Origin of the sequence: Enterococcus sp. BWT-B8, from assembly GCF_020567625.1 — a bacterium.
GTDB lineage: Bacteria > Bacillota > Bacilli > Lactobacillales > Enterococcaceae > Enterococcus_L.
This window is the reverse complement of the sequence record NZ_JAJDJV010000002.1, coordinates 115,344-173,014: the sequence shown is the minus strand read 5'-3', so window position 1 is coordinate 173,014 and position 57,671 is coordinate 115,344. Positions and strand designations below refer to the sequence as shown.

Genomic DNA, 57,671 nt, shown 5'->3' with positions numbered 1-57,671 from the left:
CCTGGGAGAAGCGTATTCGCTTCAACTACTTTATCTCCGTATTGCCTACGTTGATAAGAATGATTTCGTAGTAAATATACTTTGTTTGCACTCTTTTGTCAATGAATTTTGAAAGATTCCTATTAAATAATCATTTTACATTCATATTTCTGAAAAGTTTTTTGAAAAATACATAGGACTATTTTTATTTTGACAGTTCTACCAAGGCCTTTCTGAAAACAATGGACGAAAGTCTTTCAAAGAGGTACGATAAATAAAAACGAGGAGAATAATTATGCTAAATACAATAGATATGCATTGTGATACAATAATGAAAATTTATCAAAGCAAGCAAAATGGATCAGCAGAATACCTAAGAAGCAACACGTTTCAAATTGACCGGAAAAAACTGAAGAAGGGAGAATATCTGCTTCAAAATTTTGCCCTATTCATGGATAAAAAAGAAACTGCTGATCCCTACAAAACCTGCAAAGAAATGATTGCTTGCTTCTATGAGGAAATGGAAAAAAATCAGGATTGGATTAAACCTGTTAAAAGTTATGCAGACATACAAGCCAATCAAAATGACAACCTCATGAGTGCGCTGCTGACGATGGAAGAGGGAGCACCTGTTTGCGGAGATTTGAAAAAGCTGGAGGAGTTTTATCAGGAGGGAGTTCGGATGATGACTCTTACCTGGAATTATCTGAATGAAATCGGGTTTCCAAACGCAGCATTTTTTAATGAAGAAACACAGACTTTGACGACTGCTCAGCAAGGCTTAACAGAACAGGGAACAGCCATCGTCCAGCGTATGGAGCAGCTGGGAATGATCATTGATGTCTCTCACGGCTCAGATCAGCTGGTTGAAGATGTTCTGACTCACACTAAAAAACCATTTGTTGCCAGTCATTCAAATGCCCGTGCTGTTTGCTCTCATTTTCGAAATCTGCCCGATCCTCTGATTAAAAAAATTGCCGAAAGAGGCGGTGTAATCGGTATAAACTACTTTGACCTGTTTCTAAAAGAGGAAAATAGGTTTGTGTCGCTAACTGATGCATTTATTGCTCACGTGAATCATTTTCACACTATCGGAGGGATTGATTGTATTGGTCTAGGATCAGATTTTGACGGCATTCCTGTCTCATCTGAACTGCCTGATGCTTCTTCTGTCACTAAACTGTATCAGGCACTGGACCAAGCCGGCTACTCTTCCGGGGAAGTAGAAAAGATTTTCACCGGAAATGTTCTTCGTCTTTATAAAGAGTGTTTATAGCAGCCGATCTTATTTATAATAAAAATAATGCTTTTAGACGATCCAATTCTATAACTATGGAGCGAAAAAAACTTTCCCGACTAGGTCCTCATAATCTATGCTACAAATGAATCGGGCAAGAGGTTAATTATTAGTTGACTAGCCGACCTCTCACACCACCGTATGTCAGACTGTCTAACAAATACTTCAACATAAAAAATCTACTTTTGATTTTGCTCACTCGCAGTTCCAAACGACATCAAAATAACAAAAAATAAAAGCTTCAGAATCATTTGATTGCCAATAACCTTTTCAAAAATAGTTCAACCAGCCTCGTAATAGCTGGTTGATTTTCTCGATTCAATAGTTTATCCTTAGCCGCAACTGCAGCCGATTTTACAGTATTCGTTCTTCTTCATTTCAGTTAAAAGTAGGAAGTTCAGCACTATATCTGCTGCTGAAGAACTATCTACGGTTACAATTTCCTGTGAGTGGTTTCCTAACACCTTCCCAAGTTGCTTAATTTCTTATTCATCTGATAATCCCAAGATAAACTCTTAATTTTCTTTGATCTCAGCTTTATCAACTTTTGTAATTAAAAATGATGACTAGTGCTCTTGACCAAACTATAGATTACATTAAAAGATAGTCTATAAATGGTGTTCAATGATAGAAAATGTCTGCTTGTATGTTTCATATGTTACTATATAGCCGTACAAATACTGCCCCACAGAGAACAGCAGCCATCAGTAGGTTGATCCAAAGCGGTTTCATTTTTTTGATTCTATTGATTTCATTTACCTTGCCTACTTGCTAAAAGTCAATTATGTATTTCCCGTCCTATCTCCCTATCATATTCTTTTAAACACAGCATGTAGCCTTTGGAGCGAACAGTACGTATAATCATCGGATCTACCGCATCAGATTCAATTTTTTCCCGCAAATGAAAAATTAAATTTGCCACTCGATAGTTTTGATTATTAAATTCTTTATCCCATATTAATTCAAATAATTCTTTGTATATGACAGTATTGTTTTTATTCTTATAGAGAATTTCCATAGTTTTGTATTCTAGACGAGTCAAAGGAATTTCTTTTTTCCCATTAATCTTCACACTATGATTTCTAGGAATAAGTTCCAGTGATTTTGTACCTGACATTACTTCTTCTTCCGGTTCTAACTTTTTTAAGTGCTTTCCTTCATAAAAAAATGCTTTTTTACATTTGTTTAAATTATTTGAAATAAATAATTGAAGTTCATTGGGTTCCAAATCCTCCGGTATAATACCTAATGCACCTAATTGCAGATAAACACTTCTCATAATTTTTTGTAGGTTGGAGGACATAACCCATACATATACATTTGGCTTCTCTTTAAGTTTCAACAGGATACTACATGTACAAGCTGTATCCTGTACAGCATCTTCACAAATAATCATTCCATCACATTCAGACTCTCTTTCTTCAAAATTATCTGCAGTCAACTGAACTACATTAATATCATTTTTTTCCAGAATTTCTGAATAGGATTCTTCAAATTTAATTGATAGATTAATAACACCTATGTTCATGACAGGAGTCTCCTTTTCTTTTTTTCTAAATTTCAATTTCTATCCAATTTAATTAAAAAATAATTTCTTTTCCAAACATAATAATGAAATAATTTTTAATAAAATTAGTATTTTTACACACTTCATTTTAGAACAATCTATTTTATAAGTCCATACTATTTCTTATATTTTTTTAAAATAAAAATATGATTAAATTAATTATATATAACACATTTAACTATTTGTTTCGAAAACCAACAGATAGATTTTTATTTTATCTAAAATAAAAATGATCTATATCGTTCATCAAAAACAAATAAATTCAATATATTTGTGGATAACGAACTAAAATTATTTTTAAAAAAAGAGATGCTTACTCGCTCTTTTTAAATATGTCTTGTATCTTATTTTAGACTGCATAACTCTAAGAGCTTAAAATCCAAACTACAAGCCGGCAAAACTATCCTTTTATGTGACTCTAATACCTGTTGAAATAGAAGCATATAAAAAATAGGGATCAATCTCTTCTAAAAAAGATTGATCCCTATTTTGCTTCTAGTTCATTTTTACCTGATCTTAATCCTAAATAATGACTCGCTTTAATTTTAACAAACTATTATTAGACAATATCCCTCATTTATTCCAACTATTTAGTAGTATTTTTTCGACGGTTCTACAACCAAATAGCGGTAAGGTTCATCACCTTCAGAATGTGTTTTAATATGCTCATCTTTACTTAAAGCAAAGTGAATCTGTTTTCGTTCAAAGGCTGGCATAGGCTCCAGAAAGACCGGTTGACCGGTACGTTTCACTTTTTCAGCTGTCCGATCTGCCAAACGTTTCAACACCGCCTGACGCTTCTCACGATAGTCACCTGCATTAACAACTACTGACAATTTATTCGCCGCTGCTCTATGGATAAAGACCTGTGCCAAATACTGCATAGCATTGAGAACTTTTCCATGTTTCCCAATCAGAATCCCCTGCTTATTGGAATCTAAATGGAAAATCACATGATCTGTTTCGCGTTCCACACGAACCATCGCCGGAGCATTTAACTCCTTGGAAATATTGGTCAGATATAAAGCCAACTCAGTAATAGCCGCTTCATCTTCCAAATTTTCCAATGATTCTGCCGGTACAGAAGAAACTTCTGTACTTTCCATTTCTTTTACTGCCTGTTCCATCCCTGATGCTTCATCAATTGCAACGATATCCTCCACGACATCTTCTACTGCTTCAGAGATGTCTTCACTAACTGTAGGTTCAACGGAAACTTGTGCTGCCTTTTTTCCAATTCCCAGAAAACCTTTCTTTCCTTCAGATAAAACAGTAATTTCTACAGCCTCTTTCGTTAGCTGCAGGGCACTCAGCCCTTTTAAAATTGCTTCTTCAACCGTATTGCCTTCATAAATCGGCATGTCAAAACCCCCTTAATTAGCGTTTTTTATTTCTTTTTTTCTTAGGATTTTTAGCTTTTTGAAGGGCTCTTTCAAGCTCTTTCTGCTGACGAACTTTTTCTTCGCGTTCTGCTCTGATTTTAAACGGATTGTTAATCATCAGTGTCTGCACTACTGAAAAGGCATTGGAGATTACCCAGTAAAGCGATAGTCCGCTGGCCAGATTCAGACCCATCATAAAGATCATTACTGGCATTACATAATTCATGATTTTCATTGATGTATTTGATTCCAGCTGACTCATGCTTGTCAAATAACTGCTGGCAAAAGTAAAGGCTGCCGCCAGGATCGGTAAAATCAGGTAAGGATCAGGGGAAGCCAGATTCAACCACAGAAAGCTTCCTTCTTTTAATTCAGGGACACGAGAAATTGACTGATATAAGGCCATCATGATCGGCATTTGAACCACTAAAGGCAAACAGCCGGCATATGGATTTACACCATTTTCCGAATATAGCCTCTGCTGTTCTTCACGGAATAGTCGTTGTGTTTCCGGATCTTTGGACGCATATTTTTCCTGCAGTGCTTTCATCTGAGGCTGTATTTCCTGTGTCTTCCGCATACTCTTTGTCTGGAAATGCATTAATGGAAGTAAAATAACACGAATAACTAATGTAAACAGGATAATCCCGACTCCTGAGTTTCCTGCAAGTGACAGGAACTTAATAGCTTCAGCAAAATAATAAACGATATAACGATCCCAGATCCCTGTACTGTCCTGACTGATTGGTTCCGTTCCGCAGGCTGATAATACAAATACTAACATGACTAAACCAGCCATTAACAATAGGCGCTTATACTTTTTCACAAATCTTTTCCTCTCTCATTTTAAAATTTTTGCAAGGTTTAACACGTGCTTCAAATTTGTCATAACTTCTTCTGAAGTCAGATCCTGAACCCCTTGTCTGGCTATAATAATAAAATCATACGATTCATCAATCTGATCTTTCAATGTGTAGATCGATGCACGTATTTTTCGTTTCACAGCGTTTCTGGTCACTGCGTTCCCAATTTTTTTCCCAACAGAAATCCCCACACGAAAATGTTTTTGTTCCCTTTTCAAGATGTACACAACAAATCTCCGATTCGCATAGGAGTCCTTACTTAAAAATACTCGCTGAAATTCTTTTTCTTTCTTCACTCTGTAGGATTTTTTCATTGTCATCCCTTGTTTCCATTCTTTTTACTTACCATACAATGATAGCATATTACTGGTATTATTTTCATCTTATTCCTGTTAAAAATTAGTCAAAGAATTCTAATATTTTAATTTTATTCAGCCTCATTTAATCATGTTTTTACAGCGTAACTATTATTTGGGTATTTCTGAGTACCTAATCAAACAAATTCTCAAAAGCAGCAAGATTATTTTGATACGCTTTTTATCCGTAATTCGTTAACAATAAAACAGAAGCGTTCAGATTGCTCCGACTCTGTCAGACACTTAATTCTGAAAAAAGAACCCTTTATTATCTTTACATCAACTGTGTTGTATAGATAATAAAGGGTTCTTTATTTATAAGTGATATAAAAGTTGATTTGCATTGTTTACGCTGAAATTACTTTTCTACCTTTACGACGTCTGCTTGCTAATACACGGCGGCCGTTTTTAGTACTCATACGTTTACGAAATCCGTGAACTTTCTGACGCTTACGTTTATTTGGTTGATATGTTCTTTTCATTAATTCCACCTCCTGAACTGCTATCTATTCATCAAATATATAGACATACTTTGACAGTATAACGAATGATTACCTGATTTGTCAATAAGAAATCCAATAAATAACTTTCTTTTCAAGCTAAAAGTTATCCACATCATTTTATTTTAAGTGGATAATTTGTGGATATCTTATTTTTGTCTTTCTTTTACCCACCGGTTTTCCAGCTACTTTTACACAAAAAAACAGCCTGTGCAAAAGATATGCACATCCATTGACAAGGTTGTGGATAAGTCTTAAAAACACTTTATTATCAATGGAAATTTTCCACTTTTATATGTGGATAACTAGAAAAAAGGAGAGTTACCCACATCTTATTTTGCATGTGTGGATAACTTTTTCCCGTTTTGTTGATTTATTTTCCACAATATTCATTTGCCTGTGGAAAAAGTTCAGGAAAAATGCTAAAATCTTATTTGCGAATCAATAATCGACAAGAGAGAATTATACTTAATTATAAGGAGGTTCCATAATGCCCGACGTGGAAAGTGTCTGGAGAAATTTAGAAGCAGCTTACCAATCTGTTTTATCCGCCCCCAGCTTTGATGCATGGATAAAAACCACTCATCCGCTGAAACTGGAGAACAGCCAGTTATGGCTGGAAGTCCCCTCTGCTGTTCACAGAGATTACTGGGAAAAAAATCTGGCAGCCAAAATTGTAGAGGTTGGTTTTCAATTAACCGGCAGCGAAATCATTCCGCATTTTGTCGTCAGCGGAGATCAGGCAATGATGGCTCCAGAATTAAAGGAGACATCGACGGAAACAAAAGAAATTGATGAGTATGGGAAAAAAGCTATGCTTAATCCCAAATACTCTTTCGATACATTTGTAATAGGAAAAGGAAACCAAATGGCCCATGCTGCGGCTTTAGTTGTTGCAGAAGATCCCGGCTCTATCTACAACCCTTTATTTTTCTATGGGGGAGTTGGACTTGGAAAAACCCATTTAATGCATGCCATTGGTCATCAAATGCTGCAAAATCAACCAAATGCTAAAGTAAAATATGTCAGCAGTGAAACATTCACTAATGAATTCATTAACTCCATTCAAACAAAAAAGTCAGAAGAATTCAGGAATGAATATCGAAATGTGGATCTTCTGCTAGTTGATGATATTCAGTTTTTAGCAGAAAAAGAAGCAACCCTGGAAGAATTCTTCCATACCTTTAATGATCTTTACAATGAAAATAAACAGATCGTTCTTACCAGTGACCGACCGCCAAATGATATTCCAAAGCTGCCGGAACGACTGGTTTCTCGCTTTGCATGGGGACTTTCTGTTGACATCACACCTCCTGATCTGGAAACCAGAATTGCGATTTTAAGGAAAAAGGCCGATGCAGAACGTCTTGAAATTCCTGATGATACACTCAGTTACATTGCTGGTCAAATTGATTCTAATATCCGGGAACTCGAAGGAGCATTGGTTCGTGTACAGGCATACGCAACCATCAACGGGCAAGACATCAATACCAGTCTGGCAGCGGATGCTTTAAAATCCCTAAAATCAATTGGCAGCCGAAATGATCTTTCCATCCTGCAGATTCAGGAAGAAGTAGCCAAATACTATCATATTCATTTAAAAGATTTAAAAGGGAAAAAGCGAGTAAAATCAATCGTCGTTCCCCGACAAATTTCTATGTATCTTTCAAGAGAAATGACGGACAGCTCTCTACCAAAGATCGGGGCTGAATTTGGCGGAAAAGATCATACTACTGTTATTCATGCACATGAAAAAATTCAGCAGCTGATCGAAAATGATCCGATTATTCAGAAAGAAATAAGTGAAATTAAAAATCTGCTGAATCCGTAATTGTGGATAAGTTTTCAAAAAGCACAAAAGTTATCCACAGGTTATCCACAGGCAAAACCATAGTCTTTTCTTACAAAATTTAACTTTTCCACAGAATTAACAGGACCTACTACTTTTATTATTCTTTTATATATAAATAAAACTAAGCAATCCACAGATTTTCAATCTGTTTTTGAGTCAGATAAATATCAAGACTGACGATCTCAAACATAGAAAAAAGAGAACAGGTAACACAGAAAGTATCTGAAGAATTACAATGAATATGGTATGATAAAAAAAGAGTTTGATATTTTAGAAAATAAATAGACGGTATCAAAAGTCTGAAAATGATTCTGGAACACCATATAAACAGCAGACAATAATTCTTTTGTAGAAAAAATTGTCATGCAAAACTAAAAGGAGCGTCGAATGATGAAACTAACAATTAAGCGCAGTATTTTTCTGCAGGAGCTGCAAACTGTTCAAAGAGCAATTTCGTCAAAAACAACCATCCCAATTTTAACAGGGGTCAAAATTGTTCTAACTGATGAAGGACTGTCTTTAACTGGGAGCAACGCAGATATTTCTATAGAAAGCTTTTTAAGTGTTGAAGATGAAAAAGCACAAATGACGATTGAAAAAACAGGCAGCATCGTTTTACAAGCTCGTTTCTTCGGTGAAATCATCAGAAAGCTCCCGGAAGAAACAGTTACTTTGGAAGTATTGGAAAATAATCAGGTAGCCATAACTTCAGGAAAAGCTGATTTTACAGTAAATGGTTTAGACGCAGACAATTATCCTCATTTACCGGTAATCGATGCAAAAAATCAAATCAAGCTTCCAGTACACTTGCTGACAAAAATTATTAATGAAACAAGCTTTGCGGTTTCTCTTCATGAAAGCCGTCCTATTTTAACAGGGGTTCACTTTGTCTTGGAAAATCAAAAGCTTTTAGCAGTAGCAACAGATTCACACCGTCTGAGTCAGCGGATTATTCCAATTGAACAGACAGCGGAAAATTTCAATATTGTTATTCCCGGGAAAAGTTTACTGGAACTTTCTCGCTCCTTCACAAATGAAGAAGAAATGGTTGAGATCAGTATTATGGAAAACCAAGTCCTTTTCAAAACTAAAACAATGTATTTCTACTCCAGGTTACTGGAAGGAAATTATCCTGACACCAACCGCCTGATTCCGACAAGTTTCAATACAGAAGTGGAGATTGAGGTTCCTGAGTTTTTATCAGCGATCGAACGTGCATCCCTGCTTTCACATGAAGGTCGTAACAACATTGTTCGGTTGGCTATAACCTCTGAATCTGTTTTCCTTTATGGCAATTCCCCTGAAGTAGGGAAAGTTGAAGAATCATTAAATTACGAGAAGGTATCTGGAGATCCATTGGAAATTTCCTTCAATCCAGACTACATGAAGGCTGCTTTAAGAGCTTTTGGTGATACAACAATCACTATGAAATTCATTTCGCCAATCCGTCCGTTTACTTTGGAGCCGACAGAAGCAGATATGAATTTTATCCAGCTGATTACACCAGTTCGTACAAATTAATTTGAATAATTGAAAGAAGCTGCTCAATAAACATTATTGAATGGCTTCTTTTTTTGAATAAATCCATAGAAAAATCTGCTCGGTTAAGGTGATAATACTGAGAAACAAAAAAACAGCAGAAAAGGAGTTTTTTGAAAATTTTTCTATCAGTACCCCTCCTATAACAGGCCCTATAGTAGTTCCTGCTTTGACAATTTCCAACAAGCCAAAAAAGAATCCTTTGTTTTTTTCGTCAGCAAAAGAATCAATCAGATAATCAAAATTACTTCCCAGCAGGACTTCTGCGAGACTGTAGCTTATAACCATTAAGCTACAGAAGAACCAATCTGCACTTTGAGCAACAAATAGAGGACTGACCGCAAACAGACAATTGCTCAGTGCAATAAGTTTCAAGGCAGATTGTTTTTTCAGAAAGTAAAGAGCAGGAAACTGAAACAGCAGAATTAAAAGAGAATTTACTGAGAGCATTAAACTATAGCAATCTTTTCCTAAACTCATCAAATTGCTTGAAGTAAAAAATAAGGAAACTGTCGAAGGAATGAACTCTATTGAGAAAAACATATGATCGTGAATTTAAACTAAAGATTTCACAGGATATCCTTGAGAAGAAGGTAACTACCAAGAGAATATCTGACGAATACAACATCTCTTGTTCAACAAATTCCCGATGGATTTCAGAATACCGTCGATACGGAAAAAATGCTTTTGCTGGACAAGGAAAAAGATTACCTGATAAAGTAGATTTCTACATTCTTGAACAGGAAAATGAAATTCTAAAAAAGTTCGGCACGTTTGTGAACAAACATCATCAACAATATTCAATTCAAACTTTGTGTAGGATTCTAAATGTAAGTAGGCAAGGATATTATTTATGGCGGAATCGGCGCCCAAGTAGGACTCAACTCCGCCATAATTTTTTAAAAGAGAATATTAAGCGAGTGTTCTACGAACACAAGGGTCGATACGGATCTCCAAGAATCGCTCAATAACTTTACGATGAAGGAATCGAAACCAATAAACGTGTTATGGCTGTCCTTATGCGCAAAAGGATTTCATCGACGCAACTCTTCTTATGGTAGAGGAAAAGCAATCAAAGAAATAGTAAAAGAAAATTTATTGAATCGACAATTTGAACAGAGCCAAATCGAAGCTGTTTGGGTGACGGATATTACTTATATTCCTTGTAATGACGGTCGCCTCTATTTGTACACCTACATTGACTTGGCAACTCGTATTCCACGTTGCTATGGAGAATTGCCTACGGTAATTCATTCCGATAGAGATAGCCAATATCGGTCTCTTATCTATCAAGAGCTGTTGACCGACCACCACATCACACATTCAATGAGCCAACCTGAGACTCCTGTTGACAATGCAGTAATCGAATCGTTTCATCGATCAAACGAGAATTAATCGAACCCAACAAGCATAAAAATAAAATAGAGATGAAGGTGTTAATCCAAGATTATTTAGAAGACTACTATCCAATCAAAAGAATCCATACAAAATTTATGATGACTCCTCGACAATTTGAGGTGAAGAAAATAAGTAATCTAACCGACTGTTAACTAGACTGTTGCAGGTCCGGTTTATTTTACACTCTCTTTTGATTAGCTACTTGTTGTACTGACCGTTTAAGTGTGCACAAAATATCTATTTTTTTAGAGAGTTGAATAAAAAAAGATTTTTATTGGATACTCTTTCTGTATTTACTTTTTTATATCCAATTTATGGAATGGCAACCACATTTTTTGAATAGTAAAAATCACTGATCACTGTTTTATCATCTGCAGTAATATATCGAGACAGTACAGAAATACGTTTCCCTTTAGCACCAGCTGGGATCGGGATCGTAATGTCAAATCCACTTTTTTCAGCTGAAGCAATAGCAGGGAAAACGTTCGCTACGTCGGGTCGAGACGTTCGAGTTATCACGTTTCTTGAGATTTCTTTCCCCGTATCTGCATTCATAATAAAGATATAGCTTTTTAGTCCATCCGTTACTTTTGTATCTACATGCCAACCTTCTAAACGAACATTTTCATTTTTAACTGTGATACTGTTACGTCCTTCTGTTTGATTACCAGGAATTGATACAACATTGTTTGTATAGTTTTTATCACTGATTACAGTCTTATCATCCGCAGTAATATATCGAGATAGGACATAGATTCTTTTCCCTCTTGCTCCCTCTGGAATTGCAACAGTGATATCAAACCCGCTTTTTCCTGACTCCGGAATGTTAGGGAATAATTTGCCTACGTCCGGTCTTGCTGTCCGAGTAATCTGATACCTAGCTATCTCAGCTTTAGTGTCTGCATTCATGATAAAAACATAGCTTTTCAAACCTGCTTTTAACCGACTATCAATATGCCAACCTTCTAAACGAATTCTTCCTTTACTAATTGAAATACTATTAAGCCCATCTGTTACTGCCGTTGTTGGATTTTTAAAGCCATTATCCGGTGCATGTAGAATGCATTTAACGGAACGACTAGCTGAAAGTCCAACATAATTGCTGCCGTTGTAACTATACGTAATTCTACCATTTGCAGAGGCATTTTGTTCAACTGCATAGATTATGCCTTTTTCTGTGTCCGTGTAATCAACAACGGACACATGTCCATACTGGTTCCAATCTGTGCCATTTTCAATAACTAAATCTCCAGGTACTGGAACATATTTAGACCCAGGATTATATCTAATTAGGCCTGGAGAACCTTCTGGAATATACTGTGCGCCTCCATTTCCAGCTGCAAACACTCTCGGCCAGCCCATTTTTGGGTATAACCTTTGCTGAGGCAGCTCAACACATTGGTAATATGTGCCGTAATTCCCTCCATTTGAATATACCGGAACCCCCTGTCCTTTTAACCATTGATTACCTGCAATCAAAACTGCTCCTTCTACTGCCATTTTCATTACCTCTTTTTTCTATAATTTATTTCAATCGCATATTTCACGGCCGTTTAAAATATATCAATTGATACTAAAAGTATAGGCGAAAATTAGAAACTTAAACTTTCACTATTCTCCCAAAAAACTCTCACATTTTTATTAAGAACAGGCAGTTATTCTCGCAAAATAGACAGCTTTCAAGAGCTTTTGGATGTGCTGAGTCAAATAGGTTATATGGACACTGTTAATGCACTGAAAAACTATTTTAATTAAGATATGCTGGGGCGAAGAAACTAGGGCGTGTCTGAAAAGTTAGTGGGATTCGAATTTTTCAGTGATTTTTGTTGAAATCAAGGAAGAAAACACAGCTTATGTGGTTCATAAGCGAGTATTTATGACGAGGAATTCGATAAAAATCATCAAACTATTCGCCGCTTGAGTTTTCAGACACACCCTAATAGACCAAAAGATTTATTGATTATGTTTCAGCGTTTGACTGGTTTCAGAATCTATAGGTCATTTTCGAAAAAAATTGAATATAATGAATCATTCCATCAAAATAAATGACAAAAGTTTGCGTATCAGAACACAGGTTTTCAATAATATTGAAAACCTGTGAAAATAGTTCAAAACTATTTTTTTTGAAAAAACAGTATAAAATGCTTTTTAAGAGATTTTTTTCTGAAAGAATAGATTCTATCATTTTTAATTAAAATTGCTTAGAGCGAAAATTAGACGGATAAATTTGTTTTATTACTAAAAAAAGAGTATAATATTAGAAGTAAAAGTGAATTTTAAACGAGGGATGAAATTTGAAAAAGACACTCACTTTAGAAACTGATTACATGACACTTGGTCAGTTTTTAAAAGAAATTAATGTGATCAGCAGCGGTGGTCAGGCAAAATGGTATCTGGCTGAAACCAGTGTTTTTGTAGACGGGGAGCTGGAAAATCGCCGGGGAAGAAAATTATATCCCGGTATGATGATCGAAATCCCTGATGAAGGCACTTTTTTTATGGAAAAAAAAGAAACAGGCACATCTGATGAGGCTGAATAATATCACACTGAAGCACTATCGAAATTATGATGATATCGCTTTGGAATTTCCTAAACCATTGACGATTTTTTTAGGAGAAAATGCGCAAGGCAAAACAAATATGCTTGAAAGTATTTATGTTTTGGCAATGACGCGAAGTCATCGAACCAGTAATGAAAAAGAGTTGATTACATTTGGTCAAAATTCTGCAAAGATCGAAGGATCAGTGGAAAAAAAAACTGGAACAGTTCCTCTTGAGATTTTCATTTCAAATAAAGGTCGCAAAACGAAAGTAAATCACATTGAGCAAAAACGTCTGAGCTCCTATATCGGACAGCTTAATGTCATTTTATTTGCACCCGAAGATCTTTCCCTGGTCAAGGGTTCCCCTCAAATCAGACGGAAGTTCATTGATATGGAATTAGGCCAGGTCAATCCTATTTATTTGTATGATCTGGTTCAGTATCAGTCTGTGCTGAAACAAAGGAATCAGTATTTAAAGCAACTAGCAGAAAAGAGTCAGACAGACACTGTTTACTTGGATATATTGACTGAACAGCTGGCGGAATTTGGTGGAAAGGTTTTATTTGCTCGTTTAGAATTCATTAGGAAACTTGAAAAATGGGCGAATAAACTCCATCAGCGAATCAGTCATGGACGAGAAGAATTAGCAATTGAGTATGCTTCGAGTGTTGTCTTAGGTGAAGGTCAGCATTCATTGCGGGAACTTCAGCAACAGATGCTTCAGCAGCTGATGGCTGGCAGGAAAAGAGAGCTGTATAAAGCAGCTGCATTTATCGGACCTCACAGGGATGACCTGATCTTTAAGGTCAATCAGCAGAATGTTCAAACATACGGCTCTCAAGGTCAGCAAAGGACAACTGCATTAAGTGTCAAATTGGCAGAAGTTGACTTAATGTATGCGGAAACCGGAGAATATCCAGTGTTGCTTCTGGATGATGTAATGAGTGAACTGGATGATGAACGTCAGCTTCATTTGCTGGAAACGATTGAGGGGAAAGTTCAAACCTTTATAACGACTACAACCTTAAACCATTTAACCAATAAAATTACTGTTGAGCCGGATATATTCTATGTTCAACAGGGAGAGATAGCGAGGGAATCAAATGACTGAAGAAGAAAAAAGCATGAATGAGCGTGCCAAGGAATATGATGCTAGCCAGATTCAGGTGCTTGAAGGGCTTGAGGCTGTAAGAAAACGTCCTGGGATGTACATTGGTTCTACCAGTTCGGAAGGACTGCACCATTTAGTATGGGAGATTGTAGATAATTCTATTGATGAGGCTTTGGCTGGTTTTGCCACAACGATCCAGGTAATTATTGAAGAGGATAATAGTATCACTGTTATCGATGACGGACGGGGGATACCTGTTGATATTCAGAAAAAGACAGGACGTCCGGCAGTGGAAACAGTTTTCACGATTCTTCATGCCGGCGGTAAGTTTGGCGGCGGCGGATATAAAGTTTCCGGTGGACTCCACGGTGTAGGTTCATCAGTTGTTAATGCTCTTTCGGAATCATTGGATGTAAAAGTCTATAAAGATGGAAAAGTCTATTTCCAGGAGTTTCAGCGAGGCGCAGTTGTCGCTGATCTTAAAGTTATTGATGAGACAGATCGCCATGGTACTACTGTCCATTTTATTCCGGATGCAGAGATATTTACTGAAACAGTCGTATTCAATTTTGATAAGCTGGCGACTCGTGTTCGTGAGCTTGCCTTTTTAAATCGCGGTCTGAAGATTTCTATAGAGGATAAAAGAGAAGAAAAGCCAACATTAAAGGAATACTATTATGAAGGCGGTATTAAGAGCTACGTAGAGCATTTAAACGGCAACAAGGAAGTGCTGTTCCCGGAACCTATCTTTATTGAAGGAGAACAACAGGGAATTACTGTTGAAGTATCTATGCAGTATACAGACGGTTACCACTCAAATATTCTAAGTTTTGCCAATAACATTCACACATATGAGGGCGGAACTCATGAATCTGGTTTTAAAACAGCATTGACCAGAGTAATTAATGATTATGCCCGTAAACAAAAAGTAATGAAGGATAATGATGAAAATCTGACTGGAGAAGATGTCCGTGAAGGATTGACAGCCGTTATTTCCATTAAACATCCGGAACCGCAGTTTGAAGGACAGACAAAAACAAAGCTGGGGAATTCAGAAGTTCGGACAGTTACAGACCGGCTTTTTTCTGAATATTTTAATAAATTTTTGATGGAAAATCCGACAGTAGGAAAACAAATTGTCGAAAAAGGAATTTTAGCATCAAGAGCACGTTTGGCAGCTAAAAGAGCCCGAGAAGTAACACGACGAAAAGGAGCCCTGGAAATCAGCAATCTGCCTGGAAAATTGGCGGACTGTTCCAGTAAGGATCCTAAAAAATGCGAATTGTTCATTGTCGAAGGAGACTCTGCCGGCGGTTCAGCGAAACAGGGACGAAGCCGTGAGTTTCAGGCTATTTTGCCAATTCGAGGAAAGATTCTGAATGTTGAAAAAGCCAGTATGGATAAAATTTTGGCCAATGAAGAAATCCGTTCATTATTTACTGCAATGGGTACTGGTTTTGGAGAGGATTTTGATGTAGGAAAAGCACGTTATCATAAACTGGTTATCATGACTGATGCCGATGTTGATGGAGCGCACATTCGAACATTGCTTCTTACATTGTTCTATCGCTTTATGCGTCCGGTTGTTGAAGCAGGATATGTTTATATCGCACAACCACCTTTATATGGAGTAAAACAAGGGAAGAAAATTACGTATGTTCAGCCTGGCAAACATGCAGAGGAAGAGCTGGCAAATGTGATTGCTTCGTTGCCTGCTTCTCCAAAACCAACAGTGCAGCGTTACAAAGGGTTGGGCGAGATGGATGATCATCAGCTGTGGGAAACAACAATGGATCCGGAAAACCGTTTAATGGCCCGGGTAAGTGTGGATGATGCAATCGAAGCAGACCAAATTTTCGAAATGCTGATGGGGGATAAAGTAGAACCTAGAAGAGCATTCATAGAAGAAAACGCACATTATGTAAAAAATCTCGATATCTAAATGAATAAATATTCATTTTTAATTATTCACTAAATAAAGAGAGAGGGAACATAATAAAAGTAAGGAGAAAATTTCATGGATGAAGAGTTGAAAGAAAATATTCACGACGTCAATCTGGCCAGTGAAATGAAAGAATCCTTCATTGACTATGCGATGAGTGTTATTGTTGCTCGGGCATTACCTGATGTACGGGATGGATTGAAACCTGTGCACCGCCGTATTTTATACGGAATGAATGAGTTAGGGGTCACACCGGATAAGCCGCATAAGAAATCCGCACGTATTGTCGGAGATGTTATGGGTAAGTATCACCCCCATGGAGATAGTGCGATTTATGAATCAATGGTCCGTATGGCACAGCCTTTCAGTTATCGTTATATGCTTGTTGACGGTCATGGAAACTTTGGTTCTGTCGATGGAGATGGGGCAGCGGCAATGCGTTATACCGAAGCAAGAATGAGTAAACTGGCTTTGGAAATGCTGCGTGACATCAACAAAAATACTGTTAACTATCATGGAAACTACGATGATTCAGAGCAGGAACCGGATGTTTTGCCGGCACGCTTTCCTAACTTGCTAGTAAACGGAACAACTGGTATCGCAGTTGGGATGGCAACGAATATTCCACCGCATAATTTAAGAGAAGTTGTTTCAGCTATTGACTTACTGATGGAAAACCCTGAGGTGACCACTAATGAATTAATGGAAGTACTTCCCGGACCGGACTTTCCTACCGGCGGACTGGTAATGGGGAAATCAGGTATTCGTCGGGCTTATGAAACTGGGAAAGGGTCAATTACTGTTCGGGCAAGGGTTGAATTGGTTGATATGCCGAACGGAAAAGAACGTATTCTGGTAACCGAGCTGCCTTATATGGTTAACAAAGCACGTTTGATTGAGCGTATTTCTGAACTTCACAGAGATAAACGTATTGAGGGAATTACAGATTTGCGTGATGAATCTTCTCGTGAAGGAATGCGTATTGTTATTGATATACGCCGGGATGTTAGTGCATCTGTTGTATTAAACAACTTATATAAGATGACAGCCTTGCAAAGTTCATTTGGCTTTAATATGCTGGCAATTGAAAAAGGCGTTCCCAAGATTCTCAGCCTCAAACGAATTCTTGAAAATTATATAGAGCATCAACAGGAAGTTATTCGTCGCCGGACAGAATTTGAAAAGAGCAAAGCAGAAGCACGCGCACACATTTTGGAAGGTCTGCGTATTGCTTTGGACCACATTGATGAAATTATCTCCATTATTCGCGGGTCCAGTTCAGATGATGAAGCAAAAACAGCGTTGATTGGACGCTTTGAATTTTCTGATCGTCAGGCTCAGGCAATTCTTGACATGCGACTTCGTAAACTGACTGGTTTGGAACGTGAAAAGATTGAGAATGAATACCAGGAATTGTTGAAATTAATTGCTGATTTAACAGATATTTTATCTAAACCTGAAAGAATTGATACTATTATCAAGGAAGAGCTGAATGAGCTCTGTGATAAATTTAGTGATAACCGCCGAACTGAGCTTTTGGTCGGAGAAGTATTGAGTCTTGAAGATGAAGATTTAATCGAAGAGGAAGAAATTGTAATTACATTGACAAATAACGGCTATATCAAGCGTGTGGCAAACAGTGAGTTTCGTGCGCAGCGTCGAGGCGGTCGAGGTGTTCAGGGAATGGGGGTTCATGATGATGATTTCGTGAAAACATTAGTTTCCTGTTCAACACATGATACATTGCTGATATTTACCAATACAGGAAAAGTATATCGTGCAAAAGGCTATGAAATTCCTGAATATGGAAGAACGGCTAAGGGAATCCCAGTCATCAATCTGCTTGGGATTGATTCAAGTGAAAATATACAGGCAATTATTTCAGTTACAGGACAGGCAGAAGAGGGTCATTACCTGTTCTTTACAACCCGAAAGGGAACAGTGAAGAGAACCAGTGTTACTGCTTTCTCAAATATTAGAAGTAATGGTTTGATTGCCATTGGTTTGAAAGAAGAGGATGAACTGGTAAATGTTTCTCTGACTGACGGCAAGCAAAATATGATTATTGGTACTCATAATGGGTATTCTGTTACGTTTAATGAAACGACGGTTCGTGATATGGGTCGAAGTGCTTCTGGTGTTCGTGGTATTCGATTGAGAGAGGAAGATTATGTTGTCGGCTCAGCTGTTTTGGGAGAAGATGATGAAGTCCTTGTTATCACAGAACAGGGTTATGGCAAGCGAACAAAAGCTTCTGAGTATCCTGTCAAAGGACGAGGCGGTAAAGGAATAAAAACAGCGAATATTACTCCAAAAAATGGTCCTTTGGCTGGTTTAACAACTGTAACCGGTGAAGAAGATATTCTGCTGATTACTGATAAAGGGGTCATTATTCGATTTAATGTTTCAACTGTTTCTCAAACAGGGAGAGCAACATTAGGTGTTCGACTGATGAGAATGGAAGATGAAGCAAAGGTAGTGACGATGGCAGTCATTGAACCCGAACCTGAAACAGTAGATACAGAAGCAGAAGTAGAAATAGTTGAAACTGAAGTAACTGAAAATGCTGAAAACCAAACAGAAGAATAAGTTGAAACTATAAAGAAATAGAGGTTGTGCCAAAGCTTCTCTATGCGATGAGTAATCGCAGGAGCAAAGTACTTCATGCGACGAGTAATCGCAGGAGCAGAGGTGTTCCTCCTCAAGAACCAAGTAGGTATATGACGCATCATCTACTCTGACAAGTCAATCGTAGTGATTTATGACAATAAGAGAGAGGGACTTTTACTCCTACGCTTTTTACGAATGCTCGAATCATACAAAGATTGGAACACTGTTTATTCGGCTTTAGGGGGGACTGTGACATATTTATGTCACAGCCCTTTTTCTTTTTTATCTGGAAGAAGATAGAGGATGATAGAAGTAAATATATTGAGGGAATTAAATTCAAAGGAGAAAATTTTTAGAAATGACTGTATGATTTCAGCTCTGAAAATCAGATAGTCCAGTACAGAATTGCTCCAGAAGAAACATTGAAAATCCTAAGCTAATACTTGATTTTATAAGGGTTTCCATGTATAATGGAAAATTGTGAGTAGTCTAATTTTTTAGGCAGCTCTCCTTGCTCTTAGCAAACTAAGAGCCTAAAGTCCACAGGGAGGTGAAAATCAATGAGTCAAGTTACGAATTATGAAATCATGTACATTATTCGTCCGAACATTGATGAAGAAGCAAAAACTGCTTTAGTAGAACGTTTCGACACAATTTTGAAAGATAACGGAGCAGAAGTTATCGAATCAAAAGATTGGGAAAAACGCCGCTTAGCATATGAAATGGATGGATTCCTAGAAGGCATCTACCATATCGTTAAAGTATCTTCTCCATCAGATGCAGGCGCAATCAATGAATTTGATCGTCTTGCTAAGATCAATGATGGGATTATCCGTCACATGATCATCAAAGAAGAAGCTTAAGAATGTTTCACGTGAAACATTTAATGGACGAAAGGAGATGTCAAGATGATTAACAATGTTGTATTAGTTGGAAGACTTACCAAAGATCCCGATTTACGATATACTTCAAGTGGTTCTGCAGTGGCTAGTTTTACACTGGCTGTCAATCGTAATTTTACGAATGCGAGTGGAAATCGTGAAGCAGACTTCATAAATTGTGTGATTTGGCGTAAACCAGCTGAAACTTTAGCAAACTATGCTCGTAAAGGCACTTTGTTAGGTGTTACAGGTCGTATTCAAACAAGATCTTATGACAATCAGCAAGGTCAAAGAGTATATGTGACTGAAGTTGTGTGTGAGAATTTTCAATTATTGGAATCTCGTTCAACTTCTGAACAAAGACAAACTCAGGATAGTTCTTCTTATAATTCAGGGGGAGGATTTAATCAACCCACTCAATCACAGAACAGTAATTTCGGAGGCCAAAGCAACTTTAATCAACCATCTCAGTCTAGCAACGATAATAGTAGTGGTATGCCTGATTTTAATAGAGACTCAGATCCGTTTAGTGGTTCTGGTTCAACTATTGACATTTCAGATGATGATTTACCATTCTAACAATTTTTGATAGGGAGGGAAAAAGAATGGCACAACAAAGAAGAGGCGGACGTAAACGTCGTAAAGTAGATTATTTTGCAGCAAACCATATTGAACACATTGACTATAAAGATGTTGAATTACTTAAAAAATTCATTTCTGAACGCGGAAAAATCTTGCCACGTCGTGTGACAGGTACTGGTGCTAAAAATCAACGTAAATTAACAATTGCTATCAAACGCGCTCGTATTATGGGATTACTTCCATTCGTAAGCGAAGAGCAATAAAATATAACGTAACTATTAAAATGACTGGAAATGAAGTGAAATATCTTCTGTTTTCGGTCATTTTTTTGTTTTTTATTAGGATATATCTACACATAGATAAAATAGCTTAAGAATGCTTCTTAAAATTTTAAAATAAAATATTCAACATCTTTTAATGATATATGGAAGATTGTGACTACTCTCTTTAAATCTGAATATTTTTGGGTTATAGGAGAAATTGAATATATAGAATAGATTGTGTAAATAGAGCTGATATTAATAAGTATCATCATAAATAAGGGCAGCTTATATATGGAGATTATTCTTCCATAAAATGCAGCCACAAGAATCGTCATATCATGGGCAAGTCTATTCAGGAAGTAAATGGGGTCGCAAGCGATTTGTCAGTGAGAAGCGGCTGCCCAATTCTATTGCTGAATCGAGTCAAATCAACCGTAACTATCTTTGTAAACCAGCTGCTGATTCCCGAGTTGGCTTTGACACAATAAAAATTCTTGACCGTCTTGTCTGATCGCTTTGTTGTTCACTAACTCAAATATAACTTCTATCATTTCTTGATAGAAAAGCTTTCTCTTATTTAACAGCAATAGAGTAGAGTTGATATAGGGACTACTTTTTTAATAGGTTGATAATATTAAAAATTATCCATAGCTTTAATCTAAGAAATATGGAGCCTATAGTAGTATTACATATGAGATCACTGGACAGACAGGCGCCGAGTATTCACAGGAGTAAGTTATGAAAAATACATTAGACATACGCTGATATAAATTAATAGATACTCAAGTTATGGAATGTATATTTCATTTCAGCTGTTTTTGAAGCTGATTGTTCTTGTCATTGAAGCATATGAGTTGAAAATTTTCTATCATTGAACATCATTTATAGACGATCTTCTAATATAAGTTATAATTCAGTCAATACACTAGATTCACTTGAAATATGTTTTATTGTCTAATTCTATTTTTATAAATCAGGTAATCTGCAGATTTCCTATACTGTGACTGCTGTCATATAAAATATGAACTGCAGGCAGGGTTTGTATCTTATGAATAAGTTTTGACTAATTTGAAATAGATAAAAGTAAGCATTAATAGGGAAAAGAATGGGAGAGGCCATGTTAACTTCTTGGTCTTACCTCTTAGATGATTACTAAAAAATAGAATGTTAGATATGCTAATTACCCGTGCATAACTGCATGGGAACTACCTTCCATTATCACTCTAAAGTTTAACTTAATTAAAATAGTTGAAAGTTGTTTCTTTCAGAGAATATTTATTTAGAATTATTGATTCTATATCTTCAGAAGGAGCAGTGTTATTATTAAGTGAAATGGAATTAGTTAGAGATAGATAGATACTTTCTGTTGGTTCTAAACTTTAATCCGATGAAATTTAAAATTAAGTTGAAGATAATTTTGGATTTCAGAATGTTTCACGTGAAACATTTTGAAAGTTTTGGTGGTATTCGCTGAATTTTCACAGGTATGATAAAATAATATATGTGCCGCAAGCTTTTTGTTCATAGGGGGGCTAATAATGAAATGAAACAGATGAGGCTAAAAAAAGTCTTTTTATTCTTTGTATTTCTCTTTGTATTTGAAATGGGAGCTGTCTACTTTATATCAAATAAAGTCATTATCACTTCTATTTTAGCAGTAATAAATCTGTACTTAATCAATAGAATGTTGAAATTGATTAAACGCTTGGAACTGTCAAATATTGAGAAAATTAGAGAAGCAACAATTAAGGCTGAAGATTCAATAGACTTTGCTATTAATGAAGTGCCTGTGGGGATCATTACATATGATGAAAAAACGAAACAGCCAATCTGGTTAAATCCATACGCAGAAGAAGTTTTTTATTCGAATGAGCAGAAAAGGCTATTACTTACCTCAGAAGATGTATTAAGTTACATTTCTTTATTCGAAAAAGGGAAAGATATATTTGTAGTGGAAGATGAAGTATTTCGTTTTAAAATTAATATTGAGCAAAAGACGATTACTTTTGAGAATATTACACAGGAAAATACTTTGTATCAGGAAAAGAAAGCAATGCAAACGGCTATAGGCATTGTATCGATTGATAACTATGACGATGTGACAGACAATATGGATGTTAAGCAGATTTCTTATCTAAATAGTTTTTTGACAACAATGATTTCAGATTGGTTGGAAGAATATAAAGTTTTCTATAAACAGTTAAATGCAGAAAGATATGTCTTTGTAGGTCAACTGGACGTAATTGAAAAGATGATGGACAGCAAATTTCAAATCTTGGATAATGTCAGAAAAGGGACAGATGAAAGAGATATTGCAATTACACTAAGTATGGGGATTGCCTATGGCGGGACCAGTTTAAATGAGACAGGAACGGTCGCCCAGACGAATTTAGATATGGCTCTGGTAAGAGGAGGAGACCAGGTAGTTGTAAAAGAAGCCAATGGGAATAGCAAACCCATCTTCTTCGGTGGGAAATCAGCTTCAGTTGCAAAAAGAACGCGCGTTCGATCAAGGGCAATGAGTACCGCTATACAAGGGTTGATGAAAGAATCTTCGGATATTTATATTATGGGTCATCGATTACCGGATATGGATGCAATAGGATCTGCTTTTGGTGTTGCCAGACTGGCTAAAATTTATGAAAAAGACGCATGGGTCATTTTAAATACCGATGAAAATATCCCTGATGTCTATCGGGTAATGGAAGAACTAAAAAAGGATTCAGAGCTATACAATCAAATATTATCTCCGGCAGAGGCAATGAAAAAAATGCAAAATAATAGTCTTCTGATTATGGTTGATTATCATAAACCGTCTATGTCAATTTCCAAGGAACTTTATGATCAGTTCAGCAAGGTTGTTATTATCGATCACCACAGAAGAGGGGATGAATTTCCAGATAAAACGTTACTGTCCTACATTGAATCATCAGCATCCTCTGCTTCTGAATTGGTTACAGAGCTGTTGGAATATCAAAGCAATACGTTTAATAAGAGGCTGGATAAATTTGATGCAACGTTGCTGCTTGCAGGGATTGTTGTAGATACAAAAAGTTTTAGTGTTCGAACAACTGCCAGGACTTTTGATGTGGCCAGTTATTTAAGAACTTGTGGAGCAGATTCATCTCTAGTACAATATTTATTAAGTTCTGATTTGACCAGTTATCTGGAAATGAGTCAGCTGATTGCCAAGAATGAATATATTACTGAAGATACTGTTATTGCTGTAGGAGAAGAAGATAAAGAATATGACAGTGTTATAGCAGCTAAAACTGCAGATACATTGTTGTCTATGGCAGGAATCAATGCAGCATTTGTCATTACAAGGCGAATGGATAAAAAGATTGGAATCAGTGCCAGAAGTAATGGCTCAATCAATGTACAGTTGATCATGGAAAGTATGGGTGGTGGCGGTCATTTTACCAATGCTGCAACTCAGTTGTCTGACAGGACCATCACTGAAGCGAAGGAAAAACTGCTGGAAGTAATTAATAAGAATACAAAAGAAATGTATGATAAGGAGTGAATGTAAATGAAAGTAATCTTTTTACAAGATGTAAAAGGTAAAGGAAAAAAAGGGGATGTTAAGGAAGTCCCTACAGGTTATGCACAAAACTTTTTGATTAAGAATGGTTTGGCGCAGGAAGCAAATAAAAGCAGTATCAGTGCATTGGCTGGTCAGAAGAAGGCGCAGCAGAAGCATGATGCAGAAGTCTTGGCGGAAGCTGAAAAGATGAAAGGATTTTTGGAAAAAGAAGAAACAGTGATTGAAATCAAGGCAAAAGCGGGAGAGGACAACCGACTATTTGGTTCAATTCCTTCCAAGCAAATTACGGAAGCCTTAAACAAGCAGTATAAGGTGAAGTTGGATAAAAGAAAACTGGAATTGGCACAGCCGATTCGTTCACTGGGATATACAAAGGTTCCGGTAAAGCTTCATCATGAGGTAACCGCAGTCTTAAAGGTTCATGTAGTGGATGAAAAATAGGTTTTTTAATGTAAATCAGAAAAAAGAAATGAGCCAGGATCATTCCGGGCTTATTTTTTTGATTACAACAAATGAAGAAAGCGTTTTTTATTTAATGGAAAAAAATAGATAGCTTTTATAGCAAGAGGGGAGTTTCAGGGAACATGCAGAAGTTCTATTTATACAGCGAAACAGTATAAAGGAAAAATGGGTTGTCACAAGCTGCTGCTCTTTTAAAAATCCATATTTTTTCATAGGCTCATCCCGACAGTAAAGGAGGTTAACATATACATTTCCCCCGTTTCTTGTTAAAATAGAAAGACTTAGACAAATTAAGCTGTAGGAGAGAGAAATAGATGAACGAAGCATGGCAGGATCGAGTACCTCCTCAAAATATAGAAGCAGAACAAGCAGTTTTAGGCTCTGTCTTTTTAGATGCTGAGGTAGTTATTGATGCAATGGAATACATAGAACCAAAAGACTTTTATCGCCGTAATCATCAGTTGATCTTTCAGGCAATGATTACGCTGAATGAACGAAATGAAGCAGTCGATGTTGTCACAGTTAAGAATAAGCTTGAAGAAGACAATGTTCTTGAAGATGTTGGTGGGCTGAGTTATCTATCAGAGCTTGCGTTGTCAGTACCGACAGCAGCAAATATTGCTCATTATGCCAAAATAGTTGAGCAGAAGTCCTTATTGAGAAATCTAATTCATACAGCAACAGAAATTGTTACCAAAGGGTTTGAGCAGGGAGAAGATGTTGAAACCATTTTAGATGATGCGGAACGAAGTATTCTGGAAGTATCAGAAAAAAGAAATCGAAGCGGCTTTCTGTCCATTTCAGATATCTTAAATTCAACGATTGCCAACATCGATCAGCTTTACCAGCAGAATGAAGATATTACAGGCTTGCCCACAGGCTATCAGGCACTGGATAAAATGACAGCGGGGCTGCAACCGGAAGAGCTGATTATTTTAGCTGCTCGTCCTGCGGTTGGTAAAACAGCTTTTGCTTTGAATATCGCTCAGAATGTCGGAACAAAAACAGATAAGGCTGTAGCGATTTTTAGTCTGGAAATGGGTGCCGAATCTTTAGTAAACAGAATGCTGTGTGCTGAGGGCTCCATAGAGGCTGGTCACTTGCGTACAGGACAATTATCGGAAGAAGAGTGGCAGAACCTGATTATTGCCATGGGAAGCCTCTCAAGGGCAAATATATACGTTGATGATACTCCTGGGATTAAGATATCGGAAATTCGAGCTAAATGCCGGAAGCTGGCTCAGGAAAAAGGAAATCTGGGACTTATACTGATTGACTATCTTCAGTTGATTGAAGGTTCAGGAAAAGAGAACCGTCAGCAGGAAGTATCCGATATTTCCCGTCAGCTGAAAAAGCTGGCGAAAGAATTGAAAGTACCGGTTATCGCATTATCCCAGCTGTCGCGTGGAGTGGAACAAAGGCAGGATAAACGACCTGTTTTGAGTGATATTCGTGAATCTGGTTCGATTGAGCAGGATGCGGATATTGTGGCATTTCTTTATCGTGACGATTATTATGAACGGGGCGGAGAAGAAGATGATGATCGGGAAGCACCGGAAGTAGATAATGTGATTGAAGTCATTATAGAAAAAAACCGGAGTGGTGCACGAGGAACAGTAGAACTGCTGTTTATTAAGGAATACAATAAATTCTCTTCATTATCGCCACGAGAAGAGTTTTAATTCCTTATCATAATTATAAAAATAGAAAATGAGATCGGGACAAACACTCATCTTTTCATTTGGCTGCAATGAAGGAATCTTTTGTTATTTAATTTTCCGGATTAGGATTTTAAACCGGTGATACATGGGAAATATTAATCATAGAATCGGCAACATGATAGCCGGTCATTTTAATCTGTTGTCATAAGACCTTTGCTACTTGCAGTGTCTGTTCAAAGCTGCTCTGAAAAATGGCAGAAGCAATCTGTATTCCCTGTGCTTCATAGAAGGTATCTGTTCAGTATCCTGATAGTCACCGATGATTTTATTTTGTATTTCAACATCTGATTGGTTTCCTTATATTCTGGGTCATGATAGATCGAAATGTCTAATGGAGGAGTACACATTTTAATCTGTTGTTTTTGCAGCTCATTATACAGCTCTGCCTAATACTTTTTTTCTCATTTAAAAATGATTTCTTCACTAACTGTAATTAGAGTATAGACACTCTCTTGGGAATAGAGCCAGCAGTCTTTTTAAAAAATTTTATCAGTCGTTACACTTAATAAAACTGTAGGATTTAATGAATGGATAGGTGAATAGGAAATTTCGTATTCTTCATAGATTCGTATCAGCATAAAAAATAATGTTCGTGTTTTAACTATAAAATCTTTTTTTTAATTAATAACATTCGATTTTTCGTTGAAATGCTTGGCTATTGTTGATACAATGGACACGGACTAAATAATATAGAATGAGGTGCTTTAATGTCATCTGTAGTAGTTGTTGGAACACAATGGGGCGACGAAGGAAAAGGAAAAATTACTGACTTTTTAAGTGAGAATGCAGAAGTAATTGCACGTTATCAAGGCGGAGACAATGCTGGTCATACCATTAAATTTGATGGAACAACGTATAAGCTGCACCTTATCCCATCAGGCATTTTCTATAAAGATAAGATCAGTGTGATTGGAAACGGCGTTGTGGTCAATCCAAAATCACTTGTAAAAGAATTGAACTATTTAAAAGAAAATAATGTTGTAACAGATAACCTGAGAATTTCTGATCGGGCACACGTGATATTGCCGTATCATATTAAATTGGATCAGCTTCAGGAGGATGCAAAAGGCGAAAATAAAATCGGTACGACAATTAAAGGGATTGGTCCTGCTTATATGGACAAGGCAGCACGTGTAGGAATTCGTATTGCGGATTTGTTGGATAGAGAAATTTTCGAAGAACGCTTGAAAGTTAATCTGGAAGAAAAAAATCGTTCATTTGTAAAAATGTTTGACAGTGAACCAATTGCATTTGAAGATATTTTTGAAGAATACTATGCGTATGGACAGGAAATTAAAAAATACGTGACGGATACATCAGTTATTCTAAATGATGCACTGGATGAAGGAAGACGTGTCCTGTTTGAAGGAGCCCAAGGGGTTATGCTGGATATTGATCAGGGAACGTATCCTTTTGTTACTTCTTCAAATCCAGTTGCCGGTGGTGTAACAATCGGAAGCGGTGTAGGACCTTCAAAAATTAATAAAGTTGTAGGCGTCTGTAAAGCGTATACTTCCCGTGTAGGTGATGGACCATTTCCAACTGAATTATTCGATGAAACAGGCGACAGAATCAGGGAAGTTGGTAAAGAGTATGGAACGACAACTGGCAGACCAAGACGTGTGGGCTGGTTTGATACCGTTGTAATGAGACATTCCAGAAGAGTTTCAGGTATTACAAATCTTTCACTGAACTCAATTGACGTTTTGAGCGGACTTAAAACAGTGAAGATCTGTACGGCTTATGAACTGGATGGAAAGTTAATTTATCACTATCCTGCAAGCTTGAAAGAGCTAAGTCGCTGTAAGCCAGTATATGAAGAACTGCCGGGTTGGGATGAAGATATCACAGCCTGCAAAACATTATCTGAGTTGCCGGTAAATGCACGCAACTATGTACATCGTATATCTGAGCTTGTCGGTGTGCGTATCTCTACTTTTTCAGTGGGACCGGATCGCAATCAAACTAATGTGCTGGAAAGTGTCTGGGCACAGATTTAAAAATATGAGAAAATTATAATCAGTTGAATAGAACTGGAAAGAGGAGCTGAGACAGGTAAGCCTGTTCTGGTTCTCTTTTTCGTTGGCACTCTAACAACGGGCAAAATAAAGAGGACTGTGACATAAGTATGTCCGATACCCCTAAAGCCGAATAAACGGTGTTCCAGTCTTTGTATGATCTGAGCATTTGTAAGAAGTGTAGGAGCACATTCTTACTTGCCCTTCAGACATGTGACGAGCATTCGTAGAAGCGTAGGAACAAAGCACCTCCCTGCTTCGAGGATCGAAACGAAGTCCTTCAATTCTTAGCGGCTCTGCCGTTTAGAAATTGATGAGATCGAAATAAAGTGTAGTGTAGTAGAATCGTAGACACAGAAAAACGGATACTGCGTAATGTCTTGTTTTCTCGTGCAAGCACTCGTCACAGTTTAGAACTTACTTGTTGCATGGAGAAGCTTTGGCACAACCTCATAATGAATTTTAATAGTGACACGAATAACAGATGAAGACTATCAGCTTTCTTTTTATTTCTTACAATATACTAATAAAGAGGGCTGAAAAGTATTTTTATGATAGAATGTAATGAGTTGGGAGGGAAAGTAAAATGACGTTTAAAATAGTAACAGATTCATGTTGTGATTTACCTTATAAATTATTGGAAGAAAACAATGTTGATTTTATCAGTATGACGATAACCATTAATGACAATGAATTAATAGATGATCTTGGAGAAACGTTTGATTATGATGTCTTTTTACAAAGTGTCAGAGAAGGGGCTCTGCCTACGACATCTCAGGTAAATTCCGGAAGATATTTAGAATTTTTTAGAACTTTTGTAGAAAAAAAAGAACCAGTCCTCTATTTGGCTTTCTCGTCCGGTTTAAGCGGATCTTATCAAAGTGCAGTTCAAGCGGTGGAAATGCTGAAGGAAGAGTATAACGAGGTTGATATCTATATTGTAGATACAAAAGCAGCCAGCTTGGGTCAAGGTTTGTTGGTTTATAAAGCAATTGAATTGAAAAAAGCCGGGCATTCATTGGAAGAAGTTTTGCTTTGGCTGGAAGACAATAAAATGAATGTCCAGTCTTGGGTCACAGTTGATGACTTGAAGCATCTTGAACGAGGCGGACGAATTTCCAAAACAACAGCAGCTATCGGAGGCTTAATGAACATCAAGCCAATTATTACTGTCGATGCAGATGGAAAGCTTCAAAATGTTGGGAAGGTTCGCGGCCGCAGCAAGTCCATCAAAAAAATTGTCGAAGAAACAGTTCAGCAGATTAAAAATCCTGTTGATCAAACGCTGTTTATTGCTTATGCTGGAGATAAAGAGAGCGCAGAAAAAGCCAAAGAACTTTTGAATGATGAAATTCAGACAAAGGAGATTCTGCTTTATCCGTTGGGACCAACCATTGCCAGTCATACAGGTTATGGCTGTATTGCAATGTTCTCTCTAGGAGCAGAAAGAAAATAAATCATCTCTATTTTTTTTACCAGAAAAAACACGTTGAGTATAGGCATAAAGAATAACTTTCAACATTATTTTAGGATGATAGGCAGGACGACCAAGCGGTTGCTCCAGTTGATTGAAGAGTGCTTGAGGAATAGCTTTAACTAAAGTATTCACCGCAAAAGTAACATCTGTTTCTGGAATATATTGTTCTACATCTAATGGTAAAGTGGTTTGATTGGTAGTATAATTTTTAAACATAAGGCACACTCCTTTTGAGTTGAGTTTCGTCACTTTAATCTTACAAGGCGGTGTGCTTTTTATGTACCCTTAAATCAAAAAAATAGGACAACAATCAGTTTTTTTTGACTATTTTATACGAAAACTAAAACTCAAAAAATGCAAAAAAAAGACTACCTGCTGCTTAATGTGTGGTTAGTCAAATTTGATCTAGAACACTTTAGCAGTTGTTTGTTAAGGTGTTCTTTCTATTTTGTAAATAACTTCCTCCAAGTTCTTGGTAACGGGACTGATTAGAAAACATCCGATAGATTATTCGGAGTAATAAATGAACGGTCGCAATAACCGCCTTTTTGTGTCCAGTATTCCTTCTTATCCGAAATAAAAATGCCTGTATTCGATTAGTTTTCCCTTGAAAAAATATACAGAAGGAGTTATTCTTCTTATAGAAACAATTTATTTTTATACGCAGGTTCTGTGACCTGATGATTGGTACAAAATAAGTAGAACGATCTAGTTTGTCCCTCAAGGTCAACTTGGAAAAGAACCTCAATAAGCGATCGACCTGCACGCTTTTCTGTCCTCTTTAGTATGACAGGAAATAGCGTGCAGGTCGATCGTTTTTTATTTGCATTCTGTTTGGTGAGGGCGATAACCCTCATGAGTGTATCCCACTCTCTTGAAAATTAGTAACTTATTCATTTTTTTAATAGATGCCGGTGAATAATTCATCCAACTGTTTCTGGACATCTTTATTTTCCAGAAATTCATCATAGGTAGTATCTGCGCGATCAACAACCCCTTTATCAGAGACTGCGATAATTCGATTTGCCAATGTTTGAATAAATTGATGGTCATGTGAAGCGAACAGGATGGCACCCATAAAAGCAATCAATCCATCATTCAATGCAGTAATAGATTCCAAGTCCAGGTGGTTTGTCGGATCATCTAAAACCAGCACATTTGATTTTGAAAGCATTAGTTTTGAAAGCATAACACGGACTTTTTCGCCTCCGGAAAGAACGTTTACAGGTTTCAGTACTTCTTCACCGGAAAACAGCATTCTTCCCAAGAAGCTGCGTAAAAATGTATTATCATCTTCTTCTTTATTTGCAAACTGGCGAAGCCAGTCCAGAATTGTGATATCAGTATCAAAATCTTTACTGTTGTCTTTTGGCAGATATGCCTGAGACGTTGTTACTCCCCAGCGAACGGTTCCGGAATCTGGAGTGATTTCACCCATAATCACTTTGAACAAGGTGGTCGTAACAATATCATTGTCAGCAATAAAAGCAACTTTATCGTCTTTGTTTAAGGTAAAGGAAATCTTGTCAAGTATCTTTTTCCCATCAATGGTTACCGAGACATTGTCCAGTTGCAGCAAATCATTTCCGATCTCTCTTTCAGGCTTGAAGCCAACGAAAGGATAACGGCGGGAAGATGGCCGAATGTCATCCAATGTGATTTTATCCAGCATTTTTTTCCGGGAAGTTGCCTGTTTTGATTTGGAAGCATTCGCACTGAATCGAGCGATAAAGTCTTGAAGTTCTTTAATTTGCTCCTCTTTTTTTGCATTTGAATCTGATTGAAGTTTCGCAGCCAGCTGACTGGATTCCAACCAAAAATCATAGTTTCCTACATATAATTTGATCTTTCCAAAATCCAGATCAGCCATGTGTGTACACACTTTATTTAAAAAGTGACGGTCATGGGAAACAACAATTACGGTATTTTCAAAATTAATCAGGAATTCTTCCAACCAGTTAATGGAACGGGTATCCAGTCCATTAGTAGGCTCGTCCAGAAGCAAAACATCCGGTTTGCCGAATAGAGATTGGGCAAGCAACACTTTAATTTTTTGTCCGGCTGTCAGCTCGCTCATCTTTTGATTATGGAGAGTTTCCGGAATATTCAGTCCCTGCAGAAGCACAGCAGCTTCAGGTTCAGCTTCCCAACCATCCAGTTCAGCAAACTCCCCTTCCAGCTCAGCAGCCCGAATGCCGTCTTCATCTGAAAAATCTTCTTTCATATAAATAGCATCTTTTTCCTTCATTACTTCATACAATCTTTTGTGTCCCATAATAACTGTTTCTAAAACAGTGTATTCTTCATAATCAAAATGGTTCTGCTTCAATGTGGCCAAACGCTCATCAGGTCCTAATGAAATAGTTCCTGTTGTTGGCTGAATATCTCCGGATAAAATTTTTAAAAATGTTGATTTTCCCGCACCATTGGCTCCAATCAGTCCATAACAGTTTCCGGGTGTGAATTTAATATTTACATCATCAAAAAGTTTACGGTCGGGAAATACCAAACTTACGTCATTTACAGTAATCAATCTTTTTCCTCACTTTTCTATTATTACTTGAACCTCTCTGAATTATAGCGGGGAACCCTTTAATTTTCAAGCAGTTTCAAGCAAACGAATGGATAAACAATTGAAAATTGAAAAATGTTCGGAATTTAATGGAAAGCCTGTATTAAAGAGATTCATTTATCCGTTTTATTTAATGTGCAGTGTATCTTAATAATCTTCTTTCAAATTTCTGATAATGGTGCAGTATATAAAGGTTTTTGTGTACTTTTTGAGGAATACACTGTATGATACATTTAAAATGCAGTGTATCTATTTGAGGAGAAGACCTATGAAAAGGATTGAAAAGATCTATCTTTATGTGAAAGAGAAATCTGCTGAAAGTGCTTCTTCAGATTTGCCGATGGAGTTGGGAGTTACGACATCGGAAATCTCTGAGGCATTGGCTATTCAGCGGACGAATGCCAGTAAAGATCTGAATCAGCTTGTACGAAAAGGCTTGCTGGAAAAGCTTGATGGGCGTCCCGTAAAATATGTTGACAAGAGTGCTGTTTATCAGCCGCTAAGAAAACATGTGAAAAGCTATCGGGAAGAGAACGTGTCGAATAATACCGTTTGGTCGGAGGAACATTCAGAGCAGTCCACTTTTGCGATGGACAATATTTTTCAGCAGATGATTGGTGTTGCCGGTAGTATGAAAACACCTGTAGAACAGGCGAAAGCAGCTATTTTATATCCTCCTAAAGGGTTGAACTGCCTGATTATCGGACCTACAGGATCGGGGAAGACCCATTTTGCCCATACCATGTTTCAGTTTGCTAAGGGAAATGATGTTGTAGATGGGAAAAAAGAGCTGATTGTTTTCAATTGTGCGGATTATGCTCATAATCCGGAATTGTTGATGTCTCATCTGTTTGGATATGTTGAAGGAGCATTTACTGGTGCGAAGAATACCAAGGAAGGGATCATCCATGAAGCCGATGGAGGAATTCTGTTTCTTGATGAGGTACATCGGCTGCCTCCGGAAGGTCAGGAAATGATTTTTTATTTCATGGATCATGGCACATATTCTCGATTAGGCGAAACAACAAAAAATAATCAGGCAGATGTACGTATTATTTGTGCAACGACAGAGAATCCGGCATCCTCTCTATTAAATACCTTTGTGCGGAGAATACCGATTATCATTCAACTGCCTAATTTTAATGACCGTCCGGCGAAGGAAAAAGTGGATTTAGTCAAAATCATGGTTGCAATTGAAGCCAATCGAATTCAACGAAAAATTTCCCTTTCGGAAGATGTAGTTAAAGCGCTGATAGGAAGCGTAACTTATGGGAATGTTGGACAATTAAAGTCGAATGTTCAACTGGTAGCGGCCAGAGGATTCCTCAGTCACATGGATAAGCCGGAACTGATTATTACAATGGATGAGCTGACCGACAGTATTAAAGACGGCTTGATGCAGCTTGCAAATAATCGTGCTGTTTTAGCAGAGTTGTCTCAATGCTTAGAACCCCAGATGATTGTTTTACCTAACGAATCATTAGTTACTGTTCAGTCAGATTCTTATGAGCTTCCTTATAATTTATATGAAATTATTGGTGACAAAGCTGCTTTGCTCAAAGCGGATGGATTGGATCAGGAAGTGATTAATAATTTTATTACAACAGATATCAATGTTCATTTAAAATCTTTCTATAAAAACCATGGGTTTACTTTTGATACAGAAAAAAAGCTGGCAGAAATTATGGATCAGCAGATTATTGATATTACCAGAAAAATTTTCAATTTGTCTAAAGCTAAGCTGGGTCATGATTTTCAATCAAATTTTATTTATGCAATGAGCCTGCATATCAGTTCTTTTCTAAAGCGAATTCAGCTTGGCGATAAAAGGCAGCATGAATTGAATGAAAATCTGAGAGCTATGGTTTTAGATTATCCTAAGGAATTTGAAGCAGCACACGAAATCAAGAAAATTATTGAGGGTGCGTATCAACTGTCCATTCCAGAATCAGAAGTTTATTATATTGCTGTTTTATTGATTTCATTGCGTGAAAATAAAAATGCCGGCAGGATTGGTATTGTTGTGGCGGCGCATGGAAAGAGCACAGCTACCAGTATGGTTGAAGTCGTGGAAAAATTATTGAATGTTGATAATTTGAAGGCTGTAGATATGCCCTTGGAGATGAAGCCGCAAGAAGCGCTGATTGAAATCGTCCAGGCAGTAGAAGCAGTCAATGAAGGTAGTGGTGTAATCCTGCTGGTAGATATGGGTTCTCTGGGGACATTTTCAGATGAGATTATCCGACAGACAGGGATTGATGTCCGAACAGTTGATATGGTAACAACTCCGGTTGTGTTGGAGGCAGCGAGAAAAACAACTTTGCTGGATACACATTTAAATGATTTATATGATACTTTGAAGCGTTTTCGCGGATATGCAGGGATGAATGTTTTGAAAAGCAGGGAAGAATTGAGGCTGCCATCGATTAAGAAAAAGGTGATCTTGGCTATCTGTGCATCAGGGGAAGGAACTGCACAACGTATGAAAGAACTGATCGAAGGCTATCTGACACCACAGACTGAGCAGCATCTATTCGTCGTTCCTTGTTCGATACTGGATGTGAAGAAACAGCTGAATGAGCTTTATCAGCAGTATCATATCATAGCAGCGACAGGCATTACAGATCCAAGAATCAATGTTCCGTTTATACCAATGGAAACTTTTTTTTCCGGTGAAGCAGCTGAAGTGATCGAACATCTGATTTATGATGATGAGTTGGAAGTCCATGGTATGACTCTTGATGAAGAGACAGCTAGAAGAGTTTGTATAGAGTATATGGAGCAGAGCTACACCTTTATTAATGCACAGAAGGTTTTGCCGCTGTTGTGGCAGTTTGTCGATACGATTCAGACAAAATTAAATCTGGATGAGTCCTACACCTTTTACATCAATATGATCATGCACATGGCAGGTGTACTGGAAAGGGCGTTGAGGCAGGAGCCCCTTAATGTTGAAGACGAATTGTTGGAAGAGCTGAAAAGTGACCTAATCTATTCAGAGATTTTGAAGGCAACGCTATTTTTGAATGAATCGTTTAAACTGAAAATTGTTGAATCGGAAATCTACTATATTGTTCATATCGTTCATAATGCACAAAAAGATATAATAACAAATACAGATGATGTATTCGATTGAATACACAAAAAAGATACACTGTTTAAACAATACAGTGTATCTTTTTTTATAATTAAATTAGTGATTTTATTGAGGTTTATAACAATACACTAAGTTGGCATGGTAATTGCTAATAATAAAATAGATCAAGATTCCAAGAGTCAAAAGGCTTTATTTTGGTATTATCTTTCAGAACATAGTATTTTAAGTATAGAATGAAAGTCAACCTGCTAAATAATGCCTTCTTCCCCAAGAAAATAGATGATTGGAAGAAAAGGAGTGCAAAGTTGGATGGATATTCGGCTGGCTAGAATTGATGATCGACTGATCCATGGTCAAGTTGCTACAGTATGGACCAAGAGTATGAATATTAATCGTATTTTGGTGGTTAGTGATGTAGTAGCACAGGATATATTAAGAAAAAAATTATTGATCCAGGCGGCTCCTCCAGGTGTCAAGGTAAACGTCATTACGGTAGAGAAAATGATCCAGATTTTTCCGGATGAACGTTTCGATGATAGTTTTAGAGTAATGTTGTTGTTTACAAATCCTGAAGATGTTGTACGCGTTGTTAAAAGAGGTGTTCAGCTGGATTCTGTCAATATAGGCGGTATGAGCTTCTCTCAAGGGAAAAAAATGATTACGAATGCAGTTGCAGTTGATATAGAGGATATTGAAGCATTTAGATATCTGGCTTCACTTGGTATCATACTTGAGATTCGTAAAGTTGTTGCTGACAGTAAGGTATACTTAATGGATTTGTTGAAGAAAGAGCAGCTATAGATGCACTCATGTTGCTGCAAAACAGCAGATGAAAAAAGTGATGTTTGTTTTGGTCTTTCTGAAAATTGAAAGGATGTGGTTCTTTAGAGAAAAATTGATGAGATCTGTTTATTATTGCATGGTTTCCAAAGGTTTTGATTTTCCATTAGCTAAACTGAATTTTTTATTTTTTATGTATCGGGAATGAGGCATTTTGGAACGCATCAGATAATAAAAAGAAAGTAAATAAGCATAGGAGGTATACAAATTATGGTAGGAATTATTCTTGCAAGTCACGGAAAATTTGCTGAAGGAATTCTACAATCTGGTTCAATGATTTTTGGTGAACAGGAAAATGTACAAGCTGTGACATTAATGCCCAGTGAAGGACCAGACGATTTAAAAGCAAAATTAACTGAGGCAATCACTACATTTGATAATGATGAAGAAGTATTGTTTTTAGTTGATTTGTGGGGCGGTACGCCGTTTAATCAGGCAAGTAGCCTTTTTGAAGAACACAAAGACAAGTGGGCGATTGTCAGCGGATTGAACTTGCCAATGTTGATTGAAGCATATTCTTCTCGTTTCTCAATGAATTCCGCACAGGAGATTGCAGCACATATTTTAGGTATTGCTAGAGAAGGCGTAAAAATCAAACCAGAAGAACTAGATGTGGTAGAAACGCCAAAAGTAGCTGTTAAGGGTGGTCAACCGAAAGGGGCTTTACCGGAAGGAACAGTAGTTGGAGATGGAAAAATCGAGTATGTACTCGCTCGTGTGGACTCTCGTCTACTTCATGGTCAGGTGGCTACAGCTTGGGCGAAGTCAGTACAGCCAAATCGGATTATCGTTGTTTCAGACGCAGTATCAAAAGATGATCTTCGTAAAAAATTGATCGAACAAGCTGCTCCTCCAGGAGTTAAGGCCAATGTTATTCCGATTAAAAAAATGATCGAAATCGCAAAAGATCCACGTTTTGGCAATACTAAGGCTTTGTTGCTATTTGAAAATCCGGAAGATGTTTTGACAGCAGTTGAAGGCGGCGTGGATATCAAAGAAGTAAATGTCGGCTCAATGGCACACTCTGTAGGTAAAGTAGTAGTAAGCAAAGTATTATCTATGGGACCTGAAGATGTTAAAGCATTTGAGACATTGGAAAGTAAAGGCATTAAGTTTGATGTACGTAAAGTACCAAATGACTCTAAAGCAAATATGGATGAAATCCTGAAAAAAGCGAAGACAGAATTGGCAAATACGTAATCAAAAAGAACAAAATTCATAAATTAATAGGAGGTCTATCATGTCTATTATTTCAATAATTTTAGTAGTATTAGTTGCCTTTCTAGCTGGTATGGAAGGGATCTTGGATGAATTCCAATTCCACCAACCACTGGTAGCTTGTACATTGATCGGTTTAGTAACCGGTAATTTAGAAGCATGTATTATCCTTGGTGGTACCTTGCAAATGATCGCTCTTGGATGGGCAAACATTGGAGCAGCCGTGGCACCAGATGCAGCTTTGGCATCAGTCGCATCAGCAATTATTTTAGTTTTAGGTGGACAAGGTGACAGAGGTGTGGCATCAGCGATTGCAATCGCTGTACCGTTGGCAGTAGCAGGTTTGTTTTTGACAATGGTTGTTCGTACATTAGCTGTACCGATTGTACATTTAATGGATAAAGCTGCATCTGAAGGAAATATCCGAGGGGTGGAAATTTGGCATATTGTCGCTGTGGTCATGCAAGGTCTTCGTATTGCAATTCCAGCAGGTGCATTGCTATTTATTCCGGCTCAAACAGTTCAATCTGTTCTGGAATCTATGCCAGCATGGTTGACTGACGGTATGGCTATCGGTGGTGGTATGGTCGTAGCTGTTGGTTATGCACTGGTAATCAATATGATGGCAACAAAAGAAGTATGGCCGTTCTTTGTGATTGGTTTTGTTGTAGCGGCGATTTCTCAATTGACACTGATCGCACTTGGTGCGTTAGGTGTAGCACTGGCACTGATTTACTTGAACCTTTCTAAAATGGGCGGTTCTTCAAACGGCGGTAATAGCGGAGGTCACGGTGACCCGCTGGACGATATCCTAAATGACTATTAATCTTGAAGGAGGAGAAAAAAATGGCAGAAAAAATTGAATTAACGAAAAGAGATCGTTTAGCTGTTGCGTGGCGTTCTACCTTCATTCAAGGTTCATGGAACTATGAACGTATGCAAAATGGCGGCTGGGCATTCTCAATGATTCCTGCAATCAAGAAATTATACAAATCAAAAGAGGACCGCATAGCGGCCTTACAGCGTCACTTGGAATTCTTCAATACGCATCCATATATTGCTTCACCGATTCTTGGGGTAACACTGGCACTGGAAGAAGAACGTGCCAATGGTGCACCTGTTGATGATGTAGCAATTCAAGGGGTAAAAGTTGGTATGATGGGTCCTTTGGCCGGTGTTGGTGATCCGGTATTCTGGTTTACAGTACGACCTATGCTAGGTGCATTAGGTGCATCACTGGCTATGGGCGGAAATATTCTTGGACCAATCATTTTCTTTGTTGCATGGAATATTATTCGTTGGTCATTTATGTGGTATACACAGGAATTTGGTTATAAAGCTGGTTCTAAAATCACAGAAGACCTATCAGGTGGTTTATTGCAGGATGTAACAAAAGGAGCTTCTATTCTAGGGATGTTCGTATTAGCAGCGTTGGTTCAGCGTTGGGTATCCATCAGATTCCTGCCGGTTGTTTCTACAGTTAAACTGGATGAAGGTGCTTATATTGAATGGGATAAGCTTCCATCTGGTGGAGAAGGGATAAGACAGGCGTTTGAGCAAGTCAATTCCGGTTTGGCTCTTTCTTCAGACAAAGTGACAACATTGCAAAATAACTTGGATCAGCTGATCCCTGGGCTTGCTGCGTTATTGCTTACACTATTGTGTATGTGGCTGCTTAAGAAAAAAGTTTCACCAATTGTTATTATTCTTGGTCTGTTTGTGGTCGGTGTACTTGGTCATGTAGTAGGACTTTTATAAATCATTTAGCTGAGAAACCGTATCAAATGGGTAAGCTTTTAACAAGCGTCATTATTGTAAAGCGGTTGTGCCAAAGCTCCTCTATGTGATGAGTAATCGCAGGAGTATGCAAAGACTGGAATACCGTTTATTTAGGTTTTTAGGGGCTGGACAATTGTTTTGTCCCAGCCTCTTATTGTTTTATAAAATGCAGTTTATTGATCTCGTGGGTAGTTCATTTTGAATAGCCTGCTTACACAGCTAATTGTCTAATTGATGAATCCAAAATAGTGGGGAAGGAATGGATAGGATGGTTCAATCATTGAATACAAAAGTAGATTTAGTAGTGGATGGCACTGCTTATACAGGACTTACAGATTATGGGCAGATCATGGTTGGGAATAAGGGATTTGAATTTTACAACTCACGTGATTCTCGTAAGTATGTTCAGATACCGTGGGAAGAAGTGAACTATGTAATTGCTTCCGTAATCTTTAAAGGAAAATGGATTCCTCGATATGCAATTGAGACAAAGAAAAACGGGACATTTACTTTTGCCTCCAAAGATCCTAAAAAGGTATTGCGAGAGATACAAAAATACATTCCATCTGACCAGATGGTTCAGTCACTAAGCTTTTTTGATGTTATGAAGCGTGCGATTCAGTCAATTGGCAAAAAAGGATAGTAAAGCTATAAACAAAATTGAATTGGTTTGCTCAGTGATTTAACTAATTTACTGTAAATGTAAATTTTCTGGATTTCAGCGAGGATGGGACAGAAGTGTCTAACTCTGAGAAATAAGAAGAAATTCACGGAAATTGCTCTTCAAATTTCGGGGAATGCCAGCTTATTTCCGAAGGAGTTGCTTCTGCTCCCACCGTTTATTCGGATTTAAGATGAGGAAAAGGTCTGGGATTTTATTTTGTCCCAGACCCGTTTTTTTTGTTTTTGTATGATATATAATTTAGTCAATTCAACAATAGCTGTCAAAGGAGGACTACTGTGAATAAAGAGGCGATTCTTGATTATTTAAGTGATCGTAAAATTTGGTATGAAATTACAGAACACAAAGCTGTATACAACATGGCTGAAGTTAGTGATGTTAATCTTCCACATCCAGAAGCAGATGCTAAAAACCTTTTTGTACGTGACGATAAAAAAAGAAATTATTATCTGATCACAGTAAAGGGGGATAAAAGAGTTGACCTAAAAAAGTTTAGGAAGGATAATAGCACTCGCCCATTATCTTTTGCATCAGAACGTGATTTAATGGAGGTCATGGGGACAGCTCCGGGGATGGTAACGCCTTTTGGTATGTTAAATGATAGAGAACGTAAAGTACAATTTTTTATTGATGAAGTCTTTCTGGGAAAACCAGGTCTTATTGGTGTTCATCCAAATGACAATACAGCAACAGTATGGGTGCAGACAGAGGACTTGATCACTATAATCAAAGAACATGGAAATCAAGTGAATACTATACAGATAAGTAATAAGTAATCATAGTCGTGAGTTTGGATTTTCACGGTTGTCTATAGATAGATTTAAAACAGAATAATTGTTTGGCTGCAGACAGAGACTGAAATCAAAAAATTTCCGTCTTTTTTTCTGCTTTAAACCATACTATTGTGCAGGATGTAATTTTTTTGGGGAAAGAATGATGTTATTTACAGGTATTTATTTTTGACTGTTTTTTTTGAAGAGTGTACCATTAAACCTATAATAGGAAAGCAGGCGAAAGAAAATGGATAAGGAACATCGTTCAGGTTTAGACTGGGGATCGCTGCTTTTGGGAATTCTGTTTGTGATGACCGCTTTACTATCCTTTCAGGATCCGGCAGGTAATCTGCTTGCTATTGTTATAGTTTTTGCAATATTTGCGATCTTCAAAGGGATTTTTGAAATATTTGTACGAAATCGGTTAAAGGAGCTGGTTGGCTACAAGTCTTATGTTCCAGTTATATTGGGTATTATTGATATTATTGTTGGAATTTACCTGCTGTTTAATCTTGGAGTGGGTGTTTCAGTTTTACCATATGTCTTTGCAATCTGGTTTATTCTGGATTCGTTTATAAATTTATTTACCTTGGATTTGGCAAGAGCCTTCAGTGCCGGTTATTACTGGTTTAGCTTGATTGTAGATATTCTGGGAATTGCTTTGGGCTTTGTATTGTTGTTCAACCCGCTGTCCTCAGCGCTAACATTAAGCTTTTTAGTCGGCTTCTATTTTATAATATTTGGGATTACTTATATTGTTTATGGATTTCGTCAATGAACATACAAAGAAGGATGGCTCGCCGCCATCCTTTTTTGTATGTTAAGTCCATGTGTGCCGTCTTAGCTGATATTAGTAGTATCTGCGGACATTTTTGGAAGGACGTGAAATCAGGCGAACCAACCATACAGCAATTGCTACTGGAATCGCAATCTTAATTGCAAACCATAGCAGACTGCTTACAATTCCTAAAATTATACTGATAATAATACCAGCTGCAAAGAAAACCCCAATCAACATCAATACATTAGCTACTAAAGATCTATTATTATTCATTTTATTCTCTCCGTTCCTGTTTGTTTTCTATAGTAAAAGTATAGCAAGAGAAAAAATGGGAGGCATCCACCTGAAGACCGATTTATTGTCCGACTCTGGGGGGATATTTTTTGTTTGTCTCAAGTTAAATGCTGAAAAGAATACAGTTCCTTATAGGGTATCTTAGTTTTAAGTGGACTGTTACTATTCGTTCTTTTGATATAATAGTATTTATTACACTTAGAGGAGTTAAAGATGGATAAATTTGAAAAGATGCTTGCGGATTTAGATTATCTGACAGAGAAAGGTTCAAAAATAGAACCGGAGTATTATCAGGACATAATTGAAAGTTATCAGGTAAGCGCAAGCGGTGAACAAGGAGTGTATTATGCAATGGTTTCTAAAAAAGGAGATTAGTTCACTGGAAGAGGCTTTTCTGCTGCTGTTTATCCATAGTTTATACGAGAGTGAAGAGTAGTCGATGGATAATTCCATGTGGAAGGATTTAATTCTCAAGAATGGAAGGAACCTCTAAAAAAAATTGGTTTCCCGAATATCTGAATATTGAAAATGGAGCAGTTGCTTATAAGTATATTTCTGAAGAAGTATTTTATAACTGGTTTCCCGTTGCCGAAAAAATTGCCTCTTTAGCCATTCAATCAAATATAGTAAAAATAATTTGTTATGGAGATATTGATTCTTATTTTGATTATAAATATATAGTGGAAACTGCAGCTGATTATGTCTTGTTTCATTATTGGACAACAGGATAAAATCAGCGGAGGGTACCAGAGCTGTCTTCCTACTATCTATCAGGACTATTTTTACAGTTGAAGTGGTAATCACTTATAGTTGATAAAAGACTTATCCATTGCCTTTATAAAAAAAGTCAGTAAAATAAAACTGAATGGAGATGATGCGTGATGTCAAAAACGAGATTGGAAGCTTTTACCGATGCAGTTATTGCGATAATCATGACTATCTTAGTACTGGAATTATTGCCGCCGCAGTCAGATACCTGGTCGGCCTTATGGGGAATTTTTCATAAGATTCTTGTTTACATTATCAGCTTTATCATGCTGGCCATTTACTGGAACAATCATCACCATATGTTTCAGATGGTACATAAAATCAGCGGACGAGTGCTTTGGGCAAATAATTTTTTTATCTTTACTCTGACACTGATGCCTTTTGCGACTGCATGGGTGGGAAACTATTTGGATAGTCTGGTTCCACAGTTGGTTTATGGAATAGTTGTATTATTGGCGGATGCATCCTATTTTCTTTTAATGAGAGAATTATTTCGGGTCGATGAACAGAATACACAGTTAAAAATTGCATTGAAGCGCTATTATAAATTGTATTTTTCTTTAGGTTTAAACATTCTTGCGCTTATTCTTGGCTGGGTGATTCATCCTTATCTGGTTTTGATCGTCAATTGTGTAATTCTTATCATATGGTTTGTTCCGGAAAAAAGAATTGAAAGGTACTACAGAGAACCCAAATAAGGACAGGTATGTGCTGAATATTTGAGTAATTTGCTTCAAAAAATCTGATATCAAAGAAAAATTCATAGCAAAAGCTTACTGATTTCATTTTATTTATCTAGTTTATTCAAAAGATTTTTAATTCATTTTGCGGCAATATATAAAAGGTTGATGGTTATACTTAAACGGTACTTGTTTCGCCTATTGAGTTGCCGGTGCAAATATTATAAAATAGATAGGCATACCCTATATACGAAAAAAACAGCTGAAGACAAAGTCTTAAAATTCTCAAATTTTTTAAAAGTCTGTTTATTTTATGAAAACAGCTTTAGCTCTTTTTAGTGTAGAATAGACGATGGGTAATAAGGTGAAAATTCAGATGGGTAGAACAATATGAATATCCAAGACAGACACGGGTATATTAGTTGGATAGAAATAAAGGGGCCATTAACCAATTATGGAGAATTTAAATAAGTATGCACAGGGGAACAAGAAAATCTTTTTGAGAAAAGAGATAGAGCAGGAACGACTGGGAGAAGAGATCTACGCAGAAGATATCTTGTGCCAGTATTCTGTTTATTTGGTGAGAAAGTTTGAAGAACAGGATGATTATCTGGAATTATCTCAGATGGAAAATCTGCTGAAGGATTTACCGGAAAGATTTAATAAAGATTTTCAGGATATAGTTACGAAGAACATGTATGTACGAACAGTTCCTAAAGCGGTTTATGTTACTTTACTGCTTGCTTTGCCTCAGCCGCTGACTAAATTCCAAATTGTTGAATTAAAAAACTGGATGGGTGCGCTGACAGTACCTTCATTGGCCTTGGAGCATACATCTAATTTTATGGAACCCCCTGTTGCTGCGACGACTGAAATGGTAAGAGAATGGCAGGAAACAAACAGTGAGGTCTTGCTTCTGACTGAAATGATGAATCAGTATAATGAAAGTCTGACAGATATTTATTCAGAATTGCAGGTATTAAAGTCCGGCAAAACGCCTCCTGTAATGAAGGTAATAAAAAGTGAAGCGGCTGCTAAAAAGACGCTTGAAAAAGAAAATGAAAATAGTCAGCGTATTGATGAGACAATAGCTAAATTAGATAAAATGACTGAAGAATTTCAAGCATTTAAACAACAGGTGGTTGAACGGCTTGAGAGCACCTCAGTGAACAGAAAACCGCCAAAATTTAAAATCTATTTTGACGGCAAAGAAAAAAGAAACGGTTTGGATCAGCGTGTGGAGCAAGCACTTGAACAAGTGCAAAAGCTGACAGCTAAAACAGATTTCTCTCAGCAGGAGATAGAGAAGCTGACAATGAAGCTGGAGAAGGAGTCTCGGCGAAACAGAGAATTGCTGAAAAATCAGCTGTTACCACCTCAAGGATTTGAGGAACAGAACAATCTCGAAGAAAAAATGGCTATTACCAGTAAAGAGGTATCAATGATTTCACATCAGCTTAAGGAAATCAATGATAAACTGAGCACTGTTGAAACGAAGGTTTCAGAAGCCGAACAGACACCGGAAGAGCTGGCTCAACAAGTAAAAGAGCATGGTCAAATACAGGAGACTATTTCTGAAACGATGAAATTGAATCAGGTAATTAGTCAGTTGACTGAAAAATTACAGTCTGTAGAAAGTGAATTGACTGATGTAAAACAAAAGGGTCAGAAAAAAGTACCTGTGATGAAGCTGAAAAAGAGTGAGACAGTGAAAAAGCTTTCGGAACAGCATAATAAAGATCAGGAACAGCTGAAGATGAATGCGATGGAAATCAAAAAGCTTAGTCAGACAGTTGGTAAAGTAGATGTTCAATTGATTCAGGCAAATCAGAAAATTGCCGAATTGGAGCAGAAGGTCAGAGTGACCGGTGGGATGTCGGGTAACCGGATCAATAGTGTGCATCCATCTGACGGCTATCACAGAGAAAATGAACCTGTACAGGCACTGACCAATCAACCACAGCAGCAGAATGACCATGGTGCAACCAGAAGCTTTCCAACCAAGGAATCGTTTTTACAGGCATCCAGACCTATGCCAACAGCTTATCAGCAAAGAACAAATCCAGTTCCAGCAGAATCTCAAACTCCACAAGGAGCCCCTACAGTGACTCTTGCAATAGAAGAAATGCTGGATCGAGTTTCTGATCATCCAAAAAGAACAGAGCCAATAAATCAGCCAGTAACCGAGCAGTCAAGAATGTCAACAACTTCTCTGCGACGGCTGAAAAAGCTTGAAGGAGAGATTTATTCAAGTTTTAAAAGAGTTAAAGGCGGAATAGGTTCCCGGGGAATGGTTTCGAAAGAAGATTTTTACAGCAATATCCGACAGATTGAGGTGCTTCCTTATCTTTGGTCAACAATTGAAACTGGAGATGAACCGCAGGATATGTTGTTGAATAATGAACTTAGCTGTCAACAGCTTGTCAACAGTGTTCCGACTTTTCTTGATGAAGTAGAAGAGCTTGCCTCTAAACGAAAGGTTATGGGCAAGTGGATATACTGTCCAAAAGAAGTGGAACAGAAAATGGAAGGCTTTAAGCTGCTCAATGAGTACTTTGAGCTGTACTTATCAAATAGAACAACAGGATAGACAAGGAACTAGTACGAGGAAGTCTGTCAAAAAACAACCTGAAACTATCAGGAAATTCCTGTTTAGTGTAAAGTAAGTTTAATGACTCTTTGTCAAACATTTATGAACTCATACTATTCGTTTATCCTGAATAATGAAACCTATTGATAAGCTTTCGTATAAAATCGGACTGACAGTATCAATTATGAATATTGGAGGAAGGGAAAAATCTTTCTCCAATTTTTTTCCGACATAAATTGTAGTGCTAGTTTAATTGAGGATGAAGCATGATCGGCAGATAGGGGCTTCATCTTTTTAAACCTCAAAGAACTTATAAAAGATAGAGCATCTGAAAGACTGACTTATCAGCACTTCAGATGTTTTTCATTTTTTTATAAATAAATGGGTCTTATAGATTCAGTATTAAAGAGCTCCTTATAATCAATATGAGTGCTTCAGGTGTAATTAACTTAAATGTAAATAGCCTGCAGTATTTTTGTCTAGTACTTGTGAATAGTGATGGATATTTAGATAAGAACCATTGTTAGTGTAGAGTATGTTAACTTCTATTTTTAACGATCACTTAATTAGTTAGATAACCCCCTTACTTCATTTTTTTCCGGCGGCTGTTTCTTTTATTGAGTAGGCAGTTCGATAAAAACAGCTCTAACAATGCTTCAGTCGTATTTTTTTAAGTGAGGAATTGTTTGCCCCATAAAAGGTTTACAGGTACTATGAAAGAGAGGGAGGGGAAAAAATGGCAATGAATACTGAAGCGCAGAAAAAGAACCGGAAATATAAAAAAAGTACAAGATTCAGGCAAATAACAGGGGTATTTATCGAGTATAATGTCATCCAGAATTTAGTGAAGCAGACACATCCGGAAAAAATCAGAACAGCTTTTGAAGAGCTGGGTTCAACCTTTATTAAAATAGGTCAGATGTTATCTGTCAGAACTGATATTTTTCCTCCGTCATTTATCGATGAGCTGAAAAAATTACAGGATAACGTGAAAAAAGATGATTATCCAATAATAAAAGAAATCATTGAGACTGAAGCACAGCAGCCTATTAAAGAGCTGTTTTCCTCATTTGAAGAAGTGCCTTTTGCATCTGCATCAATGGGTCAGACACATAAAGCTGTTTTACCTGAAGGCCAGATAGTTGCTGTTAAGATTCAGCATGCAGGGATACGGGAAGAAATTGGCATGGATTTATCCCTGTTGGAAAAAGCTTTGCCTCTTATTAAATATATTCCTGAGTCGAAAATAATTGATCTTAAAAATATTTTTCAGGAGATTAAGCAGTCGCTTGAAAAAGAGCTGGACGGGATTCAGGAAGCAGCTAATGGAAAATACTTTTATGAACTCAACAATAACTGGTCCATTATACAAGTACCAAAAATTTATCAGGAATATTGTACTCCGAGAGTCTTAGTGATGGAATATATTGAAGGGGCCAGTATTAGAAGTTTTTTTGGCAATCAGCAGCAATCAGATCCCGCCAATCAGAAATTGCGGGAGGAGTTTGGGAATATTCTTGTCCGTAACTACATCAAACAGGTTTTTGAAGATGGTTTTTTTCATGCAGACCCGCATCCGGGAAATATATTTGTTCAAGCTGCAGATGAAAAAGTTAATGAAGAGTTTGGAGCTGAAAAAAATAAAGCCAACTATTTTGAGAAGAAATTCAAGTATAAAACGATTGATTTTCTTTATCAAAGAGAAGATATGCAGCTGCCATATCGTTTGATCTATCTGGATTTTGGTATGATGGGACAATTGAAGGATAAGATGCTCAATAAACTGACTGATATTATGGTTAGTCTGTACAGGAATAATACCAGAGTGACTGGTCAGGCAATTTTACAAGTATGCAAGAAGGTTGGGCCTTTAGATGAGGAGCATTTTTATGAGCAATTGACGCCATTACTTGAACGAAACTATGGTGTGGGTATTGGAGAATTGAATTTGCAAAGCCTGTTTTTCCAAATCGTTGCCATCTGTCATGAGAATAATTTACAGATTCCTCAGGAAGTAACAATGCTGATTAAGTCAGTCATTACTTTTGAAGGGATGATTAGAGAGCTAGCACCCGAAATATCATTGGTGGAGATTTCTGCACCTTTTGCTAGAAAATATTTTACTGAAAAAATTGACTGGTCAACGGAATTTAAACGAACGATATTGGATGCATTGTATTCTGCAAAAGCAGTTCCTCAGATCCCCAGCAGAACGCTGGATGTTCTGGATGATCTGTCAAAAGGGAAGGCAAAAGTCAACATTGAACTGAAAAAGCAGGATGAGCTGTTGAACAAAGTGGAGGTAATGGTGAATCGTTTGGTCATTGGCTTGATCTTATCATCGCTGATTATCGGTTCATCCATGCTTGTTGAATTTAACGGAACCATGACTAGACGATTTGTTTCTATTTTGGGTATTTTTGGTTATGGAATTGCTTTATTTTCTATCCTATTCCTGATATACGATATTTGGCGAAAATACAGAAAAAAATGACTGATTTTGCTTAACGGAAAAATCAGCCTGATTATAATATGAAGATATTTCATTATAAGCACCAAAAAGGGAGAAGCCAAGCTTAATATGAATTAAGTTTGGCTTCAAGGGGAGATAGTTAGAAAGAAGTTTTACTACGCTCATCTTTCAACTGAACTAAGTATAGCAGATATTTTAAGGTACTTGAATTTCAATAAAAAAAGATAAATTTTTTGTTTTTGAAATTTTTTCACAAAAACCATCTAGAGAGGCGATCTTATCAAAGCTGCAATCAATTTTCATTTTTATAATTATATATATAAAATATGTTTTGTTTATGTTTGTTAGTAAATAAAACATATTTTTTGATTTTTATTGGGAAATAAATTTATTTTCGGCAACATTTTCATTTGATAAAATAACACAGTCTCTTAAAAAAGAAAATTTGAAGTTTGTAATTGTTCAATAAACCAGTGACTGACAGCTAAATGGTCTAAAGCTGCTTAGGGTGTAGCTTCCAGTGTAGTAGACAAGAAATATTTCATAGTTCTGTCCCCATATTATAGCTGTAGGTACAGCTCAAAACTGTTTCTACGTCGCTTTTTCTTCGATTATAGATTTTCCGGTTTCTGCTGTTGAAAATATCTCTTCCGGTCTTGCTTTGTAGCATTCATATGAAGATCTAACTATGCTTTTCACTATACATTCCACTTGGTATTCTTTAAATTCATGAACAGAAACATATTTCACTTCCTGTTTGCGATAAGCGATAAAATTGAACCGACTTCCTTTTAAATCAATTGAATTTAGAGAGTTTGGAACTTTATTTCTGTCTCGCTCTCAGCTTTAATCATATGCGTTTTGACCAAAAATATAATGCATTTTGTGGATACTAAACAATGATTCGTTTTCGTATAACGCTTACAATCGAAATATAAATCAAAGGAGGCAAAAATAATGGATTTAAAAAAAGAAGTAGCTGCAACAATTGATGCGTTGTCCCAAATTGGTAATGATCCGACAGGGGGTATGACACGACTACTTTATACTGACTCCTGGAAGCAAGCTCAGGAGTTTATACAGGAGAAACTGCAAACAGCAGGATTGTCTACGCACTTTGATGCTGTTGGAAATCTTTTTGGACGTCTGGAAGGAACAATGTATCCCGAAGAAACAGTTATGTCAGGATCGCATATTGACACTGTAGTAAATGGTGGAACCCTGGATGGACAATATGGGGTAGCTGCTGCTTATTTAGCAATTAAGTATTTGCAGGAAACATATGGTAACCCGTTACGCTCACTAGAAGTAATTTCGATGGCAGAGGAAGAAGGCAGCCGTTTCCCAACAGTTTTTTGGGGAAGTAAAAACTTCGTTTGTGAAGCAAAACGAGAAGATGTTGAAACAATTGCTGACTTTGATGGAATAAGCTTTGTTTCAGAAATGAGACGGCAAGGCTTTGACTTTTGTGATTCAAATAAGACACTTAGGCAAGATATCAAAGCCTTTGTTGAAATTCATATTGAGCAAGGAAATGTCTTAGAAAAAGAAAACTTGCAAATTGGAGTTGTAAACAATATTGCTGGGCAAAAACGCTATACCTTTGTATTGAAAGGAGAAGCGAATCATGCAGGTACTACGCCGATGGGCTACCGCCGAGATGCAGTATATGGCTTTGCTAAGATGTGCTCAGCTGTAATAGATCGAGGTCTTGAACTGGGAGATCCGCTGGTCGTTACTTTTGGGAAAGTGGAGCCTAAACCTAACACTGTCAATGTTGTGCCAGGAGAAGTTTTATTTACAATGGATTGCCGTCATACTGATGGCGCCCTTTTGGATTCCTTTGCTGCAGAAGCGGAGCACTTAATTAAAAAAATTGCACAGGAACATCATTTAGATGTTGAAATGGATTTATGGATGGATGAACGTCCGGTACCAATGAATGAAACAATCGTTGCGGCAATTGAATCGGCAGTTAAACAATCGGGTAAGCGATACAAAGTAATGCACAGTGGAGCCGGTCATGATTCCCAGATTATTGCACCACATTACCCAACGGCAATGATTTTTGTCCCAAGCATCAATGGTATCAGTCATAATCCAGCAGAAGAAACAACCATTGAAGATTTGACAGCAGGTGTAGAAGTACTGGCAGCTGCCTTGTATGAATTAGCTTATCAAGAATAGAAAGTAGGGAAGAATAGTGGGTTATAGGAATAATAATACTGGTTATTTAGATGGCTTATTGCAATCCAGAGCAATTGTTAAGAAAAACAACTATGCAATTTTACCCCATGACGGGTTAGTCAATAATGTAATTCCAGGCTTTGATAATTGTGAATGTTCAATTTTAGGCTCAAAGAAGCTGGGCGCTTCCTTTGTAGATTATCTCGTTTCTTTTAAAAAGGGAGGGGAAAATATTCAAGGTTTTGGAGGGGAAGGGATTGAAACCTTCTTGTATGTGATTAATGGGAAATTAGAAGTTGGTGATGGAAAAGAAACTCATGAATTAGGAACTGGCGGATATCTCTACTTGCCAGCTGGAGAAAAAATGTTTATGAGGAATCTTCAAGAAGAAGCAACCGAAGTCTTTCTTTATAAAAAACGCTACCAGCCGCTTGAAGGATATCAGGCCTATAAAATTGTCGGACATCTCTCTGACTTGACACCTGTCCATTATGAGGATATGGAAGATGTTTTATTATGGGATTTTTTACCAAAAGATTTAGGTTTTGATATGAATATGCACATACTTTCCTTTGAACCTGGTGCCAGTCATGGCTATATCGAAACGCATTATCAGGAACATGGTGCTTATTTACTATCTGGTAAAGGGATGTACAACTTAGATAATGAATGGTTCCCAGTGGAAAAAGGCGACTATATTTTTATGAGTGCCTACGTTCAACAAGCTGCGTATGGTGTTGGCAGAGATGAACCTTTGGCTTATATCTATTCAAAAGATTGTAATCGAGATCCAGAGATTTAAGAAGGAGCAGAGCAGAATGGAAGAAACAGTAATTGTTAAGCCAGAGGAGCTGCATCATCTGATTCAAAAAAAACTAACAGCAGCAGGCTTGTCTGAAAAACATGCGGACATCGTTGCGGAGCACTTGGTTTTTGCAGATGCTAGTGGTATTCATTCCCATGGTGCAGTAAGAGTTGATTATTATGCAGAACGAATTGCAAAGGGCGGGATGAACCGTACACCAGAAATTACGTTTGAAGAAACAGGACCAAGCAGCGGGATTGTTCATGGGCAAAATGGTGTTGGGCAGGTTGTGGTGCTGGAGGCGACTAATTATGCTATTGAAATGGCAAAAAAATCGGGAATTGCGGCTGTCGGTGTGCGACAAACTAGCCATAGTGGAGCTCTTTCTTATTACGTGAGGAAGGCAGCACAAGAAAATTTATTGGCGTTGTCTATGTGTCAATCAGATCCGATGGTTGTTCCTTTTGGCGGTAAAGAGAATTATTTTGGAACAAATCCCATTGCTTTTGCCGCTCCTCGTAAAAATGGAGCCCCCCTTGTCTTTGATATGGCGACAACAGTACAAGCGTGGGGGAAAATTTTAGATGCTCGTTCAAAAAACAAAAACATTCCAGATAATTGGGCGGTTGATGCTTCAGGGAAACCGACGACAAACCCTCATCATGTTCATGGCTTGTTACCAATCTCAGGACCTAAAGGCTTTGGTCTTATGATGATGGCGGATATTTTGTCGGGAATGCTTTTGGGGTTGCCATTTGGGAAACATGTTTCCTCAATGTACAATGATTTAACCAAAGGGCGGGATTTAGGACAGTTTATTCTTTTAATTGATCCGCAGCGCTTTACTGATTTGGAGCAATTTAAAGAATCAATTGAAACAATGGTTACTGAATTACATGAGATTCCTCCTGCTGAAGGGTTTCAACAAGTGTATTATCCGGGAGAAATCAATCAACTAAATTATGAAAAATATATGAAAAACGGCATCCCGATTGAAAAAAATATCTATGCTTATTTATTAAGTGATACTGTTCATTTTGATCAATATTCCGGGGCGGATGCATTTGCTCAATCTGGAACAGGAAAGTGAGGAAACCAATGTTATACACGATTATCCAAAAAAATAATTATCAGGATTCTATTGTCCTAATGCTATTGACCAACCGTTTACTTACAGTGGACGGTGTAAGCAATGCCTCTGTTATGATGGGTACTCCTGCCAACAAGGATATTTTTAAAACAGGTGGTATTTATACGGATGAAATGGCAGCTGCTACTTCAAATGATATGGTTCTTGTATTAGATATTGAAGATAAAGACCTCATTGATATTGTTTTAAAAGAAGTAGCTGATTTTATAGCTGATCAAGGGAAAAGCAGTGGGGAAGAAGGACCTCAAACAGTCAAAACATGGGAGAAGGCGTTGGAAGCAGGCGAAGCAGCAGCAACAGCAGTTTTATCTATTCCCGGAACCTTGGCTGCTCCGGAAATCGAAACAGCTTTAGAAGCAGGGAAACATGTTTTTTGTTTTAGCGACAATGTATCAATAGAAGACGAGGTACGTTTGAAGAAAATGGCTCATGATAAAGGGCTTTTATTAATGGGACCTGACTGCGGCACAGGTATTATCAATGGCATCCCAGTTGCTTTCACAAATGCAGTGCGTAAAGGAAGTATTGGTATTGTGGGTGCTTCGGGTACAGGTATCCAAGAGGTAACAACAATTATCCATAAATTAGGAGCGGGCGTAACACAAGCACTTGGTACTGGTGGACGTGATTTAAGTGAAGCAGTAGGAGGAATCACAGTCAAAGATAGCATTATTGCATTGGAAAATGATCCAGAAACAAAGGTGATTGTTGTCATTTCAAAGCCACCTGCTCCGCAAGTTCGTGATGAAGTTCTTGATCTTTTACGAAAAGGAACAAAACCGGCAGTTACAATCTTTCTTGGAGAAAAACCAACAGATCATGAAGTTGGCTTGTACCGTGCTTATACATTAGAAGAAGCAGCACAAATTGCTGTTCAACTTTTACATGAAGAAGCAGTGATACCAATCGATGAAATGATTGATCAGTCAAAAACTATTTTTAGTCCGAAGCAGCAAAAGATCAAAGCTTATTACTCAGGCGGAACGTTAGCTTATGAAGCGGCAATGCTTGTAAAAGCAGGCTTGCAGCTATCAGAGGATGCAGCACATGAGGATGGGTATATTTTGAAAGCACAAGGGCATGAAATTATTGATCTTGGTGATGATATTTATACACAAGGAAAGCCCCATCCGATGATTGATCCAAGCAAACGAAAAGAGATGCTGCAACAGGCAGCAGCAGATCCTGCAACAGCAGTCATTTTATTGGATATCGTATTAGGCTATGGTTCACATGCAGATATGGCGAGTGAGCTGGCACCAACAATTAAGGAATTGAAAGCGAATGCAGCTTTGGCTGACCGATCATTGGCAATTATTGGAACAATTGTTGGTACAGACCTTGATCCGCAAGATATCAATAAGCAGGCTGCAATTTTAACTGAGGCAGGTGTAACGCTTTGCCAGAGCAATGCACAAGCAGTCAAAAAAGCTCTTGTATTATTAGGGCATCCTCTGCCAAACATCACTCGTAAGTTATTACCAAAATCACAACCAACCGAAGCTTTGCCGCAACCTTCCGAGGCAGTTGTGCAATTGCTGAAAAATCAGGCATTTATCAATGTAGGCTTGCGCAGTTTTGCAGAAGCAATCCGTGAACATCACGGCAGTGTAATTCAATATGACTGGCAGCCTGTTGCGGGCGGCAATGTGACATTGCAAAAAGCACTGCGCTTCTTAGCCCAAGCTTCATTGAAAGAGTAGGAGGAAATTATCGTGTATCAAACAATTGAAGAAGCAAATCAAGCTGTTATTGCAAAAATTGTTGCTGGGTCGCCATTTCTAATGGATGTTGTTCCAGCAGAAAGTGTGATTCCAGAGCTATCAGAAGGCAAAGTTCTTTTACACGCTGGTCCACCTATTAGGTATGATCAAATGGTTGATCCAATACAAGGAGCTTGTGTGGGAGCCGGTCTTTTTGAAGGCTGGGGTGAAACAGAGGCAGAGGTTCGTCAATTATTAGAGACAGGTGAAGTTAAGCTTATTCCTTGTCATCATGTTCAAGCAGTTGGACCGATGGGAGGAATTACCTCGGCACATATGCCGGTTTTAGTCGTGGAAAATAAGACAGATGGGAATCGTGCTTTTTGTACTATGAATGAAGGAATTGGTGCTGTTTTACGTTTTGGCGCCTATTCACAAGAGGTTATTGACCGTCTTCACTGGATGAAAGATACATTAGCACCTGTTTTAAGTGCTGCACTGCACATGAAACCAGAGGGATTCAATATGAATGTCATTGTTGCAAAAGCAATTGCTATGGGCGATGAATTCCATCAACGGAATATTGCAGCTTCTTTAGCTTTCTTAAAGGAAATGGCTCCAATTATTGCAGGGCTGGATGCGTTTGAAAATCAAAAACAAGAGGTTATTCAGTTCTTGGCAGATACAGATCAGTTTTTCCTGAATATTATGATGGCTTCTGCAAAGGCTGTGCTGGATGGCGCTCGGACAATTGAAGAAGGAACAGTTGTTACAGCTATGTGTCGTAATGGTCATGAATTTGGCATTCGTATCTCTGGAATGGGGGATGAATGGTTTACCGGACCAGTTAACACACCAAAAGGGTTATATTTTGTAGGGTTTAGTGAAGAAGATGCTTCTCCGGATATGGGAGATAGTGCAATTACTGAAACGTTCGGTGTTGGAGGAATGGCAATGATTGCGGCTCCAGCAGTTACACGGTTTGTAGGCTCTGGCGGCTTTCAGGATGCATTAAAAACAAGTAATGAGATGTTGGAAATTTGTATTGATACGAATCCTAATTTCTCAGTACCAACTTGGGATTTTCAGGGAATATGTCTGGGTATTGATGCTCGCAAAGTTGTTGAAACGGGTATTCTGCCTGTCATTAATACAGGGATTGCGAATAAGCAGGCAGGACTTGGACAAATTGGTGCGGGTACAGTAACACCACCAATAGATTGTTTTGAGAAAGCAGTCTTAGCTTATGCAAAAAAGTTAGGCTTTAAGGAAGAGTAAGAATAAAATTTTCTTGCAAACGAGAAGGGGATGAAAGGAATGCTGGCAGCTGAATGGGTGGATCAGGTACTTTTTGACTCACAGTTGATGAAAGGATACTGGTATATTCATAGCATTTTTCAAAAAAGCTTCAATATCCAGGATCAGCAGAAAAAATATTTAGTGACGATTACTGCACAGGAAACAAAAATTCCTAAAGGTATCAAAGTAGCAGAGAAAGACTTTTTGATCTTGAAAAATGAAATCTGGCCAGAAATGCCGCTTTTGATACAGCAGCGGCTGATTATTTTTCCGCAGCATCAGCTATCCTTCCAATCTGCTCAAAGCTACTCCACGAAATGGGCAGCCCAGTCAGCGACCTTTGATCCAAAGCTATTTTTTTTGTTGATTTCAAAGGTGAATAAAGAAACTGGTTATCAAGAAAAGGTCAATGCAGCATTATCCAGTCAGCATCAATTTTGTCAGGCGATAGATCAAGTGTGTCAGGATTCATTTTCACAGCAGCAAATAGGGCTGAACTTTCTATTAGGAAGAGGGCTTGGTTTGACGCCTTCAGGAGATGACATGCTAGTCGGACATTTCTTGGCTCGCTTGCTTATGAAGGCTGAAGATCAGCGCTTAATTAGGTATTTACAGCATAAGCTTGAAACAGTCCCTGATTTAACGACGGATGTCAGCCTTCATTATTTAAAAAATGCTTTGCAAGGATCATTTAGTCAATTACCATTAGCAGTTAGTCAATGTCAGGAAGAAGCAAAAAGCTATCGAGCTATTCAGGAAATTCTTAAGACTGGACACACTTCAGGTGCTGATTTTCTTGCTGGCTTTGCAAGAAGTATTTATAGATTTCAACAAAATAGAAATGAGGGATCGTTATGGCAAAGCGGGTAGTGATTGCTTTAGGCGGCAATGCAATTTTAAAACCAAATCAACCAGCCACGGTTGAAACGCAAATTGCAAATATTGAATTAAGTGCGGATCAAATTTCAAAAATTGAACAATTGAATCATCAAATTGTAGTAACTCATGGCAATGGCCCGCAAGTTGGCAACATTTTACGTCAAAATGAAGAAGCCAAGGAAGTTGTTCCGCCTTTTCCTTTAGATGTGTGTAATGCAGAGTCACAGGGCTTTATTGGTTATTTAATGGAACAGAGTATTAAAAATAAAATTGAACAAAAAGAACTGACAAGTAATGTGGTAACGTTATTAACACAAGTAGAAGTGTCATCAGAAGATCCGGCTTTTACAAAACCAACGAAACCAATCGGTCTCTTTTACAATGAGATAGAAGCAAAGGCAATGGAAGAAGAAAAAAATTGGGTGATGGCAGAAGATGCAGGTCGCGGCTATCGTCGCGTAGTTCCTTCTCCCAAGCCTGTAGCAATTCATGGTGTAGAAGCAATGGTTCATCTATTAAATCAAAATACGATTGTGATTGCTGGCGGCGGCGGTGGTATTCCGGTCGTTAAAAAAGAAAAAGGTCTGCGCGGAGTTGAAGCGGTGATTGATAAAGACAGAACCGGAAAGAAATTAGCAGAGCAGGTAGATGCAGACATTTTTATGATGCTTACAGATGTTAGCAATGTATATATCAATTATGGTACGCCGGAGCAAGAGAAGCTAAGTAGTATTTCTGTAGATCAAGCGCAGGCTTACTTTGATGCAGGACATTTCGCAGAAGGAAGTATGGGGCCAAAGATGGAAGCTGCAATTGACTTTGCTAAACAAGGGAAAACAGCAATCATTTGTTCACTAGAAGAAGCAGATCAGGCATTACTTGGAAAAGCTGGGACTAGAATTGCTGGTTAAAACCAGCAATTCGGCTGTTTTAGTCTCCTTCTTCAGATAATTCCAGGGCTAGGCGCAAATCAAGACTAACTGCTGGGTCATGGACATTTTTGCCCAATAGTTTTTGACATTGTTCAATGCGGTACTTTATCGTATTGCGGTGAACAAAAAGCGCCTTAGCAGTGCGAGTTATCTCGCATTGGAAATCAAGGTAATAGCGAAGTGTTTTGCGCAATTCAATTAAGGCATCTTCTTGAGGGAAGGCTAATTCTTTTAGGATTGTTCGGCAAAAATAATGAATATCCTCAGGGCTCATCTTTT

At 37.6% G+C, this 57,671-nt stretch carries 47 protein-coding genes and 3 pseudogenes (1 of these 50 only partly in view); 38 read left to right on the top strand and 12 right to left on the bottom strand.

The genetic code is table 11. The annotated features are described in order from the left end of the window. Positions 1-274 precede the first annotated feature (274 nt). Positions 275-1,255 (top strand): dipeptidase, encoded by a 981-nt coding sequence (locus LI951_RS04165; protein WP_202067248.1) that lies wholly within the window; start codon positions 275-277, stop codon positions 1,253-1,255. A 291-nt stretch (positions 1,256-1,546) separates the two neighbouring features. Here the strand turns inward: LI951_RS04165 and LI951_RS15360 are convergent, their stop codons facing one another. The 6 genes from LI951_RS15360 to rpmH form a co-directional block, all read right to left on the bottom strand. Beyond that, positions 1,547-1,594, bottom strand: a complete 48-nt coding sequence (locus LI951_RS15360) for a hypothetical protein (protein WP_420705913.1) — start codon at positions 1,592-1,594, stop codon at positions 1,547-1,549. Between the two features lie 460 nt (positions 1,595-2,054). Then, positions 2,055-2,840 (bottom strand): winged helix-turn-helix domain-containing protein, encoded by a 786-nt coding sequence (locus LI951_RS04160; RefSeq protein ID WP_229441371.1) that lies wholly within the window; start codon positions 2,838-2,840, stop codon positions 2,055-2,057. A 593-nt stretch (positions 2,841-3,433) separates the two neighbouring features. Beyond that, positions 3,434-4,204 (bottom strand): RNA-binding cell elongation regulator Jag/EloR, encoded by a 771-nt coding sequence (gene jag, locus LI951_RS04155; protein ID WP_229441370.1) that lies wholly within the window; start codon positions 4,202-4,204, stop codon positions 3,434-3,436. A gap of 16 nt (positions 4,205-4,220) precedes the next feature. After that, a complete protein-coding gene (locus LI951_RS04150; protein WP_229441369.1) occupies positions 4,221-5,051 on the bottom strand; it encodes a YidC/Oxa1 family membrane protein insertase in 831 nt (276 codons plus the stop codon). Positions 5,052-5,066: 15 nt separating this feature from the next. After that, positions 5,067-5,402, bottom strand: a complete 336-nt coding sequence (rnpA, locus tag LI951_RS04145; protein WP_202067317.1) for a ribonuclease P protein component — start codon at positions 5,400-5,402, stop codon at positions 5,067-5,069. 389 nt (positions 5,403-5,791) lie between these two features. Then, positions 5,792-5,926 carry a 50S ribosomal protein L34 gene (gene rpmH, locus LI951_RS04140; RefSeq protein WP_002356012.1) on the bottom strand — a complete coding sequence of 45 codons (135 nt, stop codon included), beginning with the start codon at positions 5,924-5,926 and terminating at the stop codon, positions 5,792-5,794. 508 nt (positions 5,927-6,434) lie between these two features. On the opposite strand from rpmH, the gene dnaA reads away from it, so the two are divergent. Continuing rightward, on the top strand, positions 6,435-7,775 hold the full coding sequence (gene dnaA / locus LI951_RS04135) for a chromosomal replication initiator protein DnaA (RefSeq protein WP_202067244.1): 1,341 nt from the start codon (positions 6,435-6,437) through the stop codon (positions 7,773-7,775). Positions 7,776-8,186: 411 nt separating this feature from the next. After that, positions 8,187-9,317: a DNA polymerase III subunit beta gene (dnaN, locus tag LI951_RS04130; protein ID WP_202067243.1), complete on the top strand. Its 1,131-nt coding sequence runs from the start codon at positions 8,187-8,189 to the stop codon at positions 9,315-9,317. Between the two features lie 33 nt (positions 9,318-9,350). Here the strand turns inward: dnaN and LI951_RS04125 are convergent, their stop codons facing one another. Further along, on the bottom strand, positions 9,351-9,815 hold the full coding sequence (locus tag LI951_RS04125) for an MFS transporter (RefSeq protein WP_229441368.1): 465 nt from the start codon (positions 9,813-9,815) through the stop codon (positions 9,351-9,353). 50 nt (positions 9,816-9,865) lie between these two features. Here LI951_RS04125 and LI951_RS04120 point away from each other — a divergent pair. Beyond that, positions 9,866-10,099, top strand: a pseudogene (locus LI951_RS04120) (transposase); the annotation flags it as partial. A 150-nt stretch (positions 10,100-10,249) separates the two neighbouring features. Continuing rightward, a pseudogene (locus tag LI951_RS04115) lies at positions 10,250-10,343 on the top strand (transposase); the annotation flags it as partial. Positions 10,344-11,045: 702 nt separating this feature from the next. Here LI951_RS04115 and LI951_RS04110 read toward each other — a convergent pair. Beyond that, a complete protein-coding gene (locus tag LI951_RS04110) occupies positions 11,046-12,233 on the bottom strand; it encodes a CHAP domain-containing protein (RefSeq protein WP_229441367.1) in 1,188 nt (395 codons plus the stop codon). 794 nt (positions 12,234-13,027) lie between these two features. Here LI951_RS04110 and yaaA point away from each other — a divergent pair. The 13 genes from yaaA (at position 13,028) to LI951_RS04045 (ending at position 29,869) form a co-directional block, all read left to right on the top strand. Next, positions 13,028-13,273, top strand: coding sequence for a S4 domain-containing protein YaaA (yaaA, locus tag LI951_RS04105; protein ID WP_202067241.1), 246 nt, complete (start codon positions 13,028-13,030; stop codon positions 13,271-13,273). Further along, entirely contained in the window at positions 13,260-14,387 is a 1,128-nt protein-coding gene (gene recF, locus LI951_RS04100) for a DNA replication/repair protein RecF (protein ID WP_229441366.1), read from the top strand. Before yaaA ends, recF begins: the two co-directional genes overlap by 14 nt. Continuing rightward, positions 14,380-16,329 (top strand): DNA topoisomerase (ATP-hydrolyzing) subunit B, encoded by a 1,950-nt coding sequence (gene gyrB, locus LI951_RS04095; RefSeq protein WP_202067239.1) that lies wholly within the window; start codon positions 14,380-14,382, stop codon positions 16,327-16,329. The genes recF and gyrB overlap by 8 nt, the downstream gene beginning before the upstream one ends. 75 nt (positions 16,330-16,404) lie before the next feature. Next, positions 16,405-18,918 carry a DNA gyrase subunit A gene (gene gyrA / locus LI951_RS04090; protein ID WP_229441365.1) on the top strand — a complete coding sequence of 838 codons (2,514 nt, stop codon included), beginning with the start codon at positions 16,405-16,407 and terminating at the stop codon, positions 18,916-18,918. A 581-nt stretch (positions 18,919-19,499) separates the two neighbouring features. Next, a complete protein-coding gene (gene rpsF, locus LI951_RS04085; RefSeq protein WP_202067237.1) occupies positions 19,500-19,802 on the top strand; it encodes a 30S ribosomal protein S6 in 303 nt (100 codons plus the stop codon). Positions 19,803-19,847: 45 nt separating this feature from the next. After that, on the top strand, positions 19,848-20,399 hold the full coding sequence (gene ssb, locus LI951_RS04080) for a single-stranded DNA-binding protein (protein WP_202067236.1): 552 nt from the start codon (positions 19,848-19,850) through the stop codon (positions 20,397-20,399). Positions 20,400-20,425: 26 nt separating this feature from the next. Beyond that, the gene (gene rpsR / locus LI951_RS04075; RefSeq protein ID WP_202067235.1) at positions 20,426-20,665 is read left to right on the top strand and encodes a 30S ribosomal protein S18; all 240 of its coding nucleotides are present in this window, start codon (positions 20,426-20,428) and stop codon (positions 20,663-20,665) included. Positions 20,666-21,003: 338 nt separating this feature from the next. Next, positions 21,004-21,153 carry a hypothetical protein gene (locus LI951_RS04070; protein ID WP_229441364.1) on the top strand — a complete coding sequence of 50 codons (150 nt, stop codon included), beginning with the start codon at positions 21,004-21,006 and terminating at the stop codon, positions 21,151-21,153. A 1,055-nt stretch (positions 21,154-22,208) separates the two neighbouring features. Beyond that, on the top strand, positions 22,209-24,191 hold the full coding sequence (locus tag LI951_RS04065) for a DHH family phosphoesterase (RefSeq protein WP_202067233.1): 1,983 nt from the start codon (positions 22,209-22,211) through the stop codon (positions 24,189-24,191). Between the two features lie 6 nt (positions 24,192-24,197). Continuing rightward, the gene (rplI, locus tag LI951_RS04060) at positions 24,198-24,653 is read left to right on the top strand and encodes a 50S ribosomal protein L9 (protein WP_202067232.1); all 456 of its coding nucleotides are present in this window, start codon (positions 24,198-24,200) and stop codon (positions 24,651-24,653) included. Between the two features lie 335 nt (positions 24,654-24,988). Beyond that, positions 24,989-26,356, top strand: coding sequence for a replicative DNA helicase (dnaB, locus tag LI951_RS04055; protein WP_229441363.1), 1,368 nt, complete (start codon positions 24,989-24,991; stop codon positions 26,354-26,356). Positions 26,357-27,102: 746 nt separating this feature from the next. Further along, on the top strand, positions 27,103-28,395 hold the full coding sequence (locus tag LI951_RS04050) for an adenylosuccinate synthase (RefSeq protein WP_202067230.1): 1,293 nt from the start codon (positions 27,103-27,105) through the stop codon (positions 28,393-28,395). Between the two features lie 604 nt (positions 28,396-28,999). Further along, positions 29,000-29,869: a DegV family protein gene (locus tag LI951_RS04045; RefSeq protein WP_229441362.1), complete on the top strand. Its 870-nt coding sequence runs from the start codon at positions 29,000-29,002 to the stop codon at positions 29,867-29,869. 12 nt (positions 29,870-29,881) lie between these two features. Here the strand turns inward: LI951_RS04045 and LI951_RS04040 are convergent. Beyond that, a pseudogene (locus LI951_RS04040) lies at positions 29,882-30,106 on the bottom strand (transposase); the annotation flags it as partial. A 685-nt stretch (positions 30,107-30,791) separates the two neighbouring features. After that, positions 30,792-32,423, bottom strand: a complete 1,632-nt coding sequence (locus tag LI951_RS04035) for an ABC-F family ATP-binding cassette domain-containing protein (protein ID WP_229441361.1) — start codon at positions 32,421-32,423, stop codon at positions 30,792-30,794. Positions 32,424-32,730: 307 nt separating this feature from the next. On the opposite strand from LI951_RS04035, the gene LI951_RS04030 reads away from it, so the two are divergent. From LI951_RS04030 to LI951_RS03995, 8 genes are all read left to right on the top strand, one after another. Further along, positions 32,731-35,598 (top strand): sigma-54-dependent transcriptional regulator, encoded by a 2,868-nt coding sequence (locus LI951_RS04030; protein WP_229441360.1) that lies wholly within the window; start codon positions 32,731-32,733, stop codon positions 35,596-35,598. 270 nt (positions 35,599-35,868) lie between these two features. Continuing rightward, positions 35,869-36,360 carry a mannose/fructose/sorbose PTS transporter subunit IIB gene (locus LI951_RS04025; protein ID WP_202067316.1) on the top strand — a complete coding sequence of 164 codons (492 nt, stop codon included), beginning with the start codon at positions 35,869-35,871 and terminating at the stop codon, positions 36,358-36,360. 249 nt (positions 36,361-36,609) lie between these two features. Next, positions 36,610-37,599, top strand: a complete 990-nt coding sequence (locus LI951_RS04020; protein ID WP_229441359.1) for a mannose/fructose/sorbose PTS transporter subunit IIA — start codon at positions 36,610-36,612, stop codon at positions 37,597-37,599. Positions 37,600-37,639: 40 nt separating this feature from the next. After that, entirely contained in the window at positions 37,640-38,443 is an 804-nt protein-coding gene (locus LI951_RS04015; protein ID WP_202067225.1) for a PTS mannose/fructose/sorbose transporter subunit IIC, read from the top strand. Between the two features lie 20 nt (positions 38,444-38,463). Then, on the top strand, positions 38,464-39,375 hold the full coding sequence (locus tag LI951_RS04010) for a PTS system mannose/fructose/sorbose family transporter subunit IID (protein ID WP_202067224.1): 912 nt from the start codon (positions 38,464-38,466) through the stop codon (positions 39,373-39,375). Between the two features lie 289 nt (positions 39,376-39,664). Continuing rightward, a complete protein-coding gene (locus tag LI951_RS04005) occupies positions 39,665-40,039 on the top strand; it encodes a DUF956 family protein (RefSeq protein WP_202067223.1) in 375 nt (124 codons plus the stop codon). A gap of 317 nt (positions 40,040-40,356) precedes the next feature. Beyond that, on the top strand, positions 40,357-40,854 hold the full coding sequence (locus LI951_RS04000) for a prolyl-tRNA synthetase associated domain-containing protein (RefSeq protein ID WP_229441358.1): 498 nt from the start codon (positions 40,357-40,359) through the stop codon (positions 40,852-40,854). Between the two features lie 244 nt (positions 40,855-41,098). Then, positions 41,099-41,629, top strand: a complete 531-nt coding sequence (locus LI951_RS03995) for an HdeD family acid-resistance protein (RefSeq protein ID WP_229441357.1) — start codon at positions 41,099-41,101, stop codon at positions 41,627-41,629. 72 nt (positions 41,630-41,701) lie between these two features. Here the strand turns inward: LI951_RS03995 and LI951_RS03990 are convergent, their stop codons facing one another. Further along, a complete protein-coding gene (locus tag LI951_RS03990; RefSeq protein ID WP_229441356.1) occupies positions 41,702-41,905 on the bottom strand; it encodes a hypothetical protein in 204 nt (67 codons plus the stop codon). Between the two features lie 234 nt (positions 41,906-42,139). Here LI951_RS03990 and LI951_RS03985 point away from each other — a divergent pair, with 234 nt between their 5' ends. The 12 genes from LI951_RS03985 to arcC all read left to right on the top strand — a co-directional run bounded on the left by LI951_RS03985 (position 42,140) and on the right by arcC (position 57,371). Further along, positions 42,140-42,301, top strand: coding sequence for a hypothetical protein (locus tag LI951_RS03985; RefSeq protein WP_229441355.1), 162 nt, complete (start codon positions 42,140-42,142; stop codon positions 42,299-42,301). 101 nt (positions 42,302-42,402) lie between these two features. Next, a complete protein-coding gene (locus tag LI951_RS03980) occupies positions 42,403-42,657 on the top strand; it encodes a hypothetical protein (protein WP_229441354.1) in 255 nt (84 codons plus the stop codon). A gap of 150 nt (positions 42,658-42,807) precedes the next feature. Then, the gene (locus LI951_RS03975; protein ID WP_229441353.1) at positions 42,808-43,392 is read left to right on the top strand and encodes a TMEM175 family protein; all 585 of its coding nucleotides are present in this window, start codon (positions 42,808-42,810) and stop codon (positions 43,390-43,392) included. Positions 43,393-43,828: 436 nt separating this feature from the next. Continuing rightward, entirely contained in the window at positions 43,829-45,964 is a 2,136-nt protein-coding gene (locus LI951_RS03970; protein WP_229441352.1) for a hypothetical protein, read from the top strand. A 736-nt stretch (positions 45,965-46,700) separates the two neighbouring features. After that, positions 46,701-48,458, top strand: a complete 1,758-nt coding sequence (locus LI951_RS03965; RefSeq protein ID WP_202065574.1) for an ABC1 kinase family protein — start codon at positions 46,701-46,703, stop codon at positions 48,456-48,458. A 936-nt stretch (positions 48,459-49,394) separates the two neighbouring features. Next, on the top strand, positions 49,395-50,624 hold the full coding sequence (allC, locus tag LI951_RS03960; protein WP_202065573.1) for an allantoate deiminase: 1,230 nt from the start codon (positions 49,395-49,397) through the stop codon (positions 50,622-50,624). 16 nt (positions 50,625-50,640) lie between these two features. Then, positions 50,641-51,426 (top strand): (S)-ureidoglycine aminohydrolase, encoded by a 786-nt coding sequence (gene allE / locus LI951_RS03955; RefSeq protein ID WP_202065572.1) that lies wholly within the window; start codon positions 50,641-50,643, stop codon positions 51,424-51,426. 16 nt (positions 51,427-51,442) lie between these two features. Continuing rightward, positions 51,443-52,519 carry an ureidoglycolate dehydrogenase gene (allD, locus tag LI951_RS03950; RefSeq protein WP_229441351.1) on the top strand — a complete coding sequence of 359 codons (1,077 nt, stop codon included), beginning with the start codon at positions 51,443-51,445 and terminating at the stop codon, positions 52,517-52,519. 8 nt (positions 52,520-52,527) lie between these two features. Further along, on the top strand, positions 52,528-54,282 hold the full coding sequence (gene fdrA, locus LI951_RS03945) for an acyl-CoA synthetase FdrA (RefSeq protein ID WP_229441350.1): 1,755 nt from the start codon (positions 52,528-52,530) through the stop codon (positions 54,280-54,282). A 12-nt stretch (positions 54,283-54,294) separates the two neighbouring features. Then, positions 54,295-55,560, top strand: a complete 1,266-nt coding sequence (locus LI951_RS03940) for a DUF1116 domain-containing protein (RefSeq protein ID WP_202065568.1) — start codon at positions 54,295-54,297, stop codon at positions 55,558-55,560. A gap of 39 nt (positions 55,561-55,599) precedes the next feature. Then, positions 55,600-56,451, top strand: a complete 852-nt coding sequence (locus LI951_RS03935; RefSeq protein WP_229441349.1) for a DUF2877 domain-containing protein — start codon at positions 55,600-55,602, stop codon at positions 56,449-56,451. Continuing rightward, the gene (gene arcC / locus LI951_RS03930) at positions 56,436-57,371 is read left to right on the top strand and encodes a carbamate kinase (RefSeq protein WP_202065560.1); all 936 of its coding nucleotides are present in this window, start codon (positions 56,436-56,438) and stop codon (positions 57,369-57,371) included. The genes LI951_RS03935 and arcC overlap by 16 nt, the downstream gene beginning before the upstream one ends. A gap of 19 nt (positions 57,372-57,390) precedes the next feature. On the opposite strand, the gene LI951_RS03925 is transcribed toward arcC, so the two are convergent. After that, a protein-coding gene (locus tag LI951_RS03925; RefSeq protein ID WP_202065554.1) for a PucR family transcriptional regulator crosses the window boundary here: on the bottom strand, positions 57,391-57,671 show its final stretch. The gene runs 1,354 nt beyond the window's last position; the window shows 281 of its 1,635 coding nt (coding positions 1,355-1,635); its start codon lies beyond the right edge, outside the window; it ends in the stop codon at positions 57,391-57,393.

Coding starts and splice junctions, on each gene's coding strand:
- LI951_RS04165 (WP_202067248.1), top strand. CDS start 275: ATGCTAAATACAATAGATATGCATTGTGATACAATAATGAAAATTTAT.
- jag (WP_229441370.1), bottom strand. CDS start 4,204: ATGCCGATTTATGAAGGCAATACGGTTGAAGAAGCAATTTTAAAAGGG.
- rnpA (WP_202067317.1), bottom strand. CDS start 5,402: ATGAAAAAATCCTACAGAGTGAAGAAAGAAAAAGAATTTCAGCGAGTA.
- rpmH (WP_002356012.1), bottom strand. CDS start 5,926: ATGAAAAGAACATATCAACCAAATAAACGTAAGCGTCAGAAAGTTCAC.
- dnaA (WP_202067244.1), top strand. CDS start 6,435: ATGCCCGACGTGGAAAGTGTCTGGAGAAATTTAGAAGCAGCTTACCAA.
- dnaN (WP_202067243.1), top strand. CDS start 8,187: ATGAAACTAACAATTAAGCGCAGTATTTTTCTGCAGGAGCTGCAAACT.
- LI951_RS04125 (WP_229441368.1), bottom strand. CDS start 9,815: ATGAGTTTAGGAAAAGATTGCTATAGTTTAATGCTCTCAGTAAATTCT.
- LI951_RS04110 (WP_229441367.1), bottom strand. CDS start 12,233: ATGGCAGTAGAAGGAGCAGTTTTGATTGCAGGTAATCAATGGTTAAAA.
- recF (WP_229441366.1), top strand. CDS start 13,260: ATGAGGCTGAATAATATCACACTGAAGCACTATCGAAATTATGATGAT.
- gyrB (WP_202067239.1), top strand. CDS start 14,380: ATGACTGAAGAAGAAAAAAGCATGAATGAGCGTGCCAAGGAATATGAT.
- gyrA (WP_229441365.1), top strand. CDS start 16,405: ATGGATGAAGAGTTGAAAGAAAATATTCACGACGTCAATCTGGCCAGT.
- rpsF (WP_202067237.1), top strand. CDS start 19,500: ATGAGTCAAGTTACGAATTATGAAATCATGTACATTATTCGTCCGAAC.
- ssb (WP_202067236.1), top strand. CDS start 19,848: ATGATTAACAATGTTGTATTAGTTGGAAGACTTACCAAAGATCCCGAT.
- rpsR (WP_202067235.1), top strand. CDS start 20,426: ATGGCACAACAAAGAAGAGGCGGACGTAAACGTCGTAAAGTAGATTAT.
- LI951_RS04070 (WP_229441364.1), top strand. CDS start 21,004: ATGGGCAAGTCTATTCAGGAAGTAAATGGGGTCGCAAGCGATTTGTCA.
- LI951_RS04065 (WP_202067233.1), top strand. CDS start 22,209: ATGAAACAGATGAGGCTAAAAAAAGTCTTTTTATTCTTTGTATTTCTC.
- rplI (WP_202067232.1), top strand. CDS start 24,198: ATGAAAGTAATCTTTTTACAAGATGTAAAAGGTAAAGGAAAAAAAGGG.
- dnaB (WP_229441363.1), top strand. CDS start 24,989: ATGAACGAAGCATGGCAGGATCGAGTACCTCCTCAAAATATAGAAGCA.
- LI951_RS04050 (WP_202067230.1), top strand. CDS start 27,103: ATGTCATCTGTAGTAGTTGTTGGAACACAATGGGGCGACGAAGGAAAA.
- LI951_RS04045 (WP_229441362.1), top strand. CDS start 29,000: ATGACGTTTAAAATAGTAACAGATTCATGTTGTGATTTACCTTATAAA.
- LI951_RS04030 (WP_229441360.1), top strand. CDS start 32,731: ATGAAAAGGATTGAAAAGATCTATCTTTATGTGAAAGAGAAATCTGCT.
- LI951_RS04025 (WP_202067316.1), top strand. CDS start 35,869: ATGGATATTCGGCTGGCTAGAATTGATGATCGACTGATCCATGGTCAA.
- LI951_RS04020 (WP_229441359.1), top strand. CDS start 36,610: ATGGTAGGAATTATTCTTGCAAGTCACGGAAAATTTGCTGAAGGAATT.
- LI951_RS04015 (WP_202067225.1), top strand. CDS start 37,640: ATGTCTATTATTTCAATAATTTTAGTAGTATTAGTTGCCTTTCTAGCT.
- LI951_RS04010 (WP_202067224.1), top strand. CDS start 38,464: ATGGCAGAAAAAATTGAATTAACGAAAAGAGATCGTTTAGCTGTTGCG.
- LI951_RS04005 (WP_202067223.1), top strand. CDS start 39,665: ATGGTTCAATCATTGAATACAAAAGTAGATTTAGTAGTGGATGGCACT.
- LI951_RS03995 (WP_229441357.1), top strand. CDS start 41,099: ATGGATAAGGAACATCGTTCAGGTTTAGACTGGGGATCGCTGCTTTTG.
- LI951_RS03990 (WP_229441356.1), bottom strand. CDS start 41,905: ATGAATAATAATAGATCTTTAGTAGCTAATGTATTGATGTTGATTGGG.
- LI951_RS03985 (WP_229441355.1), top strand. CDS start 42,140: ATGGATAAATTTGAAAAGATGCTTGCGGATTTAGATTATCTGACAGAG.
- LI951_RS03980 (WP_229441354.1), top strand. CDS start 42,403: ATGGAAGGAACCTCTAAAAAAAATTGGTTTCCCGAATATCTGAATATT.
- LI951_RS03975 (WP_229441353.1), top strand. CDS start 42,808: ATGTCAAAAACGAGATTGGAAGCTTTTACCGATGCAGTTATTGCGATA.
- LI951_RS03970 (WP_229441352.1), top strand. CDS start 43,829: ATGGAGAATTTAAATAAGTATGCACAGGGGAACAAGAAAATCTTTTTG.
- LI951_RS03965 (WP_202065574.1), top strand. CDS start 46,701: ATGGCAATGAATACTGAAGCGCAGAAAAAGAACCGGAAATATAAAAAA.
- allC (WP_202065573.1), top strand. CDS start 49,395: ATGGATTTAAAAAAAGAAGTAGCTGCAACAATTGATGCGTTGTCCCAA.
- allD (WP_229441351.1), top strand. CDS start 51,443: ATGGAAGAAACAGTAATTGTTAAGCCAGAGGAGCTGCATCATCTGATT.
- fdrA (WP_229441350.1), top strand. CDS start 52,528: ATGTTATACACGATTATCCAAAAAAATAATTATCAGGATTCTATTGTC.
- LI951_RS03935 (WP_229441349.1), top strand. CDS start 55,600: ATGCTGGCAGCTGAATGGGTGGATCAGGTACTTTTTGACTCACAGTTG.
- arcC (WP_202065560.1), top strand. CDS start 56,436: ATGGCAAAGCGGGTAGTGATTGCTTTAGGCGGCAATGCAATTTTAAAA.